Raw genomic sequence first — 55,564 nt, 5'->3', positions numbered from 1 at the left:
TCATCGCCCCGGCTCCCGCGCACGCCGCGGTCGGGCTCCGGGTCAGCGGCACCAGGATCCTTGAGGCCAACGGGAACGCGTTCGTCATGCGCGGCGTCAGTCACGCGCACACCTGGTACGCCAGCCAGACGGGCTCCTTCTCCGACATCAAGGGCCTGCGCGCCAACACCGTGCGGGTCGTGCTGAGCGGCGGCCGGTGGCCCGCCAACGGGGCCTCCGACGTGGCCAGCGTCGTCTCACTCTGCAGACAGAACCGGTTAATATGCGTGCTCGAAAACCATGACACCACCGGGTACGGGGAGCAGAGCGGCGCGTACACGCTCGACCAGGCCGTCACCTACTGGAGCGGCGTCAGGAGCGCGCTCACCGGCACCGAGGACTTCATCGTCGTCAACCTCGGCAACGAGCCGTACGGCAACAACAACGTCGCCGCCTGGACCAGCGCCACCACGAGCGCGATCACCAGGATGCGCGGCCTGGGCTTCCAGCACATGCTGATGGTGGACGCGCCCAACTGGGGCCAGGACTGGCAGTTCACGATGCGCGACAACGCCCAGGCCGTCTTCAACGCCGACGCGCAGCGCAACACGGTCTTCTCCATCCACATGTACGGGGTCTTCGACACGGCCGCCGAGATCACCGCGTACCTGAACGCCTTCCAGACCGCGGGGCTGCCGCTCGTCATCGGTGAGTTCGGGCACAACCACTCCGACGGCAACCCCGACGAGGACACGATCATGTCCCAGGCGCAGTCGCGCGGGCTCGGCTACATCGGCTGGTCGTGGAGCGGCAACGGGGGCGGCGTCGAATACCTCGACATGGTCACCAACTTCAGCGCCGCCAGCCTGACATCCTGGGGCCAGCGCATCTTCAACGGCGCGAACGGCATCGCCACGACCTCCCGCGAGGCCACCTTCTTCTCCGGCGGCGGCACCGACACCACCAACCCGACGACCCCCGGCACCCCGTCGTCCGCCGGCGTCACCTCCAGCGGCGCCACCCTGACCTGGTCTGCCTCCACCGACTCCGGCGGCTCCGGGCTGGCCGGCTACGAGATCTACCGCGAACAGGGCGCCACCGATCCCCTCCTCGGTCAGTCCGCGACCAACTCGATCACGCTGACCGGCCTGACCGCCTCCACCCAGTACCAGGTGTACGTCCGCGCCCGCGACGGCGCAGGCAACCGCTCGGCCAACTCCGCCACGACGACGTTCACCACCACCTCGGGCGGCGGGACCGGCGGTGGTTGCACGGCCGCCGGCACGGTGCAGAGCCAGTGGAGCGGCGGGTACGTGGTGCAGCCCGTCACGGTCACCAACACCGGCACCTCGGCCGTCACCGGCTGGACCGTCACCTTCACCCTGCCCGCCGGCCACACACTCACCGGCTCGTGGAACTCCGCGGCGACGGTCAGCGGGCAGACGGTCACGGTACGGAACGCGGGCTACAACGGGAACCTCGGGGCCGGAGGCTCCACCAGCTTCGGCTTCCAGGTCGCCCGGCCTGGCGGCAACACGGCCACGGTGACCTCCTACACCTGCGCCACCTCCTGACGGCTCACGCACCCGCCTTCGCCGCGCGGAGGGACGCGGCGGGGGCGGGCCGGGGTCAGGACAGCCCTGGGGGTGAGGTTGAGTCGCGGATGACGAGTTCGCACGGGAGGGTGTGCACCCCCGGCGTAGCCCGGCCGTCGATGGCCGCGAACAGGTGCTGGGCCGCCGTGCGTCCCAGCACCTCGAGGTTCATGTCCACGGTCGTCAGCGCCGGCCGCGTCTCGGTGGACAGCACCTCCCAGTTGTCGTACCCCACCACCGCGATGTCGTCGGGCACCCGCCGCCCCCGCTCCCTGACCGCCTCCACGAAGCCGGCCGCGATCTGGTCGCTGCCGCAGAACACCGCGTCGATCTCGGGCTCGGCCATCAGCAACATCTCGGCCGCGTGCCGCCCCCACCGCTGCGACCACACCCCGGACAACGTCTGCCCGGCCTGGGAGAGCCCGGCCGAGGCGAGCGCCTGACGGAAGCCCTCCTCGCGGTCGCGGGCGGCCTTGTAGTGGGCGGGGCCCGTGACGTGCGCGATGCGCCGGCGCCCGAGGGCCAGCAGATGGTTGACGGCCATCGCGGCGGCCCCGACGTCGTCGGGAACGAAGGAAACGTCGGAGGGATCCTCGGAGGGCCCGTACGCGTACACGACGGGCACGGGCAGATCCTTGCTCACCGAGGGCCGCGGGTTCGTGCTCTCCCCCACCACGATCAGCCCGTCCACCCGCCGCGACAACAGCGCCCGCAGATGGTGCTGCTCCCTGATCGCGTCCCCTCGCGCGTCGCAGAGGAGCACGGCCATCTCCCCGGCCCCGAACGCGTCCTCGGCCCCGAGCAGCACCGGGATGCCGAATCGGCCGACGCTGTCGGAGGTGAGCAGCCCCACCGTGCGCGTCTGCCCCGACAGCAGCCCTCTGGCCAGGGCGTTCGGCTGGAAGGAGAGCTCCGCCGCGGCGGCGAGCACGCGCTCGCGCGTCGCCGCCCGCACGTCCTGGCGCCCGTTGATCGCCTTGGAGGCCGTGGCGATGGATACCCCCGCCAGCGAGGCCACATCGTTGATGGTCGCCCGCTTACCCGCCATACTTCGAAACCCTTTTCGGTGAATTGTGAACTGCTTAGCACCATAGCACCCATTGACATGGGCTCATGTTTCTTCTACGTTTCCGAAAACCTTTAAGTCCAGGAGCACATCATGAGACGAAGGCTGGCCGGGATCTCCCTCCTCGGTGTGTTAGCGCTCACAGCTGCGGCCTGCGGCAATGCAGGCAACGGGGGCGGCGGCGGGCAACCGGCGGACGGTCCCGTGACGATCACCATGTGGACCCGAGCGGCCACCCAGACGCAGAGCGAGCGGCTGGTCAAGGCCTACAACAGCAGTCACAAGAACCAGGTCAAGCTCACCGTCATCCCGACCGACAACTACCAGCCCCGCATCGCCGCCGCCGCCGGAGCCAAGCAGTTGCCCGATGTCTTCGCGGCCGACGTCATCTTCGTCCCGAACTACACCTCCCAGGGCCTGTTCATGGACGTCACGGACCGGGTCGCGGCCCTGCCGTACAAGGACAAGCTCGCCCCCTCGCACATGAAGCTCGGCACGCTCGACGGCCGGCAGTACACGCTCCCGCACACGCTCGACCTGTCCGTCTGGTTCTGGAACAAGGACCTGTACGAGAAGGCCGGGCTCGACCCCGAGCAGGGCCCGAAGTCGCTGAAGGAGTTCGCCCAGCAGGCCACCACGATCCAGGAGAAGCTCGGCAAGGACGGCAAGGTGCACGGCACCTTCTTCGGCGGCAACTGCGGCGGCTGCTACGTCTTCACCTTCTGGCCGTCGGTCTGGGCGGCGGGCGCGCAGGTCATGAACCCCGACGGCACGGCCTCGCTCAACGACCAGCCGGCCATGACCGACGTGTTCAAGATCTGGCGCGAGCTGTACGAGAAGAAGGCCACCGGCCCGACCGCCAAGGAGGAGCAGGGCCCGACCTGGACCGGCTTCTTCCCCAAGGGCGAGATCGGCGTCATGCCGATGCCCTCGACGACGCTCGGCCTGATGCCCAAGGAGATGAAGATCGGCGTCACCCCGATCGCCGGTCCTGACGGCGGCGAGTCGACGTTCGTGGGCGGCGACTCGGTGGGCATCTCCGCCACCAGCAAGAACGCGGACGCGGCCTGGGAGTTCCTGTCCTGGACGGTCTCCGACGACGCCCAGGTCGAGGTCATGGCCAAGAACAAGGACGTGCTCGCGCGCACCGACCTGGCCAGCAACAAGTACTCCTCAGAGGACCCGCGCGTGGTGCTGATCAACTCGCTGGTCGCCAAGGGCCAGACCCCGTTCGCGCTGCGCTTCGGCCAGACCTACAACGACCCCCAGGGCCCGTGGCTGCGCCTGGCCCGCGAGTCCGTGTTCGGCGACGCCTCCAAGGCCACCCAGCTCAACTCCGAAATCACGAAGTCCCTCCAGCAATGATGGTGACGATCACAAGGCGGGCGGCGCACTCGGCGCCGTCCGCCCGGTGGCGGAGCAGGAAGGCTCAGGGCTGGCTGTACGCGGCCCCGACCGCCCTCATCGTGGGCGTGTTGTTCATCGCGCCCCTGGTGCTGGTCGTCTGGATGTCGCTCAACCGCTGGCCCCTGCTCGGCCAGGCCACCTTCAACGCCCCCGCCAACTACCTCAAGATCGCCGACAACCCGCTCTTCGTCGACGCGGTGTTCTTCACGCTCAAGTACACGGCCATCACGACCGTCCTGCTCTCGGGAGTGGCGCTGGGCCTGGCGCTGCTGGTGCAGGAGCGCAAACCGGGCATCGCGTTCTTCAGGACGGCGTTCTTCCTGCCGGGAGCGGTCGGGTTCGCGGCGGCGGGCCTGCTCTTCTACGGCATGCTGAACAACGACTTCGGCCCCATCGACCCCATGCTCCGGGCGCTGGGCGTCACCGGCGAGCCGGTCAAGTGGATCGGCACGCCGAACATGGCGCTGTTCTCCACGATCACGCTGGTCATCTGGCGCTTCGCCGGGTTCAACATGCTCATCCTGCTGACCGGCCTGCAGGCGATCCCGACCGAGGTGTACGAGGCCGCCAGGAGCGACGGGGCCAACCGCTGGCAGATCTTCACCAGGATCACGCTGCCGCTGCTGCGCCCGACGCTGGCGCTGATGCTGATCCTCAGCGTCACCGGCTCGCTGCTGGCCTTCGACCAGTTCTTCGTCTTCACCAACGGCGGCCCGGACAACAGCACGGTCTCCATGGTGATGGTCGTCTACCGGGACGCGTTCTTCCGCTTCGACCTCGGCGGCGCGGCGGCCCTGTCGGTCGTGCTGCTGGTGGCCCTGGTCGGGCTCAACACGCTGATGATGAGGAGGCTCCGTTGAGTCGTTACCTCACGCTGTCCGCGCTGGCGGTGCTGTTCCTGTTCCCGCTGGTGTGGAGCGGTTACGCCTCGCTGGAGGAGCCGTCCAACTACCTGGAGATGGCCGGCTTCGGCGAGGGCCTGGGCACCTACGCGACCAACAGCGTCCTGGTCTCGGTCATGACGGTGGGCGGCACGCTGGTCGTCTCGGCGCTCGGCGGCTACGGCTTCGCCCGCTTCGACTTCCCGGGCAAGAACCTGCTGTTCCTGGCCACGCTGGCGATCCTCATGGTGCCGTACGCGACGATCCTCATCCCGCTCTACGTCCTGCTGGGCTACATCGGCCTGCAGAACTCGCTGGTGGGGCTCTCTCTGGTGTTCGTGATGTTCCAGCTCCCGTTCGCGCTGTTCATGATGCGCAACGCGTTCGAGGGGCTGCCGCGCGAGCTGGAGGAGGCCGCGCTGGTGGACGGGTGCGGCACGTTCAGGGCGTTCACCAGGATCCTGCTGCACGCGGTGCGGCCCGCGCTGGTCACGGTGGGCCTGTTCGCGTTCCTGGCCTCGTGGAACGACTTCTTCGCGCCGCTCATCCTGCTCAACGACGGTTCGTCGTTCACGCTGCCGGTGGCCGTGGTCAGCATGACGCAGCACACGTTCGGCGCGATCGACTACGGCATGCTCCAGGCGGGCGTCATGGTCATGGCCATCCCCTGCCTCATCCTCTTCATCGTGTTGCAGCGCCACTACGTGCGCGGATTCATGTCAGGAGCTCTGCGTGGCTAACCCTGTCCTGCCCTCATCGGGCGTCCTGTCCCCACTCGGCCTCGATGCCGTACGCATCCTCCCCGGCTTCTGGGGAGACCGGGTGGCGCTCAACCGCGAGGTCACGATCGACCACTGTCAGGAGTGGGAGGAGCGAGAAGGCTGGATCGGCAACTTCAGGGGCGAGCGGCCCCGCAGGGGGCGGGAGTTCAGCGACTCGGAGATCTACAAGCTGCTGGAGGCCATGGCCTGGGCCGACCATCCCGGGCTGCCCGCGCTGGCCGAGATCGTGGCCCAGGCTCAGGAGGGCGACGGCTACCTCAACACCCGCTGGTCCGGCAGCCGCTACACCGACTTCGAGTGGGGCCATGAGCTCTACTGCTACGGACACCTGATCCAGGCGGGGGTGGCCCGGCTGCGCACCCACGGCGAGGACCAGCTCACGCAGGTCGTCGTCAAGGCCGCCGACCACGTGTGCCGCCGTTTCATGGAGGGCACCGAGACGTGCGGGCACCCGGTGATCGAGATGGCGCTGGTCGAGCTCTACCGGGCCACCGGGGCCGAGCGCTACCTGGAGATGGCCCGCCGCTTCGTCGAGCGGCGCGGCCTGCCCGCCCTGGCCGATATCCCGTTCGGCCGCGCCTACTACCAGGACGACATCGCGGCCAGGCAGGCGCAGGTGTTCCGCGGGCACGCCGTGCGCGCGCTCTACCTGGCCTCCGGGGTGGTGGACGTGGCGGTCGAGACCGGGGACGAGGAGTTGCTGAAGGCGGTGGAGTCCCAGTGGGAGCGTACGGTCGCCCGGCGTACCCATCTGACCGGCGGCATGGGCTCGAGGCATGCCGACGAGTCGTACGGCGAGGACTGGGAGCTGCCCCCTGACCGGGCCTACAACGAGACCTGCGCGAGCATCGCCTCCATCATGTTGTCGCACCGGCTGCTGCTGGCCACCGGCGACGCCCGCTACGCCGACCTGACCGAGCGCACGCTGTACAACATGCTCGCCACCGGCGTCGCGCTGGACGGCCGCTCGTTCTTCTACGCCAACCCGCTGCAGGTACGGGTGCCCGCCGTGCCGCTCAACGGCGTCAACCACGCCGCCGAGGGCGGGCTGCGCTCGCCGTGGTTCGACGTGTCCTGCTGCCCGAACAACATCGCCCGCACGCTGGCCTCCCTGCCCGCGTACGTGGCCGCCGCCTCCGGTGACGGGATCCTCATCCACCACCTCACCCCGTCGGAGATCCGCCACGGCGGGCTGGCGGTGCGGGTGGAGACCGGTTACCCGTGGACCGGCTCGGTGAGCGTACGGGTGCTGGAGGACGGCGCGGGCGCCATCGGCCTGCGCGTCCCCGCCTGGGCCACGGACGCCACGCTCGCGCACATCCCGGCCTCCTCGCAGGACGCGCCGCTGCCCGACGGCCCCGTCATCCGGCCGGTTGGCCCCGGCTACGCCTCGGTCGAAGGGCCGTGGCGGGCGGGCGACGAGCTGCGGCTGGAGCTGCCGATGCGGCCGCGCTGGACGTTCCCCGACCGGCGGATCGACGCGCTGCGGGGCAGCGCGGCGGTCGAGCGCGGGCCGCTGGTCTACTGCGCGGAGTCGGTGGCCGACGAGCCGCCGCTCGGCAACCTGACGGCGAGCGTCGAGCCGCCGGTGGAGCGGGCGGTGGACGGCGTGGTGGAGCTGGAGATCGACGCGTCGCTCAGCGCGGCCGGCAACGGCGGCTGGCCGTACGGGGACTCGGGCGCGCCCGGCGAAGAGGCCGATGTGCGGCTGCGCCTGGTCCCCTACCACCGGTGGGGCAACCGGGGGCCCGCGACCATGCGTGTCTGGCTACCGACGATCTAGGAGAGGTCCGTGCGTAAACCGTTGGTGTGCTTGGCCCTGTTAGCGCTCACAGCCTCGCTCGGCACGGCGCCCTCCCATGCGGCGCAGGACGAGCTGGGCATGCCGGTGTTCACCGGGGCCGACCCGGTGCCCGCCGAACCCGTGGGGTACCACCCGCGCAGGATGATGGAGGAGATCTACCAGAAGGAGAAGGGCGGCGACTCCTACTGGATCGACCGCATGCTGGCCCGGCCGGGCGACGACCCGGCGGGGACGTGGCTGATGTCGCGCGGGCGTGCGCTGTTCATGAAGGAGCACGACCCGAGCAAGCTCGGGTTCGGCGGGTACGCCGCGTACTGGGAGAGCATCGACAACCGCGACGCGTACGTGATCTCGCTCGGCACCGACCTGACCGAGGACGTCGCCGGGCGCCTGCAGATGCCCAGCCACTGGACCGGCCGGTACGCGGGTGACGGCCTCTCGGTCGGGCTCAAGAAGTTCATCACCCACGAGAACGTCGCCGTGACCACCCTGGAGATCACCAACACCGGCCCGGCGGCCCGCGCGGTGCCGATCACCGTGACCTCCCCCTACGCGAAGACCGCCGACGGCGACCGGGAGCTGACCGGCGTCGTCCCGGCCAGGAACAAGCTGACCACGATCTTCCCGAGGCTCAGCGGCGACGGGCTGAAGGTCTCCGAGGGCACGCTCAAGGGCTCGCTCACCGTCCAGCCGGGCAGGACCGTGCGGACCAAGGTGCAGATGGGCTTCGTCACCGAGGAGCTGGCGAAGTCGCGCGGCGAGTACGACGGCTACAAGGGCCGCTCGCCCGAGCAGGCCGTGCGCCGGCAGCTCCAGGACTACAACGCCTGGTGGGCGGAGAACCTGCCCTACATCGACGTGCCCGACGAGAACATCAAGAAGTTCGTCTACTACCGCTGGTGGCTGATGCGCTTCAACTTCCTCGACGCCGACATCCCCGGGAACGACTTCCAGTTCCCGACCTCGGTGGAGGGGGCGCTGGGCTACAACAACGCGATCGTGCTGACCGTGCCGATGTTCGTGCAGGACCTGAAGTACCTGCGCGACCCGATCTACTCGTACGGGCCGTGGGTGTCGGCAGGCGAGGTGTCACGTAACTCGAAATATACGGACAACCCGGGTGATCCGGAGAACTGGTCGAACAGCTACACGCAGTACATCTCGGCCTCGGCCCTGGAGAGCTACCAGCTCCACGGCGGGCAGCCGTCGATCCTGCGCAACCTCGCCCGCTACGCCGAGAAGGACGTGTACGGGCAGCTCGACGCGTACGACTCCAACGACAACGGCGTCATCGAGTACGACTGGGAGGCGATGACCGGCAACGACGCCGACGCGGTGTCGTTCCACTACTACGACCGGGCCAACGAGCGGCTCGAAGGCGCGTACGTGTACGCCAACGCGATGGCGGCGGCGCAGGCGTACGAGCTGTCCGGCGACGCGGCGAAGGCCACCGAGATGCGAGGCGTCGCCGACAAGGTCAGGAACGGCATCCTGACCCTGCTGTGGGACGAGCAGAACAAGCTGTTCAAGCACCGCGACCTGCAGACCGGCAACCTGATCCCGTGGAAGGAGTCCAACAACTACATCCCGTACGCGACGGGCCTGGTGCCGACGGACGACCCGAAATATCGGGAGGCGCTCCGCCTGTGGGCCGATCCTGCGGAATATCCGATCTTCCCGGCGTACACCGCCAACCAGAAGGACAAGGCGGAGGCCGCCGCCCAGGGCAAGCCGGGCTCCAACAACTTCTCGCAGATCAACTCCACCCGTAACTTCGCGCTGTTCTCCAAGGCGCTGCGCCAGTACGCCTCCCCCTACATCACCGCCGACCAGTACAAGCAGCTCCTGTACTGGAACGCCTGGTCCCCGTTCGTCGGCGGCGACACCCGCTACCCCGACGCCAACGAGTTCTGGTCCAACTGGAACGCCAAGACCAAGACCATCGACTACCGCTCCTGGATCCACCACACGATCCTGGGCAGCAGCAACTGGACCGTCATCGAGGACGCCATGGGCCTGCGCCCGCGCTCGGACGGCAAGGTCGAGTTGTGGCCGGTGGACATCGGCTGGGACCACTTCACCGTCAACGGGGTCGACTACCGGGGCAGTGACCTGACCATCGTCTGGGACAAGCCGGGCGACGGCAAGAAGCACTACGCCGGGGTGCCCGAGGGCTACTCGATTCTCATCGACGGCAAGCGCAAGGTCACCCTGTCCGGCCTCGCGCACGCCGTCTGGGATCCCAGGACCGGCAAGGTCGAGGGCGGTCAGGTGGTGCACGCCGAGAAGGGCGCGCTGAAGTCGCCCACCGAGGTCAAGCTGACCGGCGACCGCGTCGAGGACCTGTTCGGCAAGGCCGGGGTGGACCTGCGTGCCACCCGTCCGAACCTGGTCAGATCGGCCACCGCCTCGCACGGCGACCCGGCCGGGGCCGTGGACGGGTTCACGATCAACGAGCCGTACTGGGGCAGCAAGGGCTCCGGCGAGCCACAGGACTGGCTGGCGGTCGATCTCGGCTCGGCCCAGAAGGTCGACCAGGTCAAGCTGTACTTCTACAACGACCGCAAGACCTACGGCGAACCGGCCTTCTACTCGGTGCAGTATCTCGACGGCGAGACGTGGAAGGACGTGCCGAAGCAGGCCAGGACCCCGGTCTATCCGCGGGCCAACCTCAACGAGGTGCGCTTCCCGGCGGTCACCGCCCAGAGGTTGCGCGTGCTGGTCACGCACCGGCCGGGGTACGACACGGGGCTGAAGGAGGTCCAGGCGTACCTGGCGAAGGAGCCGGCCGGTTCGTCCGCCAACCGGGCCCCGTACGTGCTGGCCGTGCCCGACCCTGCGTTCGGCCGCCCAGGGCAGGCCAGGGTGGAGGCCGTGGTCAAGGACGACGGGCTGCCGTCGGGCAGGCTGACGACCCAGTGGTCCAAGGTGGACGGGCCCGGTGACGCGTTCTTCACCGACCCGACCGGCACGAGCACGGTGGTCTCGTTCTCGGAGGCGGGCACGTACCGGCTGAGGCTCACCGCCACCGACGGCGACAAGAGCACCTCCGCGACCGTGACCGTCACCCCGACCGCCCAGGGCGAGCAGGCGAACGTGGCCCCCTACGCCACGCCCACCGCCTCCTACACCTCGCCGTGGGAGAAGGTCGCCGCGATCAACGACGGCATCGACCCGCCGCGCTCCAACGACGGGGCCAACCCGCGCTGGGGCACCTGGCCGCAGCAGGGCACGCAGTGGGTGCAGCTCGACTGGCCCGCACCCGTGCGGGTGAACAAGGCCGAGGTGTACTTCTTCGACGACGGCGGCGGCGTGCGCGTGCCCGCCTCGTGGAAGATCCAGCAGTGGGACGGCGACTCCTTCGAGGACGTCACGGGCGCCGCCTCCTACCCGAAGGCGGCGGACGCCTACAACACCGTCTCCTTCGACACCGTCACGACCTCGAAGCTGCGCGTCCAGCTCGAGTCCGGCGGGGCTTCGGTCGGGTTGCTGGAGGTCAAGACGTTCGCGGTGCCGCCGGACTCGGTCCTGCCCGCGCACGTGCCCACGCCGGTGGACACGCTGCCCAAGCTGCCCGCCACCGTCGAGACCCTGTACGCGGACGGCACCCGAGGCCAGGCCGCCGTCACCTGGCAGCAGGTGACGGCCGACCAGGTCAGGACGGGCGGCACCAGCTTCACCGTCGCCGGGCTGGCGGAAGGCGTGCGCCGGCCCGCCCAGGCCACCGTGTACGTCCGCACCACCTCGGCGGTGACGATCACCTCGATCGCCGGCGAGGCCGTCACGACCCGGGCGGGGGCCGCCCCCGCGCTGCCCAAGACCGTCGTGGCGACGTACAACGACGGGTCGAAGGACAGCTCGGTGGCCGTCACCTGGGAGACCGTCGATCCCGGTAAATACGCCCAGCCGGGGACGTTCACCGTGAGCGGCCAGGTGACGGGCACGACCGTCGCCGCGCAGGCCACCGTCACGGTCGAGTAGCGCCTATTCTGTCCTGGCCTCGCCCGTTTCGCGGGGCCAGGACGGAGAGGTGGTCCCACGGATGACCGGCAGGACCGTTGCAGCCGCCGCCATGGCCGTGGCCTCGCCGATCCTGGGCCTGGCCGCGATCCTGGCCTGGGCGGGGCTGCCCGCCGAGTGGACGCCCGCCGAGACCGTGACCCCGCAGAGCGCGGTCGTCTTCACCTTCCCCGCCGTCGGCGCGTTCCTCATCTTCCACCGGCCGCGGCTGAACCTGGCCTGGCTGATGTGCGCCGGCGGGCTGGCGGCCGGGATCAGCGACCTGTCCGGCGCGCTGATGTTCCGGTTCGCCGCAATCGGGGAGCCGGTCGTCGCGGGCTGGTTACGGGTCCCGACGCAGCTCGGGTGGGCGGTGTGCGGGGTGACGCTGACGATGGTGCTGCCGTTGTACTCGCCTGACGGGCGTCTGCCGTCGAGACGATGGTGGCCGGCCCTGGCGCTGGGCTGCGCCGCGATCACGGCCGCGACCGTGCGATACCTGGTCAGGGTGCCGCCGCCGCCCGAGGGGTACCGCTTCCCCGAGGTCATCCCGAATCCGTTGCAGGTTCCCGCGCTGGAGCCGTACGCGGCCGTCGTGACCGTCGTGAGCTGGACGGGCATCTACACCGCGATGGCACTGGCGGCGTTGTCGATGGCGGTGCGGATTCGGCGGGCCGATCCGGTGAGGCGGCGGCAGATCGGCTGGCCGCTGCTCGCGTTCTCCGGGTACATCGTGTTCCTGGTCGCGGGGGCGATCTGGCCCGTCTTCATGTGGCCCGCGATCGTGTGGGCGGCGGCGATCCCGTTCGCGATCGCGTTCTCGGTGATGCGCTACCGGCTCTACGGGATCGACACGGTCGTCAGCCGCGCCTTCGTGGCGGCGGGCGTGGTGGCCGTGGTCAGCGCCGTCTACTTCGGCGTGGGCACGCTGTCCGGCCTGGTGCTCTCCGGCTACGACCAGGTGGCCGGGATCGCCGCCGCGCTGTTCGCGGGCGCGTTCTTCCAGCCGCTGCGGCGTGCGTTGCAGCGGGCCGTGGACCGGCTCCTGTACGGCGCGGTCGGCGACCCCGGCGTGCTGGCCGAGCGGCTGACCCAGGCCGTGCGCCGCGGCGACCCGGCCAAGGCGCTGACCTCGGTGGTGGGCGTGCTGCGCGACGGGCTGGCGGTCGAGGGCGTGGCCGTGGAGGTGGCCGACGGCGAACCCCGCTACGTCGAGAGCGGCCGGGTCGGCCCCGCGCCGCGGGAGGTGCCGCTCGTCTGGCACGGGACCCGGGTGGGGCGGCTGCTCGTCGGCGCGCCGGGGCCGCGCCGCTTCCCCGCCGCGCACAACGAGCGGGTGCTGGCCACGCTCACCCCGTACGCGGCGGACGTGGCCCACGCGGTGCGCATGGCCGCCGACCTGCAACGTTCGCGCGAGCGAATCCTCACGGCCAGGGAGGAGGAGCGCCGCCGCCTGCGCCGCGACCTGCACGACGGCCTCGGCCAGACCCTGTCGGCCATGGCGATGACCCTCAACATGGCCAGGCTCAGCCTCAGGAACTCCCCCGACGCGGCCGACGACCTGCTGCGCGACCTGCACACCGGCATGAGCGCCGTCACGAACGACATCCGCGAGCTCGTGTACGGCCTGCGCCCGCCCGCCCTCGACGACCTCGGCCTGGCCCAGGCGGTCCGCGACCTGGCCGGCCAGGCGCCCCCGGACACCGAGGTCGAGGTCGACGGGCCGGTGGAGGACCTGCCCGCGGCCGTGGAGGTGGCCGTGTACCGCATCGTCCAGGAGGCACTCACCAACATCCGCCGGCACGCCGAGGCGTCGAGCGCCACGATCGCCATCCAGCGGGAGCAGGCGGTGCTCCGGGTGCTGATCGCCGACGACGGCAAGGGCCTGCCCGAGTCGCACAGGACGGGCGTGGGCCTCGGCTCGATGCGCGAGCGGGCGGCCGAGCTGGGCGGCATCTGCGTGGTGACCGGCCGGCCGGGCGCGGGCACCCGCGTCGAGGTCATGCTCCCGCTGCTGAGCGGCCGACCCGTGGTGCATACGGGACTGGAGGGATGATTTCCTATACGCATGCCTGATCTCGTAGTGGACGGCGGCGACAAGTTGTGCGTGCAGTTGCTCATCGAGCTGCGCGCCCACGTGCGCCAGGCCGGTCCCGGCGCCGTGATCCACCTGATCGCCTCCGATCCGGCCGCGCCGGTCGACCTGCCCGCGTGGTGCCACATGACCGGGCACACCTATCTGGGGCCGGTGGCGGGCGCGGAGCGGGCCACCTACGCGCTGCGCGTGGCGGAAGCGGCCATGGAGACACAGGACGCGAAGCCCTGGCACGCGGCTTAAGCGGTTAATATCTTACCGTGAAGAGACCCACGATCGCCGACATCGCCAGCCGCGCGGGAGTGTCCAAGGTGGCCGTCTCCTACGCGCTCAACGGGCAGCCGGGAGTGTCGCAGGCGACGCGGGCCAGGATCATCGCCATCGCCGACGAGATCGGCTGGCGGCCCAACAGCGCGGCGCGGGCGCTCAACGGCGCCCGGGCCAATTGCGTCGGCCTGGCGTTGTGCCGGCCCGCGCGCATCCTGGGCGTCGAGCCGTTCTTCATGGAGCTGATCAGCGGCATCGAGGGGGTGCTCGCCGACCGCTCCTACGCGCTGCTGCTCCAGGTCGTCACCAGCCACCAGCAGGAGAGCGAGGTCTACCGGCACTGGTGGGGCGAGAGCCGCATCGACGGCGTGTTCCTGGTGGACCTGCACTACTCGGACGGCCGGGTGACGGAGCTGGAGCGGCTCGGCATGCCGGTCGTCGTCATCGGCCATCCGTCCGAGTCGGGCTCGCTGTCGGCCATCTGGTCCGACGACGGCGAGGCCGTGCGCGAGACCGTCGGCTACCTGCTGGCGCTGGGGCACCGCCGCGTCGCGCGGGTGGCCGGGCTGCCCGAGCTGGTCCACACGAGGGTGCGCGACCAGGCGTTCACCGAGGCGTGTGAAGGCGTGGCCGAGCACGTCATCGTGCACACCGACTACACCGGCGAAGAGGGGGCCAGGGCCACCAGGCGGCTGCTCAGCTCGCCCGACAGGCCCACGGCCATCGTCTACGACAACGACATCATGGCCGTGGCGGGCCTGTCGGTGGCGCAGGAGATGCGGGTGGAGGTGCCGCGTGACCTGTCCATCGTGGCCTGGGACGACTCGCCGCTGGCCCAGGTCGTGCGCCCGCCGCTGACCGCCCTGACCCGCGACATCCCGGCCTACGGGGCGCACGCCGCGCAGCGCCTGCTCGCGTTGATCGCGGGTGAGAGCGTGCCGCCCTACGAGGACCAGGCGGCCATCCTCACGCCGCGCGGCAGCACGGGGCCCACTCACTCCGGGTGACTCACGACACCTGCCGCGGGCTGGGCCATGGCTGGCAGACCATCGGCCCGGCCCGCGGCACGTGTCGTCCCCTCCTTCGCGGCACGCTCCGGGGAGCCGTCCCCGGCGTCCCCCGCGCGGAGACGACTCCAGACTGACTGAGTGACTCTGGGACGGTATAAGTACATGCATACTCAAACGAGACCGAATCTTGTCTGAGAGGTTCCTTCCGATGCGCTTCCGCACCACGATCGAGCTGGGCGGCAAGACCGCCACGGGTTTCGAGGTCCCGGCCGAGGTCGTCGAGGGTCTCGGCGCCGGCCGACGGCCCGCCGTGAACGTCACCATCAACGGCTCCTACACCTACCGCAGCACCGTGGCCACGATGGACGGCCGTTTCATGCTGCCGCTCAGCGCCGAACGCCGGCAGGGCGCGGGACTGGCCGCGGGCGACGAGGCCGAGGTGGAGCTCTCACTCGACACCGCGCCCAGGGAGGTCAAGGTGCCCGACGACCTGGCGGCGGCGCTCGACGGGGCGCCGGAGGCCGGGAAGTTCTTCGAGAGCCTCTCCTACTCCCGCAAACAGCGTTACATCCTGCAGATCGAGGGCGCCAAGAAGCCGGAGACCCGGCAGCGGCGGGTGTCCGACACGGTGGCCAAGCTCGCCGACGGCATCGGCTGACGCCGGTGCGTAACGCGAGGCCTGGCGGGTAGTCGGCCCATCATGGCTGATGGTTTCGACACCGACATGTTGTGGGACGAGTTCCACCGGAAGGTCAACATGAACTCCCAGGAACTGCGCTCCTACCTGCTCGCCGACGCCTCCGACGAGGAGGGCTTCCCGCCCGACCCGGACATGGGCATCGACACGCTGGGCCGGGCCGTGCTGCACGTCCTGAACAAGCGGAAGGGCGACCTCACCAAGGTCGACCTCGAAGTGATGCGGCAGGTCGTGGACCTCGTCGAGACCATGGGCGAGCGTACGGACGACGAGTCGCGGCGTGAGCTCATGTCCGTCGGACATGATCCACTGAAAGGATAGGCGTGATGGCCGAGCCGAAGTCGTGGATCGAGGGATACGTCCGCGCGTGGAACTCCAACGATCCCGACGACATCGCCGCCCTGTTCACTTCGGACGCGGTCTACTACACGGAGCCCTACAGCTCTCCCTGGCAGGGGCGCGAGGAGATCGTCTCGCAGTGGCTGGGGCGGCAGGACAAGCCTGGTGAGGCCACGTTCGAGTGGCATCCGGTGACCATGAGGGATGAGGTAAGCGTTATCCAGGGGGTCACCACATATCCCGACAAAACGTACAGTAACCTCTGGGTGATCCGATTCGTGCCTGACGGGCGATGCCGGGAATTCACCGAATGGTGGATGCGGCACGACCTCAAATGATGCAATGGGCCGAACCGTCTTCACCCGAGGAGATCCGTTGAGAGACAACCTCGACCTCGCCGCGAGCGCCCAGCAACTGGCCGACTCCGCCCCGACGGGATCGATCGACCGCGCCGCCGCCTCGTCCGTGGCCATCACGCTCGCCACCACCCGCGACATCGCCGACGCCAGGAACACCTTGGACGGGGTCGCACCGGAGGAGGTCAGGCAAGCCGCACTCGCCTTGTTCGACCGCCTCTCCTCGGAGTAACGCAAGTCTCCCGCCCGATCGGTCCTGGCGTACCGGCCACGCCGGACCGGCGCTTCGGCACGCCCTGTGCTCACCCGAGACGGGCCTTCATGGCCTGGCGGGCGTAGGTGGCGGCGTGCGGGTCGCGGTGGAGCTGGGTGGCGTGGTTGAGCGCCATCGCCACCCCCAGCAGCTCGAACACCAGGCGCCCAGGATCCGTGCCCGCGGGCAGGTCACCCGCGTCCACGGCGCGGCGCACCTCCTTGGCCAGCCGCTCGCGCCAGGCGTCGAAGCGGGCCTCGACCGCGTCCCGCACCGGCCCAGGGCGGCCGTCGAACTCGTGGGCGGCGGCCACGAAGAAGCACCCGCCGGGGAAGACCTGGCGCTCCAGGTAGGAGACCCACGCCTCGCAGAGCACCCGCAGCCGGGTCAGCCCCGGGGCGGCGGGCCTGGCGGGCTCCCAGACCTCGGCGCGGAAGATCTCGTCGGCCCGGCCCAGGACCGCGAGCTGAAGGGCCTGCTTGGAGCCGAAGTGCCCGAGGACGCCCGACTTGCTCATGCTCAGCTCCGTGGCGAGACGCCCGATGGTCAGCCCTTCGAGCCCTTCCATGGAGGCGATGGCGACGGAACGGTCGAGGATGGCCGCACGCGTACCGAGCGCTTCGACGGCAGACTTACGCATGCGGGTCAGATTAGCGTCCGAACGTTCGCTTGCTATAGTCCGCCGCATGAACGGATCACGACTTGTCGCCACAGGCCATTACCAACCCGCCAAGGTCCTGACTAATGATGATCTGGCGGCCATGGTGGACACCAGCGACGAGTGGATCAGCAAGCGGGTCGGCATTCGTACCAGACATGTGGCCGGGGACGGCGAGAGCGTGGCGGACATGGCGGCGCAGGCCGCCGAGAAGGCGCTGGCCGGGAGCGGGCTGAACGCCTCCGCCATCGACCTCGTGCTGATCGCCACCTGCACCCAGACCGAGCGCGCCCCCAACGTCGCCTCCCGCGTCGCGGCGCGGCTCGGCGTGCCCGGCGGCGCGCTGATGGACCTCGGGGTGTCGTGCTCGGGCTTCACCCACGCCCTGGCCCAGGCCGATCACGCCATCCGCGCGGGAGCGGCCACGAACGCCCTGGTCGTGGGGGTGGACAAGATGACGGCGGTGACCGACTGGACCGACAGGACCACGTGCGTGCTGACGGGCGACGGGGCGGGGGCGGCCGTGGTGAGCGCGGCCGAGGAGGCGGAGATCGGGCCCGTCGTGTGGGGGTCGGCGCCCGACCTGGGCAGCGCCGTACGGATCGAGGGCGCTCCCACCCGCTTCGCCCAGGACGGTCAGACCGTCTACCGCTGGGCCACCACCCAGCTCCCGGACATCGCCCGCCTGGCGTGCGAGCGCGGCGGCGTACGGCCCGAGGAACTGGCGGCGGTCGTCCTGCACCAGGCGAACCTGCGCATCATCGAACCCATCGCCAAGAAGCTCGGCGCGGTCAACGCGATCGTGGCGCGCGACGTCGTGGAGTCGGGCAACACCTCGGCCGCGAGCGTGCCGCTGGCGCTGGCGAAGCTGCTGGAGCGGGGCGAGGTGGCGAAGGGCGCGCCGATGTTGCTCTTCGGGTTCGGCGGGAACCTGTCCTACGCGGGGATGGTCGTGCGCTGCCCCTGACGGTGCACGGCCATGACGGCCCGCATGTCGCCGATGGCGCGCAACGTCCCGCGTACGGTGCCCGTCACCTTGGACCGCCCGGCTCGCGGCAGGTACCGCACGTCGATCTCGGCGACGCGCCACCCCTCGGCAGCGGCCCTCAGGACCATCTCCAGCGGATACCCGAACCGCCGGTCCACCAGCCCCAACCCTGCCAGCGCCGTCCGCCGGCAGGCCCGCATCGGCCCCAGATCCCGCACCGGCACCCCGGCGGTACGGCGCAGGCGGCGCGCGAGCACGGCGTTCCCGAGCCGCGCGTGCACCGGCCAGGCCCCGGCCTCCACGGGCACCCGCCGCCCGAGCACCAGCTCCGCCTCCCCCTGGGCGACGGGGCCGGTGACGAGGGGGAGCTGGGCGGGGTCGAGGGAGGCGTCGGCGTCCATGAAGCAGACGATCTCGCTGGAGGCGGCCAGGAGCCCGGCGTGGCAGGCGGCGCCGAAACCGCGCAGCGGCTCGCGTACGACGAGGGCTCCGAGCTCGGCGGCCAGCCTCTCCGAGCCGTCGCTGGAACCGTTGTCGACCACGATGGGGCGGTAGCCGGGCGGCATGCGGCCCAGCACCCAGGGCAGCGCTTCGGCCTCGTCAAGACAGGGCAACACGACATCGATCACGGATACGACGCTAGGGCCCCAGCGCCCGCCCAACCCTTACAGCCCGGTGACGAACTCCTTGATCCCGTCCTCGAACGCGATCTCCGCCCTGAACTCCAGCTCCCGGGCCGCGCGGTCCGGGGAGGCGACGATGTGGCGGACGTCCCCGAGCCGGTACTCGCCCGTGGTCACCGGCGCGGGCCCGCCGGTCTGTGCCGCCAGGGCCGAGGCCAGGTCGCCGACCGTGTGCGGGGTGCCGCTGGCGATGTTGTACGCCGTCAGCGCCCCAGGCGTCCCCGCCCCGAGCGCCAGGACGTTGGCGCGGGCCACGTCGCGTACGTGCACGAAGTCCCGCCGCTGACCCCCGTCCTCGAACACCCGGGGCGCCCGGCCGGCGAGGAGGGACGACAGGAACAGGGACGCCACCCCGGCATAGGGCGTGTTCCTCGGCATTCTGGGGCCGTAGACGTTGTGGTAGCGCAGGGCCACGGCGGTGCCGGAGGTTTCGCGGGCCCAGTTGGCGGCCAGGTGTTCCTGGGCCAGCTTCGTGGTGGCGTAGGCGTTGCGGGGGTCCAGGGGGGCGTCCTCCGAGATGACGGAGGGGGTCAGGACGTCGCCGCAGTGCGGGCAGCGGGGGTCGAACATGCCCTGGGCCAGGTCTGAGGGCTGTCTGGGGCCGGGGCGGACGCGGCCGTGCCGGGGGCAGTCGTAGGCGCCCTCGCCGTACACGACCATGGAGGAGGCCAGCACCAGCCGGCCGACCCCGTGGCGGGCCATGGCGGCCAGGAGGACGGCGGTGCCGTACGCGTTGACGGCGGCGTAGTCGGGCAGGTCGGCCACGTTCACGCCGAGCCCGACCTTGGCGGCCTGGTGGATCACGGCGTCGACGCCGGGCAGGAGGCGGTCCAGGGCGTCCGGGTCACGGATGTCCAGGCCGTCGCGGAGATCGAAGCCGAGGGCCTCGGAGTTGAGGATTTCCGCGATGTGGCTGCCGATGAAGCCCGCCGAGCCGGTGAGGAGTACGCGCATGCCGCCGATCCAACACCCGCCCGCGCCGTGCGGTTCTTACGGAGCGGGAACGTCGCGCAGGTGGCCCACCAGTTTGGCGACCTCCCGCGCGTAGTGCTCGGCGAACTCGGGCGAGGCCGGGTCCTGGTCGAAGACGGCCCTGATGAGCTGGGGCAGGGAGATGCCGGCCGCCGCCACCGCGAACAGCGTCACCAGGACGGCGGCGGGGTCGAGGTCGGCGGGGAACTCGCCGTCCTCCTGTCGGCGGCGCAGGTGGTCGAGCTCCCGCCGCACGTCGGCCACGAACGCCGGATCGGGCGGCCCGTCGTCGGTGAGGCTCTGCCAGAGCATCAGCCGGCCGTAGTCGCGGTGGGCGGCGTTGGCGCGCACGTAGTCGGCGGCCAGCTCACCGAGCGAGCCCGAGCGACCGGCGAACGTGCTCTCCTCGGCCTGCCAGCGGGCGGTGAGCGCCCGATGGAGGCCCTCTTTTCCACCGAAATAGTAAGAGATGAGCTGCTTGTTCACCCCGGCCCTGGCGGCGATCTCGCTGACCCGCGCCCCCGCGAACCCCTTGGCCGCGAACTCCTCCAGTGCAGCCTGCAAGATCCGCGCCTTCGTGCGCTCGGGGTCGCGCTGCTTCTCCTCGGGTGCTCGTCTCATGGTCCGGAGCTTATCATCCATCCGGATGGTTGACTCAATTAGCCGTACGGGTGATAGTCGGTGCCATGACGAAGAACATCGCGATCATCGGCGGCGGGATCGGCGGGCTCTGCCTGGCCCAGGGGCTGCGCGGGGCGGGCCTCGACGTGACCGTCTACGAACGGGACCGGACCCCCGGCCGACCGGCTGGGCCTGGTCCAGCGGGTGCCTTCGCTCAAGGTCAAGGTGTTCTCCTGACCGTGTGCCTGTTGCGCGAGACGACCTCGGCGATGACTGTGGAGTCATGCCAGGCGTCGACACGCTGGACGGCCTGCTCGAGGCCGTCGCCGAATTCCGTACGGACGACTACGAGCTCCCGATCGAGGCGGCCGCGCTCGACCGGGCCAGGCGCTCGATCGAGGAGTCGGGGCTGCTGCTGCTCGGCGAGGTGCACGGGGTCAGGGAGAACCCGCTGATCATCCTCGCGCTCATGCGGTCCCTGGAGCTGACCCACCTCGCCCTCGAATGGCCCGAGTCCCTCCAACCGCAGCTCGACGTCTACCTCGCGGACGGGACCGGGCTCGACCATCCGCTGTGGTGGCTCGGCGACGGGCGCGTCACGGCGGGACACTTCGCGGTGCTCAAGGCGATCCCGGAGGTCTCGGTCTCGTTGTTCGACGGGGGCACGTTCACCGGCGACTGGTCGCAGCGGGACGCCTCGATGGCCGAACGGGTGCTGGCCGCGCACGCCGAACCCGCGCTCGTCGTGGCCGGCAACGCCCACACGCTCACCTCGACGACAGAGCTGGGGTTGCCGATGGGCGCCTGTCTGGCCAGCGCGCGGCCGGCGGTGCGGAGCGTGCGGATCGAGTACGGCGCCGGGAGCTTCTACAACATCGAGCCGCGCCGCAGCAAGGGGTACATCGCGGCGGAAGGGCTGCGGATCGTGGAGGATGAGCTGGTCGTGGGGCTGCCGGAGTTCGGCGAGGCCACGGTGCCGCATCTGCCGGTCGAGATGTTGCGGGAGCGGCTCGGTTTCTGAGCACGGCGTCTTCCGCTGCGACGCGGGAGCGCGCAGGGTGCGTACTGTGGACTCGGCGCGCGGTCGTGGAGGGTGGATGCGGGTCGGGATTCTGGGATCGCTGCGGGTGGCGGGCAAGGAGATCGGCGGGGCCCGGGTGCGGGCGTTGCTGGTGCGGCTCGCCCTGGACCCCGGCCGGGTGGTGAGCGCCGATCGGCTGATCGACGACCTGTGGCCGGACGATCCGCCCGCGCATCCGATGGCGGCGCTGCAGTCGCTGGTGTCCAGGGCGCGCAGGGAGGCGCCCGGGCTGATCTCGTCGCATCCGGCCGGATACGCGCTGGATGTGCCGCCGGGCGAGGTGGACGCGTGGGCGTTCGAGCGCCTGGTCCGCGACGGTGACGTACGGCGGGCGCTGGAGTTGTGGCGGGGCACCTCGCTGTCGGACGCGGCCGGCCTGCCGTTCGCCTCGGGCCCCGCGGCACGGCTTGAGGAGCTGCGCCTCACCGCCCTGGCCAACAGGATCGCCGCCGACCTCGCCCGGCCCTCCGATCAGGGCGTCACCGGGCTGGTGGCGGAGCTGGAGGGGCTGGTCGCCGCTCATCCGGTGCGGGAGCCGTTCCATGCGCTGCTCATGCGGGCGCTGAGCGCCAAGGGGCGGCGGGCGGAGGCGCTCACCGTCTTCGAGCGGATCAAGACCGCCCTGGTGGAGGAGCTGGGCGTCGATCCTGGGCCGGAGTTGCGGCAGGCGCATCTGGAGGCGTTGCGGGAGGCGGAGCCGCGGAGCAACGTGCCGGCGCCGGTGACGAGCTTTGTGGGGCGATCGCAGGATATTTCCAGGCTTGGGCGGTTGCTCGGTCTGGCCAGGCTCGTCACGCTCGTCGGCCCTGGCGGGGCCGGGAAGACGCGGCTGGCCATCGAGATGGCGGCGGCGCTGGACGTACCGGATGGGGTGTGGCTGGTCGAGCTGGCGTCGGCGGCGAGCGTGCGGGCGACGGTCGAGGGGGTGCTGAAGGCGACCGACCTCGTCACCGCGTTGCGCGGCACCGAGCCGCTGATCGTGCTGGACAACTGCGAGCACGTGGTCGAGGAGGCCGCGCGGGTGGCGCGGTGGCTGTTGTCGGAGGTGGCGGGGCTGCGGATCCTGGCCACCAGCAGGGAGCCGCTGGACATTCCCGGCGAGAGCCTGCACCAGGTGCTGCCGCTGCCCGAGGGGCCGGCCACCGAGCTGCTCAGGGACCGGGCGGCCGCGGCGCGGCCGGACCTGACGATGGACGGGGAGCAGGCGGCGCGGATCTGCCGGGAGCTGGACGGCATTCCGCTGGCGATCGAGCTGGCCGCCGCCCGGCTGCGCACGATGCCGGTGTCCGTGCTGGTCGAGCAGCTCGGCGACCGGCTGGCCTTCAGGGGCGGGCGGACGTCGGAGCCGAGGCACCGCACGCTGCGGGCGGTCATCGACTGGAGCTGGAACCTGCTGTCGGAGCGCGAGCGCGAGCTGCTGCGCGGCCTGACGGTCTTCTCCGGCGGCGCCACGTACGAGGCCGTCTCCCAGGTCTGCGGCGGCGCCCCCGACCTGCTCTCCTCACTGGTGGACAAGTCGCTCATCGCCGTCTCCGGCGACCGCTACACGATGCTGGAGACCATCAGGCAGTACGCCGCCGCCGACCTGCCCGAGCTGCGCCAGGCCCACGCCCGCTACTACACCGAGCTGGCCGAGCGCGCTGACCCGCACCTGCGGACCGGCGAGCAGCTCACCTGGCTGGCCGTGCTGGACGCCGAGCAGGGCAATCTCGACGCGGCGCTGCGGCACTCCGACGACCCGCTCAGGGTCATCCTGCCGCGGCTGTGGCCGTGGATCATGCGCGGGCGCCAGCGCGAGGTGGGCGAGCAGGCCGCGGCGGTGCTGGCCAGGGTGGGTGCGGTGGCGCCGCCGGGGCGGGAGCTGGCCCACGGTCTGTGCCAGGTGGTGACAGGGGCGGGGATCAGCCGGGCGGTGTACGAGTCCGACCATCCGGCCGCGCTGAACTCCTGGGCGCTGGGCGGCGTGACCGAGCCGCCCGACGACGTGGTGGAGCTGACCGAGCGGGGCGTGGCCCGGCTGCGTACGCATCCCGACCGGTGGACCAGGTCGGCGGCGCTGCTGATCGCGGGCCTCGTGCGGTTCGAGTACGGGCCGGTGGCGGGGGCGGAGGACCTGCTGGAGCCGGCGCTGGCCGGGTTCAGGAAGACCGGCGACCGGTGGGGGCAGTGGGCGGCGCTCTACTGGTTGTCGCTGGTGGCGGAGAACCGGGGCGACTTCGCGGCGGCGGTCGCCCTCGGCGAGGAGCCGGAGCGGCTGGCGGCCGAGTTGTCCGGGCTGGAGACCCCGCTGGGGCCGATGACGTTCCTGCTGCGGCTGGGGCAGCTCAAGGCGCGGGCGGGCGATCACACGGGGGCGGCAGAGGTGCTGGAGCGGGCCTGGGCGGCGGCCGTGCGGTCGCAGGACCAGGGCATCGTGGCCAGGGTCATGCACGCCCGGGCCGAGCTGGCCCGGCGTACCGGCGATCCCGGTGCGGCGGAGCGGCTGCTGAAGGCGGCGCTGGCGCTCGACGCCGAGGTGTCCACGCAGTGCAGGGCGTTCATGCACGTCGAGCTGGCCAGGGTGAGCCCCGAGCCGGCCGGGCCGCTGCGCCGGGCCCTGGAGTTGATGATCGACTGCTCCGACAGGACGGCGCGGGCGACCGTGCTGGAGGGCGTGGCGTGGCACCTGGACCCGCTGCCGGCCGCCGAGTTACTGGGCGCCGCCCGGGCACTGCGCGGGATCGGCGAGTCCGCCGACCCCTTCGTCAAGGACCTGGGCGCGAGATGTGCGGGTACGCTGGGCACCAACGGCTATCAGGCGGCTCTGGAAACGGGCGCGTCGATGCCGAATCCCGAGAGGTACGCGCTGAGCCCGCTCTCCTCCCCGTGATACCGCTCACCCCGTCACCCTACGTTCTTTCAGTTTTACGACTAATGCGCCAAGGTTAGGGCAACTTGCACCGCGAGGTAAGGAGAGCAGTGGCCAGTCCCGGCACGATCGACACTCGAGGCAGTGACTTCGCCCGACTAGCCCATCGAATCGCGGACGCCGGTCTTCTGGACCGGCGTCCCGTGTATTACGCCGTTCGCATCAGCATCAACGCCGTCCTCTACTTCGGCGGCTGGGCCCTGTTCGCCTGGGTGGGCGACTCGTGGCTGCAACTCCTCGTCGCCGTCGCGATGGCCGTGGTCTTCGCGCAACTCGGATTCCTCGCCCACGACCTCGGGCACCGGCAGGTCTTCAGGACCCGGCCGCCGAGTGACATCGCGGGGCTGATCATCGGCAACTTCGGCGTCGGGCTCGGCTGGGGCTGGTGGACCACCAAGCACAACCGCCACCACGCCAATCCCAACCACGAGGACCACGACCCCGACGTCTCCCCCGCGGTGATCGTCTGGTCCGAGGGGCAGGCCGTCAACAGCGCCGGACTGCCACGATTCATCGCGAAGTATCAGGCCTACTGGTTCTTCCCGCTGCTCACGCTCGAAGCGTGGCACCTCCACATCGCCAGCTTCAAGGCGCTGCTCGAGCCCACGACCAAGCGCCGCGGCCTGGAGCTGACGCTGCTCGTCACGCACGTCGTCCTCTACTTCGGCCTGATCTTCACCGTGCTGCCGTTCGGCATGGCGCTGCTGTTCCTGGTCGTGCACCAGGGGTTGTTCGGGCTCTACCTGGGGTCCACGTTCGCGCCCAACCACAAGGGCATGCCCGTGCTGACCAAGGACGACAAGCTCGACTTCCTTCGCAAGCAGGTGCTGACCTCGCGCAACGTCCGAGGCGGCGTGTTCACCGACATCGCGCTCGGCCAGCTCAACTACCAGATCGAGCACCACCTGTTCCCGCACATGCCCGCCCCGAACCTGCGCCGCGCCCAGCCGATCGTGGAGCAGTACTGCGCGGAGATCGGCGTCGACTATCTCCAGACCGGGCTGGTCGAGTCGTACGGGCAGGCGTTGAGCCACCTGCACGAAGTCGGGGCCCCTCTCCGTCGCTAGAAAGGGGCTGGGCGCCCTCAGCGGGCGCCCTCCTCCTCCAGCTTCCTGATCAGGCTGTCGCGGCGGCGTTCGAGGTCGGCGATCAGCTCGACCTGCTCGTCCGCCTGGCTGATCACCGCCGAGATCTCCACCTGGTCGGTCGCGCCCATGTCCCGGATCTGGTCGCGTACTTCCTGGTTCTCGGCTCGGAGCCGGGCCAGGTCCTCTTCGACCTGCCGGAGTTCGTCCTTAGTGCTCATTCATCGGCTCTACCCAAATGCGTGCCGCCGATTACCCTGACATATGCGCAGACGTACAGAATGGGCCCCATGAGCAGGCCGTCGACCAGCACGATCGTGTCTCTCGCCTGGGTCGCCGCCACGCTGGCCGGCGTCGTCATCACCTACGCCTTCCGCGGCTCCGCCGGGGTGAACACGCTGGATGTCGTGCTGCCGCTGCTGGCCTGCGGCGCGATGCTGGTGCGGGCGCGCTACCCCGTCGCGACGCTGGTCGTCGTGGTGGTGTCGGTGGCCGTGTACTACCCCTGGGCGAAGCTGGACGCGCCGATCATCGTGCTGGTGTTCGTCGCGCTCTACACCGCCGCCGACCGGGGCCACCTCGCCGCGGCCATCGCCGCGGGAGCCGCCTCGCTGATGGGCCTGGGCGTGGGCGAGATCGGCGCGGTCAGGCACGTGGGCGACAGCGAGTTCATGATGATCACCGGGTGGGTGGTGGCCGCCATCGCGTTCGGCGGCGTCACCCGCAACCGCCGCGCCTACCTCGTGGAGGCCCGCAAGCACGCGGCCGACGCCCTGCGCAGCAAGGAGGAGGAGGCCAGGCGGCGGGCCGGCGAGGAGCGGCTGCGGATCGCCAGGGAGCTGCACGACGTGCTGGGGCACAACGTCTCCATGATCAACGTGCAGGCCGCGGCGGCGCTGCACGGGCTGAAGAAGCGGCCGGAGGACGCCGAGGCGGCGTTGCGGACGATCAAGGACACCAGTAAGGAGACGCTGCGCGAGCTGCGTACCACGCTGGGCGTGCTGCGGCAGGTGGACGAGGACGCGCCGACCGCGCCCGCCGACAGCCTGGCCCGGGTGGAGACGCTGGTGGCGGCGTCGGGGCTGGAGGTCCGTACGGAGTTGTCGGGGCCGCTCGACGCGGTGCCCACCGAGGTGGACCTGGCCGCCACCCGCATCGTCAGGGAGGCGCTGACCAACGTCTCCCGCCACTCCGGCACAGACCAAGCAACCCTCACCATCACCACCACGTCCGGAAATATCGTCATCTGCGTGGAGGATGACGGGCCGGGCGCCACCTACGACGAGGGCGCCGGCTTCGGCGTGCAGGGCATGCGCGAGCGCGCCACCGCGCTCGGCGGCACCCTGGAGGCCGGCCCGCGCCCCGAAGGCGGCTTCCGCGTCGCCGCCTCATTACCACTGACCCAGCCGACGAACGGGGCTCGATGATCCGCGTACTGCTCGCCGACGACCAGACCTTGGTACGCGCCGGGTTCCGGTCCATCCTCAGCGACGAGGACGACATCGAGGTGGTGGCCGAGGCCGCCAACGGCGCGCAGGCGGTCGCCGGGGCCCGCGAGCACCGGCCCGACGTGGTGCTCATGGACATCCGCATGCCAGAACTCGACGGCCTGGAGGCCACCCGCCGCATCGCCGGGGACTCCGCGCTCGACGGCGTCAGGGTGATCATCCTGACCACGTTCGACCTGGACGACTACGTCTACGGCGCGCTGCGGGTCGGCGCCGCCGGGTTCCTGGTCAAGGACACCGAGCCGGCCGAGCTGATCCACGCGGTCCGGGTCGTGGCCAGGGGCGACGCGCTGATCGCGCCGTCGATCACCCGGCGGCTCATCGCCGAGTTCGCCGGCCGGGTCAAGCGCCCGGAGCCGGGACCCCGGCTCAACGCGCTCACCGAGCGGGAGCGCGAGGTCATGACGCTGGTGGCCGGCGGCCTGTCGAACGACGAGATCGCGGCCCGCCTCGTGCTCAGCCCCGCCACGGCGAAGACGCACGTCAGCCGCATCATGACCAAGCTGGGCGTGCGCGACAGAGCGCAGCTCGTAGTCCTCGCGTACGAGGCCGGCATGATCACCCCGGGCTGGCTTACACCCTGAGTGGTACGCCGGGCCGCCCCATGCGACCCGGGATGTACGCCAGGTGTCGGTCCAGGCATGACGCGGCGGCCGGTGCCGTACCCCGAAGCTCGGGAACATGGACACCCTGGACCTTGCCCGCCTGCAGTTCGCGCTCACCGCGGGCGCGCACTTCCTGTTCGTGGCACTGACCCTGGGCCTGGCGACGCTGGTGGCACTCCTCCAGACCAGGGCGACGTTCTCCAACAGCGCGCTCCACCTGCGGATGACCAGGTTCTGGGGCCAGCTGTACATCATCAACTACGCGATGGGCATCGTCACCGGGCTGGTGATGGAGTTCCAGCTCGGGCTGTCGTGGAGCGGGCTCACCGATTACGCGGGCAACGTGTTCGGCTCGGCGCTGGCGATCGAGACCATGGTGGCGTTCTTCGTCGAGTCCACGTTCCTGGGCCTGTGGATCTTCGGCTGGAACAAGCTGAACCGGTGGGCGCACCTGGCGCTGATCTGGGTGGTGACGCTGACCGCGTACGCGTCGGCGTTCTGGATCATGGTGTCCAACGGCTTCCTGCAGAACCCGGTGGGTCACGTGCTCGACGGCGGCCGGATGCGGCTGACGGACCTCGGCGCGATGGTGACGAACCCGGCGGCGCAGGTGGCGTTCTGGCACATCATGGGCGGCGCGATGATCGTCGGTGGGTTCTTCATGGCCGGGGTGAGCGCGTACCACCTGCGTAAGCGCACCTCCGAGCAGGACTTCTTCCGCAAGTCGCTGCGGACGGGGATGCTCGTGGCGCTGCCGGCCACCTTCTTCACGGTCACCTTCGGCGGCTTCGGGTTCGAGACCCTGCAGCCGAACAAGATCGCGGCGTGGGCCGGCGACACCGGCCTGCTCGCCGACGTCCAGGCCGAGATGACGGCCCTGCACGGGCCGGGGGACTATCTGCCGTCGCTGGGCTGGGTGCAGACCTCCGGCATCACCATGATGACGCTGTGGGCGGTGTTGTCCTTCGTGGCGGCGCTGAGCTGGTTGCTGATGCCGTTCCGGCGGGTCGTGTACGGGTTCCGGCTGTGGCACCGGCTGCTGACGTGGATGATCCCGGTCCCGTTCACGGCCATGATCGCGGGGTGGCTCTTCCGTGAGATGGGGCGGCAGCCCTGGGCCGTGTACGGGCTGCTGACCACGGCCGAGGCCATGTCGCCGATGACCCTGAGCCAGACGATCTTCTCGCTGACGGGGTTCGTCGCGGTGTTCGCGGTGCTGATCTCGGTCAACTACTGGCTACTGGCCCGGCACGCCAGACGCGGTCCCGGCGCGGTGGCGCTGGGCGACCAGCCGATCGACCTCCCCGTTCCCGCCCCCACGTTCTGAGGAGCCGTACATGGAGATCTTGATTCTGGCCTTCTTCACCTTCGGCTACCTCGTGCTGGCCGGGGCCGACATCGGGGTGGGCATGGCGCTGCCGTACCTGGGCAGGTCGGCGGGTGAGCGGCGTGAGGTGATCGCCGCGATCGCGCCGTTCTTCCTGGGCAACGAGGTGTGGCTGGTGGCGGCGGCCGGTGTGCTGGCGGGGCTGTTCCCCGCCCTTGAGGGCGAGGTGCTGCACGGCAACCACACCATGGTGGTGACGCTGCTGCTGGCGTGGGTGGTGCGTGACATGGGGCTGTGGCTGCGCGGGCGCGTGCCCGGCGAGCGCTGGCAGGCGTGCTGGGACGGCGCGATCGTGGCCGGGAGCTGGGGGCTGGCGCTGAGCTGGGGCGCTCTGCTCGCCAACCTGGTGCTCGGCGTCGAGGGGCCGGTGGCGCTGCTGCCCGCGCTGGTCGTGGCCGCGTTGTTCGGCACGCACGGGCTGACGTTCGCGGCGCTGCGGCTGCGCGGGACGTTGCGGGAGCGGGCGGCGGTGTTGTCGGGCGGCGCCGGGGAGGCGCGCACCTATACGCTGACCTCGGCCGCGCTGGTGGCGGTGGGGGCGCTGGCCGGGCTCCGGCTGCCGCTGGAGCCCGGCACGTCGGGGCCGCTGCTGGTGCCGGTGATGCTCACGCTGATCCCGTTCCTGGTGGCCTCCCAGGCGTGGGTGTGGTGGACGTTCAGGCACCGGGTGAGCGGCCCTTCCTATCTCTAGAAGAGGGGCGCCCCGTCCCTGGTCAGCTTCCAGTTGGAGACGGCGAAGTCCGACGGGTCGATGGTGCCCTGGGCGGTGGCGTACTCGATCAGCGCCTGCCTGATCTCCACCTGCGCGTTGTAGACCACCTCGGCGGCCGTGACATGCGGGAAGCCGCCGCCGCCCGACTGGCGGTAGTTGTTGATCGCGACCAGGAACTCCTTGTCGGCGGGGATCGCCGCGCCCTCGTAGGTCAGGTTGGCGATGCGCTGGCCGGCCGGCTTGGCCACGTCGATGTCGTACGCGACCCCGGAGAGCTGGTCGTAGTTGTAGTCGGGGGTGTTGTTCGCGTTCGTCAGCTTGGTGACGTCCACGGGGTCGTTCGGGGCGAGCTGGTTGAAGTATCTGGCCGAGTACTCCAGGTACTCCTTGATCTGCGCGCCGGTCAGCTTGACGGCCATGAGCGTGTTGTCGAAGACGTACAGGCCGGCCACGTCCCTGACCCGGATGTCACCGGCGGGGAAGACGGCGCTGCGGCTGAACGGCGCGGCGATCGACAACACCGGCAGGGTGTTGTCCGGCAGCGCCTGCTTGACCGTCTCCTCCTGCACGTGCTGGATGTAGTCGAGGATCGGCGTGTCCTTGTAAGGAGACTCGGCCGCCGAGAGGTTCTGCGCCGACTGGGCCACGACCTTGTTGACGTAGCCGACCGTGGTGTCGTGCTGCGGCTTCAGCACCTCGACGATCTTCGGGTCCTCCGCGACCGTGTTCGTGTTGAGCGTGGCGGAGGACTTGCCGGTGACCACCCATTTGCCGCGCTGCCTGGCGAGCTGGAAGTCGAGCACCGACAGACGCTGGCCCCACTTGGCCGGCTCTGTCAGCAACACCTGCTTGCCGGTCGTCTTGTTCGTCACGAACTTCTGCGCGACCTCGTTGTGCGCGTGCCCGAACAACACCGCGTCGATGCCCGGCACCTGCTCGGCCACCAGCGCGGAGGCGTTCTCGATCGGCAGGTCACCACCGTAGGAGGACATGCCGTTGTCGCCCGCGTGCGCGGTCACGACGACCACGTCCGCGCCGAGGCCGCGGATGACCGGCACCCACCTCTTCGCCGAGGCGACCAGGTCGGTGAAGCGCAGCTTGCCCTCGACGTTCGCCTTGTCCCAGATGGCCACGCCGGGGTTGGTCAGACCCAGCACGCCCACCTTGATCGGCTTTTCGCCCTTGACCTTCATCGTCTTGATCACGAACGGCTTGTACGCGGGCAGCCCCGACTTGTCGTAGACCGCGTTCGCGCCCAGCACCGGGGCCTTCATCTGCTTGATCCAGGTGGCCAGCAGCGGCAGACCGTAGTTGAACTCGTGGTTGCCCAGGGTCACGGCGTCGTAGCCGATGGCGTTCATGGCCTTGGCCATCGGGTGGATCGGACCGCCCTGGGTGATCGGCTCGACCTTGGCGTAGTAGTAGGCCAGCGGGGTCCCCTGAATGGTGTCGCCCGAGTCGAACAGCAGCGTGTGGTCGGCTCCGCGCTCGGCCCTGATCTTGTTGACCAGTGAGGACACCTTCGCCAGGCCGATGTTGTTGCCCTGGCTGTCGGAGTAGCCGCTGTCCTTGAAGTAGTCCCAGTTGAGACCGTTGCCGTGGATGTCGGACGTGCCCATCACCGTCACCGTGACCGATTCGGCCGGCGGCCCGGCCTGCGCGGGGGGCGCCACCAGGGCCAGCGCGCACAGTGCGGCGGCCCCGGTGAGGGCGAGCTTCTTGGTCTGCATGAAGCTGGAGATTACCGTGCCGGATTTACCCGCCGGTTACGAACTTCCTGATCAAGGCCGTGACCTCGGCCGGGCGCTCGTGCAGGACCACGTGGCCGCTGTCCAGCTCGGCGTACTCGCTGCCGGGCAGCGCCGCGTGCAGGGCGCGGGCGTGCTCGACCGGGATCAGGTGGTCCTGGGTGTTGCCGACGACCAGGGTGGGGGCGGTGATCTTCGGCAGCAGGTCCCTGATGTCCACGCGCAGGTCCAGCTCGATCTGGCGGAGGGTGCCGTGCGGGGGCTCGCCCTCCATCAGCGTCTTGGTGCCCACCGAGCCGACGAACCCGGGGCTGAACGCGACGAGCGGCCCGTACGCGGCGAAGCTCTCGGGGTCGGTGCCGGCCAGCCGCGCCCATGTGCGCAGGCCCAGCTCCAGCCGTGAGTCCGCCAGATGGGTCCAGCCCGCGATCAGCACCAGCCGCCTGACCAGCTCGGGCCGCTCGGCCGCGACCTTGGCCGCCACGGCCGCTCCCAGCGAGAAGCCGACGAGGTCGGAGGGGCCCTCGAACGCGGCGGCGACCTGTCCGGCGAGCAGGTCGAGGGTGAGGTCTCCGCCCGGGTCGGCGGTCTGGCCGCTGCCGGCGTAGTCGGGGGTGATCACAGTGCGGACGTCGGCCAGGCCGGGGACGAGGTGGGCGTAGTTGCTGACGGCGTCACCGCCGGTGCCGTGCACCATGACCAGGCCGGGGCCGCTGCCGGCCCGGTGGTAGTGGACGGCGCCTGAGGCGTGGGTCGCGGTGGGCATGTCGTGCTCCTAGAGGTTTCCGCCGCCGGTGGCGTCGATGGTGGTGCCGGTGATGAACGAGGCGTCACGCGAGGCGGTGAACGAGACGGCCGCGGCGATCTCCTCCACGCGGCCGAGCCGGTTGAGCGCGTGCCTGCTCGCCGCGTACGCCCGCGCGGCCGGGTCACCGCGCAGCCAGGCGTTGGTGTCGGTGTCGATGATCCCGGGCGCGACGTTGTTGACCGTGATGCCGCGCGGGCCCAGCTCCTTGGCCAGGGCCAGGGTGAACACCTGCACCGCGCCCTTCGTCATGGCGTACGCGATGCCCTCGGGAAAGGCGATGCGGGCCACGCCCGAGGTGATGTTGACGATCCGCCCGCCGTCGGGAACCAGCGGCAACACCTGCTGGGTGAGGAAGAACAGCCCCTTGACGTTGACGGCGAAGATCCTTTCGTACGCCTCCTCGTCCTCCTGCGTCATGGGCTTGGACATGCCGATGCCTGCGTTGTTGACCAGCACGTCGAGCGTGTCCGTCTCGCTTGCGACCCGGTCCGCGAGGCGCCGCACGTCCTCCTGGACCCCCAGGTCGGCCTGGACGGCGAACGCGCTGCCTCCCGCCTGCTCGATCAGGCCCACGACCTCCTTGGCCGCCGCCTCATTCCTGGCGTAGTTGACGGCCACGCGCAGGCCGTCCGCGGCCAGGCGCAGCGCGATGGCGCGGCCGATCCCCCTGCTCGCTCCCGTCACGAGTGCGGTCTTCATCACCCGGTCTCCTTTCTTTAGCGATCGATAAAGCACGATAACATAGCGATCGCTATAGAATGTGCGCATGGCCAGACAACGGGCGTTCGACAGGGAAGCGGCGCTGGAGAGCGCGCTGCTCGCGTTCTGGCGGCACGGCTACGAGGCGACCTCGGTCGCGGAGCTGACCGCCGCGATGGACATCAGGCCCCCCAGCCTGTACGCCGCCTTCGGGGACAAGCGGCGGCTGTTCGAGGAGGCGGTGCGCCGCTACCAGGAGACCTACGGCGCCTTCACCACCCGCGCGCTGGCCGAGGAGCCCACAGGACGCCGGGCCGTCGAGCGGGTGTTGCGCGAGGCGGCGGCCGAGTACGCGCACACCGATCGCCCCAGAGGCTGCCTGGTGATCACGGCGGCGGTGAACTGCGGGCCTGAGTCGGCCGAGGTGGAGGAGTTGTTGCGGGGGTTCAGGGAGGAGGCCAAGGCGGCGATCAGGCGGCGGATCGACGAGGACGCGGCGGCCGGGCGGCTGCCTCCGGGGACGGACACGGCGGGGCTGGCGACGTTCTACGCCTCGGTGATCCAGGGCATGTCCACCCAGTCCCGCGACGGCGCCGCCCATGAGGACCTGCTCGCCGTCGCCACCCTCGCCATGTCCGCCTATCCGGTCACAGGGACTTGACCGAGGCGTCCTCCGGGGGGATGTCCGGGGGTGCGGCGCGCAGCCAGCGGCAGCCGTGCGGGTCCAGCGCCAGCCGGGCCACGCCCTTCCCCGACACCTCCAGCGTCCCGTCCACCAGCAGGTCGGTGAGGCGGCAGCCGTCCAGTCCGTCCAGCGGCAGCTCCACGTCGACCGCCGTGTCGCAGAGGTTGTGCGCGACCACCACCGTGGCGCCGTCGGCGTCACAGCGGTGGGCCAGGACGGCCGGGTGGCCGGTGTCCAGCACCGTGTGCTCGCCCCAGGCCAGCTCAGGGCACTCACGGTAGCGTTCGATGAGGAGCTGGAACCAGCGCAGTAACGAGTTCGTGTCCCGTTTCTGGTCGGCCACGTTCACCCGGTCGGGGGCGAAGGAGCCCTCGGGGTCCTTACGTACCGGCTCCGCCTGGCTGAACCCGCCGCTCGCCGACCACTGCATCGGGACGCGGACCGCCATCCGGCCCTCCTCCTCCAGGTTCTCCCCCATCCCGATCTCCTCGCCGTAGAAGATCACGGGTGTGCCGGGCAACGAGAACAGCAGGCTGTAGGCCATCTTCACGCGCCGCAGGTCGCCGCCGAACATGCTCGGCAGGCGGCGGCGCAGCCCGCGCCCGTAGATCTGCATGTCCGGGCTCGGCCCGAACGCCTGGAAGACCTCCCGCCGCTCGTCCTCGGTCAGCTTGTCGAGGGTGAGCTCGTCGTGGTTGCGCAGGAACATGGCCCACTGGCAGTCCTTGGGCGGCTTCGGCCGCTCGCGCAGGGCGGTGGCCAGCGCGGTCGCGTCGTTGCGGGCCATCGACAACCAGGCGCTCTGCATGCCGATGAAGTCGAAGCACATGGTGATCTGGTCGCCCAGGCCGTCGCCGAAGTAGGCGAGCAGGTCCTTGTACGGGACGTTCACCTCGCCGAGCAGGATCGATCCGCCCATGCGCCGCGACATGAACGCCCGCAGGTCGGCCAGGAACTCGTGCGGGTTCGCCAGTTTCGGGTTGACGTTCTCGATGAGGAACGGCACCGCGTCCACCCGGAACCCCGACAGCCCCAGCTCCATCCAGAAGCCGAGAATGCGCGTGATCTCGTCCCTGACCTCGGGGTTGGCCACGTTCAGGTCCGGCTGGTGGCGGTAGAAGCTGTGCAGGTAGTACTGGCCGGAGCTCTCGTCGTACTCCCAGACGCTGTTCTCCTTGTCGGGGAAGACGATCTGCTCGGGATTGTCGGGTTCCGGGGTGTCGGACCAGACGTACCAGTCGCGGCGGGGCGAGTCCTTGCCCGACCGCGCCTCCTCGAACCAGGGGTGCCGGTCGGAGGTGTGGTTGACGACGAGATCCGCGATCACCCGCAGGCCGCGGTCGTGGGCGGTGCGCATGAACTCCACGAAGTCGCCCAGCGTGCCCAGTCTCGGATCGATGCTGTAGAAGTCGGTGATGTCGTACCCGTCGTCCCGGTTGGGGGTGGGGAAGAACGGCATGAGCCAGAGGCAGGTCACGCCGAGCCCCGCGAGATAGTCGATCTGCTGCGTCAGGCCACGGAAATCGCCCACGCCATCGTCGTTGCCGTCCTTGAACGTCTCCACGTCCAAGCAGTAGATGACGGCGTTCTTGTGCCAGACGTCGGAGGTGTACGTCAGTCGCATCGCCTCCCGCTACCCCCGACGGCCGCCCTCATCCACGGCCTGTCGATCTGGGTAGATCCCGTTCGTATAGAGGTAAACGTCCCCAGGAAGGATCCGTGATGTCGTTCACCGACGAAGAGATCGCCTACCTCCGGTCGCAGCCGCTGGCCCGGGTGGCGACGCTGTCCGATGACGGGCAGCCGGACGTGGTGCCGGTGGCCTTCGAGTTCGACGGGAGCTGTTTCTGGATCGGCGGGTCCGGCGCGCAGGTGCTGCGTACCAGGAAATTTCGCAATATCGGGGCGGGGGCGAGCAAGGTGGCGCTGGTGGTGGACGACATGCCGTCCTTCGACCCGTTCGTGGCCCGTGGCGTGCGCGTCTACGGCCTGGCCGAGCCGCCGGTGGAGCGGGTCGGCATGGTCGGGCCCGGCCTGTACGCGCGCGTCACGCCGACGATCTCGTGGAGCTGGAACCTGGCCGGCGAGCCGGTCGGCGACACCTGGTACGCGTCGAGGCGCACCGTCCACGGGTAGCTCAGCGCGGCGTCCTGGCCGCCTGCCTGGCCCGTAGGGCGATCTCCAGCTCGAACCGGATGTCCGGATCGGCGAGCTGGTCGCCGTACAACTCTTCAAGCTGCCGCAGCCGGTAGCGCACGGTCTGCGGGTGCACGTGCAGCTTGGCCGCCACCTCACCGGCGCCCCTGCCGTGCCGCAACCAGGCCAGCAACGTCTCCGCCAGCCGGTCCTGCTGCGTGGGCCGCAGGTCGGCCAGGGGCGCGAGCCGCGTCTCCGCCAGCGCGCTGACCAGCTCCTCGTCCTTGAACACCACCAGCGTGGCCAGGTGGTCCTCGCACCGCAGCAGCCCACGAGGCAGCACGCCGCGCCGCGACAACTCCAGCGCCTCCCCGGCCCACCGCAGCGACGTCGCGGCCGAGACCAGGGGAACGCCGGGGCCGATGGCCGCGCGGCGACCGCGCAGGGCGTGCTGCAACGTCTGCGCCCGGCCCGGCCCCGCGGGGTCGGGCACCAGGAGGCACGGCACGGCTCGCTCATGGCCGGTGAGCACGTCGGGCGGCAGCGGGGGCACCCGGCCGTGCTGGTCGTCGAGCGCCACGCAGGCGACCGTCCTCGGCAGCCGCCAGCCGGCGGCCTTGGCCAGGTCGGCGATGGCCTCTGAACCGGCGGGCGGCCGGCTGAGCAGCAGGTCGAGCAGGCGGCCGCGGCGTCGGTCGATCTCGCCGGCGGCGTGCGCCCTGGCCTCGTCGAAGCCTTCTGCCGCGGCGTCGGCGAGCTGGTCGAGGTAGACGAAGATGGCCTCGCCCAGGTCGTACAGGGACTGGGGGCTCAGCCCGAGCGGGCCGGCGATCTCGGTCAGGCGCCGCCAGCCGACCCGGGCGCCGAGCCGCATCGCCGCCTGGAGCGGCTCCAGGTTGCGGCCCTCGGCCGCCTCCCCCTTGCCGATCATGCGGAACGGCTCGGGGTCCCAGGGGGCGTCAGGGCTCTCGACGCGGTCGAGGAAGCCCTCGATGGCCTGCTCGACCGTCATCCGCACGACCTTCATGTAGATCTCGTCCGACGGCCGGGCGTATTCGGGGATGCGGGTCTGGATCTCCTCGATCACCTCTTCTGAGACCCGGCCGATGCCCGACCTGAGCGTGCGCACGATGTCCGCGGGTGTACGGCTCTCGCTGTTGTCACTCTTGATGGCCATCGTCCCTCCTGCCGCCATTGTGACCCAGGCAACAGAAGAATGTGCAGCAAGTGCTTGTTTCTTATCACTTCTGGAGGAAAGCGCTGAACTCCTCGATGTCGATCAGGCCATCGCCGTCCTTGTCCAGCTTGAGCACTCCCTCCTGTGCGGTCTCCAGCGTCGTGGGCTGGCCGAGCACCTCCATCAGCCGGACGAGCTCGACGGCGGAGATGCGGCCGTCCTTGTCGGCGTCGATCAGGTTGAAGGTGGTCTCGTAGTCGCTCATGGATGCGCCTTCCTTTGATCCGATATCGGGTCAGACCTTAGTAGCGGCCTGCCGTAGTGCGTCGATGAATGCAGTGACTTGTGGGCTCTTATCCCCTTCGCGCCAGGCAATGGCCAGTTCCCCGGGAGGCAGCCCTGTAACAGGCCGGTACGCCATGCCGGGCCTGTTGTACAACATGGCGTTGCCCTCCGCCACCAGGACGACGCCGAGCCCGCTGGTCACGGCCTCGAACACCTCCTCGGGCGTGTTGGCGGTGACCCCGATGACCGGCTCGTCCTCCCGCGCGTCGAGCCCGAGCCAGAAGTCCCGCAGCGGCCCCGCCGCCGGGGGCAACGCGATGAACGGCTCGTCGCGCAGCGCCGAGAACGGAATCTCCGCCAGCTCGGCCAGCGGGTGATCGGCCGGCATGGCGACCCCGCGCCGCTCGGTGGCCAGCACGTACGTCCTCAGCCCCGGCGGCACCGGCAACCAGATGAACGCCACACCGGAGGACCCGTCGGCCAGCCCGCCACTGGGGTCATCCCATCCGACCAGCCGCAACGACACCTCCCACCCCGGCATCGCGGCCCTGAACCGGCGCAGCGCCTCCTGCTGCAACCCTCGCCCCACGGCCGTCTGCATCCCGATCACCAGCGTCCCCGTGGGCGCCGCCGCCCGCGCGGCCTCCGCCCCGGCGCCCCACCGTTCGAGCAGGTCACGGGCGACCGGCAGCAACACCGCGCCCTGCCTGGTGAGCACGACCCCGCCGGGCACCCGCTCGAACAGCTGGAACCCGAGCTGCCGCTCCAGCACCCTGAGCTGCTTCGACAGCGCGGGCTGGGAGACGAACAGCCGCTCGGCGGCCCTGGTCACGTTCAGGTCCTCGGCCACCGCCACGAAATACCGCAACTCACGCAAATGCACGTCCATAGCCACTGGTTATAGCAAAAGGTCTTGGACACGCGACCGCGCCCGGCGGCAGGATCGACACCATGAAGACACGCACTCTTGGCAGCTTGCAGGTTCCCGCGATCGGTTTCGGCGCGATGGTGTTGTCGCCCGGCGTGTACGGCGAGGTGGACGACACCCGGTCCGAGACCGCGATCAAGTCGGCGCTGGACGCGGGCGGCACCCACGTGGACACCAGCGACGCCTACGGCGCGAACGGCCACAACGAGCGCCTGGTCGGCCGGGCGATCAAGGGCCGCAGGGACGAGGTGGTGGTCGCGACCAAGTTCGGCCTGGCGATCCCGGAGGGCGAGGCGCGCCGGTCGTACCCGGTCGGGTACGCCTTCGGCGAGCTCCAGGTGAACGCCGCCCCCCACCTGGTGCGCCCCTACGCCGAACGCAGCCTGCGCAACCTCGGCCTCGACGCGATCGACCTCTACTACGCCCACTACCCCGACCCCGGCGTGCCGATCGAGGAGACCGTGGGGGCGATGGCGGAGCTGGTGCGCGACGGCCTGGTCAAGCACCTCGGCCTGTCCAACGTGACCGCCGCCCAGCTCAGGGCGGCGCACGCGGTGCACCCGGTGGCGGCCGTGCAGAACGAGTGGTCGATGTGGCGCCCCGTGGACGCCGACCTGCTGGCCACGGCGCGCGAGCTGGGCGTCGGGATCGTGGCCTGGAGCCCGCTGGGCAACGGCTTCCTGACCGGCACGGTGCAGGAGCTCGGCGAGGGCGACTTCCGCCACAACGCGCCCCGCTTCTCGGCCGAGAACCTGGCCGGCAACAACGACCGCTACGCCCCGATCAGGGCGCTGGCCACGCACCTGGGCATCACCCCCGCGCAGCTGGCCCTGGCCTGGCTGCTGCACCAGGACGAGCACGTGGTGGCGATCCCCGGCAGCCGCACCCCGGCCCACATCGAGGAGAACCTGGCCGCCGCCGGCCTCACCCTCCACCCCGACACCCTGGCCAGGATCGACGAGGCCCTGGGCAGGTTCCAGGTGAGCGGCGGGACACTGCTCTAGATCGCCGCCGCCGGCCTGCCCCGTACGAGGGTCGCCAGCCAGACCGTGGCCAGCGCGGCGTACATGCCGAGCAGCGCCACGGCCGGCGCGGAGACGACCACCGAGACGACGGCGGCCACGCCGAGCAGGCCCGCCCAGCCGTACAGGACGACCCGCCGCCGCGGCGAGCCGGTGTGCGCGGCCTCCTGGGCGGGCGTCACCAGGGCCATGACGGCCGGACCCGCCGTTGCGACCGCGTCCCAGCCCATCGCGAGGCCCAGCCCGAGCAGGACCGCGCCCACCCCGACCAGGCAGCAGGACACCACGGCCACCCGCGCCTCGACGCCCTCGAACAGCAGGCGGGTGGCCCTGGCCCTGGCCAGCCGCAACGTGGTCCACGACTCGGCCACCCACGCCACCCAGTGCAGGAAGGCGAGGATGATGAAGATCACGATGACCGGCGGGACCGCGGGCAACAGGAAGATCAGCCGCCAGCCGCCGGGGAAGCGGCCCCGCAGCCGCGACAACCACCGGTACAGCGGGTTGCGCTGCTTGAGCGCCGCCACGAGCAGGTCCCTGGCCTGCCCGTACCCGGGGTCGAGGCGCAACACCTCGCGGAACGCCTCCGCCGCCCGCCGGGGATCGCCGAACCTCAGCGCCGTGAGCCCGTAGACGAAGTGCGCGGTCGGGCTCTCCGGATCGAGTTGTACGGCGTGCGCGGCGGCGGCATCGGCCTGCCCCGCCTCGCCCAGGTTGACGTACGCCAGCGCCAGCAGGCTCACCAGGTCGGAGTCCTGCGGATCGATCTCCAGCCCACGCCGGGCCGCGTCGGTCATCAGCGGCCACTCGCCCTTGAGCATGTGGGTCCGCGACAGCAGCTCCCAGGTCGGGGCGTACTCGGGCTGGAGGTCCAGGGCCGCGCGGATGGCGGCCATGGCCTCCTCGGGGCGGCGGGCGCGGTAGTACACCTGGGCGGCGGCGTAGTGGGGGAACCACTGGTCGGGCGCGAGCCCCACCGCCTCGTGGGCCTCCTCGACGGCCTCGGCGACCTGGCGCTGCTCGATCAGGGCGAGCGCCAGCAGGGCGTGTCCGTTGACGTCGGACGGCTCCTGGGCGAGCAGGCCGCGCAACTCCCGCTCGGCGTCGGCCGGGCGGCGCATCTGCAGGAGCGTGCGCGCCCGCTGGATCGGATCCCCGACCTTCACCACTTGCCCTTCACCACTTGCCCTTGACCCAGGGCATCAGCTCGTCCCAGGCGCCGGAGTCGTTGGCGTGCATGACGTAGTTGCGGGCGGTGGCCATCCATTCGCGTACGGCGGTGGGCCGCAGGCTCTTGGCGGCGGCCAGCAGATCGGGCGTGGACAGCGGGATGGGACGGCCCGCGCTGATCGACTGGTGGAGCTTGGCCTCCACCGCCCGGTCCACGACGCCCTTGAGGTCGGCGCCGACGAAGTGCTCGGTCACCCTGGCCACGGCGTCGAAGTCCATCTCGGCCAGGGGCTTGTCGCGGCACAGGATGCGCAGGATGGCCGCGCGGGCGGCCTGGTCCGGCGGCGGCACGAAGACCGGCTGGTCGAGGCGGCCCGGGCGGCGGAAGGCGGCGTCCACGTACCAGGGGGCGTTCGTGGCGGCCAGCACCAGGACGCCCTCGTTGGCGCTCTGGTCCACGCCGTCGAGCTCGGCCAGGAACTGGTTGACGATCTGCCTGGTGTGCGCCTGACGCATGTCGGAGCGGCGGGCGGCCAGCGCGTCCACCTCGTCGAAGAACAGCACGCAGGGGCGGTTGCGGCGGGCCATGTCGAAGGTGGCGTGCAGGTTGCGCTCGCTGGAACCGACGTACATGTCGAGGATGTCGGCCAGGCCGACGTTCACGAACGACGCGCCGAGCTCGCCGGCCGCCGCCCTGGCCAGGTGGGTCTTGCCCGCTCCCGGAGGGCCGTACAGCAGGACGCCGCCGCCGGCGCGCTTGCCGTACGCGGCGAACAGCTCGGGTTGCTGGAGGGGGAGCAGGAGCTTGATCCGCAGCGCCTCCTTCACCGCCTCCATGCCCGCGACGTCGGCGAACGTCAGGCCGGCGTACTCCACCTCGGCGTTGCTCTCAGGCTCAGTCGCGGAGGCGGAAGCGTTGGTGAGAAGCGGCGCTCCTGAGTGCGCTCCTGGTTGCGCTCCTGGTTGCGCGTACGACGGGGCCGGTGGGGGCGTCAGGCGGGTGGCGAGGTCGGCGTCGGCCAGGGACGGGTCCCGGGAGATCGCCTCGAAGTACCGGTACGCCGCCCGCCCGGTGTCACCCTCACCCAGCAGCGCCCTGGCCGCCAGCACGCCGAACCTGGGCGGGTAGCCGGGCTCGGCCAGCAGCGGTTCGAGCGCCGCCAGCGCGGCCCCGTGCGAGCTCTGGCGGACGAAGGCCTCCGCCAGTCCTGCGGTGATGTCGAGGTCCTTGGGGGCGAGCATGAGAGCGGCGCGGAATTCGGCCTCGGCCTCTGCGAGGTAGCCCTTCGCCAGGAGTTGCCCGGCCAGGTGCCGTCGGAGGGGCAGATTGTCCGGGGATAGGCGCGCCGCATCGCGGAGCGCCTGAAGGCCGGCATCGTCGGACACGTGCCGTTCCCTTCTGTCGCGGTTCGGTCATCTCGGACTATGCAAGATACCGAATATCCCCCTACCTGGAGTTATTCCTGACGGAACAGCCGCAGACGGTCCTCCCCGACGCGCTCGCGCAACTCCCGGTCCTCGACGCCGAGCCCCTCCTCGGGCGCCAGGGCCAGCACGCCGACCTTCCCCACGTGCTGGTTGAGCTGTACGGCGCGGGCCGCCTCCGCCGTGCGCGCCAGCGGGTACACGGCCGAGAGTGTGGGGTTCTGGGTGGCGAACGACCCCCCTGGCCCTCGCCGCGAACCTGAAGGGGACGAGCCTCTACCTCTCCAGCGGCACCAACAGCCTCCCGGGCGAACTGGACCCGCCCGGCGCGCCAGCGCGGTTCGCCGCCAACACCAACCATGTCATCGCCAAGCAGATCGTGACCGAGGCAGAACGCACCGGACGTGGGATCGCCCTGGAAGACCTGCGGGGCATCCGCGAGCGGGTACGGCTTCGCAAGCCCCAGCGGGTCACGCTGCATTCCTGGAGCTTCCACCAGCTGGGCGGCTTCATCGGCTACAAGGCGGCCCGCGCCGGGGTCGCCGTCATCCACATCGATCCTGCCTTCACCTCCCAGCAATGCTCCTCGTGCGGGCATGTGGACCGCGGCAACCGGCTCGATCAAGCCTCTTTTTCGTGTACGTCGTGCGGCTTCGCTGAGCACGCCGACGTCAACGCAGCCCGCAACATCGCCGCACGCGGTGCGACGGGCTGGGCAGTGAGTCACACTGCCTGACGCGGACCAGACCGTCGACGCCATCGACGGCGAGGAGCTGCAAGCTCGGTCGTTTACGGCCGAGAAGCTGACGAGGTCGTACCCGATGATCCGCAAGGCCCTGGGGGCCTAGGGAACCTCGAAGGTCTTACGGGTGGTGGCCCCGATGACCTCGATCCCCTTGGTGCCGAGGATGCCGTCGAGCGGGATCGACACCGTGTAGGGAGCCGTGGCCGGCAGGCCGACGCCGGGCAGCGAGCCGACGACCTCGATCCCCCAGAACTCCGGCTGCCGGATGTAGACCAGCGGAGACAGCCTGACCTTCATGTTGAGGTACGGCTTGGTGCCGCTGACGACCAGGATGAACGTGTTCGGCACGATGCCGGGAACGACCCGCGCCTCGTCGAAGTCGATTAACCGGACAGAGGTCGCCGGCGGCAGCTTGGCGAAGTCTTCGGACATGATGAAGCCCCCTTGAGGAAAATGTGTTACCCCCTGCGGGCCGCGAAACGACGACCCGCCCCACGGCTCAACGTCTCACGCGGCCGTCGGACGGGTACAGGTCCACTCTGGTCAGACCTTCCTGAGCACCACCAGGTCGCTGCGATGGTCGGGCCCGATCGGCTCCCACGCGGCGGGCCGGATCCCCGAGGCCATGAGCGTGGCGCCGTACCAGCGGGAGCCGTCGCCCTCCAGCTCGTACACCGCCTCCGGGTCGAGGCCGGTCAGCCGCAACCGTCGCGGCCCGCGTCTGGCGTTGCCGAGCGGGTTGTAGACGAGCACCACGACCTGCCCGCCGCGTACGTACTGCACCGCCGAGCGTTCGGCGCCGGGCGTGCCCGCCAGCCGGTACTGCAGCCCGTGCTGCACGGTCGCCCGCACCCGCTTGTACTGGGCGATCAGCTCGGCCGCCGTCTCCAGCTCGCCCGAGGTCCACTCCGACAGGTTCCCGCCGATCCCGAGCACGCCCGCCATGGCCACGTGGAAGCGGTAACGCAGCGGCATCGCGCGGCGGGTGCTCGGGTTGGGCGAGTCGGTGACCCAGGCGGACATGGCGCCGGCCGGATAGAGCTGGGAGAACCCATGTTGTACGGTCTGCCGGTCACGGGCGTCGGTGTTGTCCGACGGCCAGACCTCGTCGGTGTACCGCATGATCCCGAAGTCGACCCGGCCCCCGCCACCGGCGCAGGACTCGATCCGCAACCCGGGGTGCCGCTCGCGCAGCGACGCCATCACCCGGTAGACGCCGCGCGTGTGCTCGATCCAGACCCGGTCCTGGCCGGCCTCCCGCTCGGGCCAGCCCGCCTGGGTGAAGGGGCGGTTCATGTCCCACTTGAGGTAGTCGAGGCCGAGGTCGGTGACCAGCCGGTCGAGCCAGCCGAGCGCCCAGTCGCGTACGTCCTCACGGGCGAAGTTGAGCACGAGCTGCCCGCGTTTCTCGTCCCGGCGCCGGTGCTCCAGGTGCAGGGCCCAGTCGGGACGCGCCCGGTACAGCTCGCTCTCCTTGCTGAGGCCCTCGGGCTCCACCCACAGCCCGCCCCGCATCCCCAGCTCGCGGATGCCGTCGAACATGCCGCGCAGCCCTTCGGGGAACCGCTCGCGGTGCGGGAACCAGTCGCCCAGCGAGGTGGTGTCGTCGTCGCGCCGGCCGAACCAGCCGTCGTCGATCACGTACAGCTCGACGCCGAGCGCGGCGGCGGTCTTGGCCAGTTCGAGCTGCTGCGCCTCGGTGACGGCGAACGTGGTGGCCTCCCACGAGTTGTACAACACCGGCCGCTCCTCGGCGGAGGTGGGCAGCACGTGCTCGCGGGCGTAGGCGTGCCAGGCGCGCGAGGCGGCGCCGTAACCGCCGCGGGAGTAGAGCCCGAGCACGGAAGGCGTGATGAGCTCCTCGCCCGGCGCGAGCGTCCAGCGCGGCCCGTCGTGGCCGAAGCCGCCCGAGACGCCGACGCCGCCCTCCGGCCGGTGGGTGGTGGTCAGGCGCCAGCTCCCGCTCCAGGCCAGGGCGACGCCCCAGACCTCGCCGTGCTCCTCGGTCGTCTCGCCCGCGTCGATCATCACCCATGGGTTCGCGACGTGGCTGGTGATGCCCTGGCGGCTGGTGAAGACCAGCTCGCCGACCGGCAGCGGACCGCGCTGGAGCTGCGACTCCTCGGCCCACGTGCCGAAGACGCCGCTGTAGCGGTAGGCCGCCGCGTCGGGGACGAACCAGTTGCCGGAGTCCAGCCGGGTGACGGCCACCTCTGTGCCGGCCCTGACGGTGGTCCAGCGTTCGATGACGTCGGTGTCTTCTCGTACGCGCAGGGACAGCACGACCTCGAACGGGTGGGAGGCGTCGGCCAACACGAGGTCCAGCCGCCCGTCCTGGAGGTCGGCGCGGACGAACCGCAGCTCCGCCGAGCGCGCGTGGCCGAAGGTGACCTGCAGGGACGGCGAGCCCCACCGCGTGCCGCCGTCCACCGGCAGCAGCTCCTCGACCTCGGCGGGCGTGGAGAAGCTGGTGACGTGCCGCTCGGGCAGGCCGGTGACCTGGCGGGCGGCCTCGGGGCTCAGCCGGGGCCCCCAGTACGTCTGGCGCGGCGCGGCTTCACCGGTGTGCGGATCGATCTCCACGCCTATGACGTACGTGGAGCCGGGCGTGGTGAGCGCCCAGTGGTGGTCGTCGAGCGGAATGACAGGCATCGGCGTCCCCCGAGCTGCTGGATCGATCAGGCGGCTGGAGACTAACCCGCTTTAGTGCACGCGGTCAATGAAAGAGGATGCCATACGGCCTCATAGCCTGATCCGTGCCGCTGATTACTTGACAACATGAAGAAACCCGACGAACCATGGCCCCGTGTTCTCAACCGCCACCGACTCCATGCGATCGGTGTTCGTCGAGCTGCTCGTGCACGGCCCCCTGTCCAGGGCGGAGGTGGCGCGGCGGCTGGCCCTGTCACCGTCCGCGCTGACCAAGCTGACCAGGCCGTTCATCGAGGCTGGCTACCTGCTGGAGGCGGCCGGCGAAGGCCCGGCGACCGTCGGGCGGCCGTCGCGCCCGTTGCAGGTGGACGCCTCGCGCATGTCGTTCGCCGGGATCAAGCTGACGGCCGACGAGTTGTTCGCCGTACGCACCGACCTGGCGGCCCAGGTGCAGCGGGAGACCTCCAGGCCGCTGGCCGGCCACGAGATCGGCCACGTGCTCGGCCAGATCGCCGAGGTGGTCGACGAGCTGACCGTGCCGGGGCGGCCCCTGTCGGCCGTGGGCATCAGCCTGGCCGGCACCGCCACGCCGGGTGACCCGGTCGTGCACACCTCGCCGTTCCTCGGCTGGAGTCAGCTGCCGCTGGCCACGCTGGTGGAGCAGGCGGTGTCCGTGCCGACCGTGCTGGACAACGACGTGCGGGCGCTGACCGCCGTACAGCAGTGGTTCGGCGAGGGCGTGGGGCACTCGTCGTTCGCGCTGGTCACGGTCGGGGCGGGCCTCGGCTGCGGGCTCGTCCTCGGCGACCGGCTGGTCACCGGGCAGTCCGGCGCCACGGGGCTGGTCGGTCACCTGCGGATAGACGACCGCGGCCCCATGTGCGAGCGGGGCCATCGCGGGTGCGCCCGCGCGTACGCCAGTTCCCCGTCCATCCGCCGCTCGATCGCCGCCACGCTCGACCGGCCCGAGCTCACCTTCGACGACTGCCTGGCGCTGGCGGCCGACGGCCACCCCGTCGCGCGCCGCGTGCTGGACGAGGCTGGGGCCGCCCTGGGCCAGGTCGTCGCCACCGTCGCGAACCTCACAGGACCCGAGCTGGTCGTCCTGTCCGGCGAGTCGGTCCACATGTACGACGTGTGCGCGCAGGCGTTCCACACCGCGCTCGCCGGGCACACCCACTGGACCTCCACCCCCGTACGGGTGGCCGTCAAGCCCTTCGCCTTCAACGAGTGGGCCAGGGGCGCGGCCGTCACCGCTCTCCAGCATCTGCTGTCGCACCGCTGACCAAAGGAGAAGGCCGGGCGCCGCCACCATGGGCGGGACCCGGCCGTAACGCGGAGAAGGTCAGGCGGCGTGCAGGTAGACCTGCCCGAACACCTCGGAAAGGTTCTTCAGGTCGGTGGCCACGTCCACCTCGGGGTTGGCCGGGTCGTAGATGGTGGCCAGACGGGCACGGACCGAGCCGAGCTTCTTGAGCTGCTCCCAGGTCGCGCTGGCCGCCCACTTCTCGCCGTACACCCGGTTGACCTGCCCCTGGTCGTTCTGCCACCGGCTCCACAACGTGACCGTCTCGGCGGCGTCGTCCTGCAGCGGGGCGGCGATGCGCTCGGTGATGGCCTTGGTGGCCTGCTCGTCGGTGAGCTGGGCGGTCCCGGTGAAGGAGGCGTCCTCGGCGGCGATCTGCGCGTAGGCGTCCCAGGCGCGGGCCCGGACCTGGATCCACTGGTTGCGCTGGGCCTCGGCGGCGTCGATCTTCCAGGTGGCGTACTCGGTGCCCAGGTTGCCGTTGTCGAGGGAGAGCTGGTCGATGTAGCCCTGGCTCAGCCAGGCGCCGACGCGGTCGGGGTCGAGCAGCGGGTACTTCTTGGTGATCTCGGTCTTGCAGGAGTCGTTGGCGCCGCAACCGAGCACCGGCACCACCGTGTGCGCGGACAACTTCTTGCCCGGCAGCAGCTTACGCAGCGCGGCCGAGGTCTCGGTGACGAACTTGTCCAGCTCCTCGGCGGTGGCGAAGGTGTCGTTGTAGCCGAGCTGTGAGGTGAACCTGACACCCACGACTCCGGGCTGCGCGACGGCCAGCGCGGCGATCTTCTTGGCGGCCTCGTCGAGCTTGCCGGCCTTGTAGTCGTCGGCCAGCTCGGTCTCGATCCAGACCCGCATGGTGGTCTGCACCCCGGCCTGGGCGGCCTTGCCGGTCGGCGTCTCCATGGCGGCGGCCTTCTCGGCCTCGGTGATCGCGTTCGGGTCGGTGTAGCACTGCTCGCCGTTCTGGCACTCCGGGGTGCCGCCGTCCTCGGCGCCCGGCACGTCGGGGTCGCCGACGTCGTGCATCTCGCCGTCGCCCTCTGAGTCGGTCGGGCACACGGTGCCCGGCTCGTCACAGTCGATGGTGATCGGGTCCATCGGCCCGGCGTCCTTCAGGTTCTGGCCGTCGTCGCTCAGCCAGAAGTTCGCGATGTCCAGGGCCTCTTCCGGGGTGGCCATCCAGGTGCAGACGACGTAGGCCGGGGTGTCGGCGGCCATGAGGTCGTTGCAGCTCCTGTCGTCGTCCTCCGACCACGCGGGAACGCCGATGCCAAGGAGCGAGAGGGTGAGTCCGATGATGAAGACCTGCCGTAGCCGCCGTCTCATGGCACCTAACTTCCAGGGGGTGATCGTGGGCATATGCACACTATCCGCACGATCTACAACGTTCAATGAGGTCTATGGCGTTCTTCACGCCGTTCTCAACGGCGAGTAGCCGCCCTAGTTGCGCAGATTTCACCCGATATTCAGGTACGGAAACCAGCCGCGCCGCCAATTCGTCCCTGGTGAGCGAGCTGATCGGCAACGGCGGCGGCCCGGCCCCGATCGCCGCCACCCTGCGCCCCCAGAAGGGCTGGTCCGAAAAGAATGGGCATACGACGTTCGGCACCCCCGCCGCCAGCGCCGTGCCCGTGGTCCCCGCACCGCCATGGTGAACGACGGCCGCCATCCCCGGGAACACCACGTCATGCGCCACCTCCCCCACCACCAGCACGTCATCGCCAGGACTCACGGGCAACCCCTGCACGATCCCGCGCATCCGCGCCCGCCGCAGCGCCGCGACCACCTCGGCGCCGACCCGCTCCGGCTCCCCCGGCACCATGCTCCCGAACCCCACGAACACGGGCGGCGCCCCGGCCGCCAGAAACTCCTCGATCCCGGAACAATCTCCGCCGGTCAAACGCGCCCTGGACGAGACGCGCGCCGGCCAGGACCTCGATGGAGCCCGCCAGCCCCGCGCCCAAGGAGGCCGCCGTGAACGTGCCCAGCCCCGCCAGCAACACCCGCCGATGCCCCCAGACGTCGGCCAGCCTTCCTCCGGCGAGCATGAGGCCGGAGAAGGTCAGGATGTAGCCGGTGGCGACCCACTCCAGGGTGGTCAGGCGGGCGCCTAGATCGTGCTGGATGCTGGGGAGCGCGACGGTGACGACCGTGTTGTCCAGCGTGGTCATGAACCCCGCCAGCCCGGTCACCAGGAACACCGGCCACACCCTGACGGACGGCCGGCTGACGACCACGCTCATTCGTCCACCTCCGCCCACGCCCACCCACCGTGGGGATCGGCCCGCACGACGCGAGTACGTCCCTGTGCCACCCGCACCCACTCCGGCCGCGCGGGCTCGACGGGCAACGGCACGGGATCGGTGTCCGCGCCGAAGACGGCGGGCCGCCCGTTGACGGTCAGCGCGGGCAGCACGGCCTCGGGCGGCGGCGCGATGGCACGCGCCGGCACGCCGGCGGGCGACGGCCCAACGGCGGGCGACGGCCCAACGGCGGGCGGCGGCGCTGAGGCGGGCGGCCGCGCTCCCGTGAGCGGTAACGCGCTCCTGAGCGGCGCGCTCACGGGTGGGGCGCTCACGGGTGGGGCGCTCCCGGGTGGGGCGCTCCCGGGCGGTGGCGCGCCTTCTTGGAGGGAGACCCGCCGATGGAGCCGGCGCCACGACGGCGGCAACCACCAGTTGGCCCCGCCCAGCAACCGCATCGACGCGGGCACCAGCAGGGCACGCACCAGCGTGGCATCCACCACGATGGCCACGAACATCCCCACCCCGAGCAGCTTTACGATCGTGATCCCCGCCGTGGAGAACGCCCCGATCACCACCAGCAGCAACAACGCCGCACTGGTGATCACCCCGCCCGTCTGCTGCAACCCGGAGGCCACCGCCGCCGCGTTGTCCCCGGTACGCACCCACTCCGCCCGCACCCGCGACAACAGGAACAACTCGTAATCCATCGAGAGCCCGAACACCACGGACAGGATGAGCACGGTCACGGTCGCCTCGATGGCCCCGGTGGAGGTGAACCCCAGAACGGAGGCGAGATGCCCGTCCTGGAAGGCCCAGACGATCACCCCGAACGAGGCCCCGATCGACAACACGTTCATCAACAGCGCCTTCACCGGCAACACCACCGACCCGAAGGCGGCGAAGAGCAGCACCCCCGTGACCGAGCACACCACCAGCGCCATCCACGGCAAGGTGGCCAGCAAGCTGTCCTGAAGGTCCAGTTGCGCGGCGGTGGATCCCCCGACCACCACCCGCCGCGCGTTCGGCTCGGGTGCCATGGCCCTGATCGACCGTACGAGCGCCCTGGCCGCGTCCGACATCGGGTCCTGGGAGTACCGAACGGCCAGGCGCACGGCCCCGTGATCCTGCGAGACCCCGGCCACCTCGACCCCCGTGACGCCGGGCAGCCGCTCCAGCCGCCGCACGAAGGGCCGTACATCGACGGGACTCACCGGCGTGACGGCGCTGATCGGCGTGTGCCCCTGCCCGAGCGGCCCCGGTAGGGCGGGCTCGCCGGTGAAGGAGCGTACGACCAGCACGTGGACGTCCACGGGCGCCATGGAGTTCCTGGCGAAGTCCCGGTCGAGCGTCTCGGCCACGCGGCGGCTCTCGGAGGCGGCGGGCAACACCCGGTGGTCCACGTTCCCGAACTTGACGTGCAGGAACGGCACCGCCAGCGCCACCAGCACGACGGTCACCGCCACCAGGTACACCACGGGCCGCCGCATCACGCTGGAGGCCACGGCGTGCCACAGCCCGCCGCCGGAGGGCCGCCGCCCGAAGTCGGGGGTGAGGCGCAGGGCGTTCACGCGCGGCCCGAGCACCCCCAGGACGGCGGGCAGCACGATCAACGCCGCCGCCACGGCGACCAGCACCACCGCCGCCGCGCCGAGCCCGATCGAGCGCAGGAACATCTGCGGGAACAGCAGCAGCCCCAGCAACGACGTGGCCACGGTCAGCCCGGAGAAGGCCACGGTGCGCCCGGCCGTGGCCATCGTCCGCACCACCGCCTGCTCGGTGGAGGCGCCGCGCCCGATCTCCTCCCTGAACGCCTTGAGCACGAACAACGAGTAGTCGATGGCCAGGCCGAGCCCCAGCATGGTGACGACGTTCAGGGAGAAGACGGAGACCTCGGTGACCTCGGTGAGCAGCCGCAGCAGGACGAGCGCGCCGAGCACCGCGAGCAGCCCCACGAGCAGCGGCAGCCCGGCCGCCACCAGGCTCCCGAACACCACCACGAGCAGCACCAGCAGCACCGGCATGGAGATGGCCTCGGCGCGGGCGAGGTCGGCGGCGGTCTGGTCGTTGAGCTCGGAGAGCAGCGGCACCGCGCCGCCGACGGAGACGTACAGGTTCTCGACGTTCCTGAGCCGGGCGGCGACGGCCGCGTAGGCCCGCCGCTCATCCCCCTTCAGCGTGACGACCGCGTACGTCGCGTGCCCGTCCTCGGACACCATCCGCTTCGCCCCGGTCGTCCAGTACGTGACCATCCCCCGCACGTACCGCCCCGGCAGCGCCCGCAACGACTCGTGCACCGCCTTCCTGTAGCGGGGATCGCGCACCTTGACCGACGGATGCCGGTAGAGGACCACGACGTCGGGCGAATGGCCGCCGTACCAGGAGTCGTTCCACTGGGCGGAGGTCGTGGAGTCGGCGCGCGGGTCCTCGAAGCCGCCGTCCGCCATCCGCCCGAACAGGTCCAGCCCCAGTGGCGCGACGAGGACGGCCCCCGCGAGGGTCAGCACCAGCAGCGTCCACCGGCCTCGGTAGACGAGCCGGCCCACCCGCTCAAACAAGGGCGCCCTCCAGGTACGCCCGCAGGCACGCCCGCCGGGCGATCTTCCCGCTCGACGTCCTCGGCACGGCCCCGGCCCTGGTCAGCACGAAGTCGTGCACCGACAGGTCGTGATATTTCATGACCGCAGCCCGTACCGCCCGGCTCACCTCACCCGCGTCCGCCTCCAGCCCGGCCCGCCACCGCTCGGCCACCACCACGAGGCGCTCCCGCGCATCGCCGGGCGCCGAGAAGGCCGCCACCCGATCCCGCCGCACCGCCGGGTGCGCCTCCTGCACGGTCACCTCGATGTCCTGCTCAGGGGGCCAGATGCGGCGGGCACCGCCCGCCCGTCGCGCAGGGCGTCGCGGGAGAACGCGGTCACGACCGGCCGCTCGTCCCGCGCCGTGGCGGCCACGAAGACGGTCGCCTCGGCCAGCCCGTCCGCGGGCGTGTGCGCCTCGGGCCGCAGCCCGCACCCGGCGAAGGCCGCGTCGAACGCCTCGATCGCGCCTGGGCGCACCGGTTCCGCGCCGTTCAGCATGACCCGCACCCCGGACAGGTCCAGCCCGACCAGCTCCGCGGGGCTGACACGGGCGGCGGTGTATTCATAAGCGAAGTTGGGCCCGCCGGTGAACACGTCGCGGAACTCCGACAACAACCGCAACCAGCGCACGGGCCGCATGACGAACGCCACCGGATCCATGAACGCCGCCAGATTCCCGCCCATCATCGGCATCGCGACGGTGGCGATCAGCCCCATGTCGTGGAAGAGCGGTAACCACAGCGCCGCGACCGAGGTCCTGGGCTCGGCCCTGAACATCTCCCAGAGCTGGGTGGCGTTGGCCGTGAGGTTCGCGTGGGTGATCTCGACCCCGGCGGGCGTGCGGGTGGAGCCTGAGGTGTACTGCAGGTAGGCCAGGTCGCCGGGGCGGGCCGGGTCGGGCTCCCACTCGTCGGCGAGCAGGTCGGAGACGGTGTCCAGGGTGAGCACGTGCTTCGGCGCCTGGACGGTGGCCAGGAACTCGGTGACGCCGGGCAGCGCGGCCGTGGTGGTGAGCACGACGAGGGGATCGGCGTCGGCGTAAGCCCCGGCCAGTCGCTCGGCGTGCCCCGGCAGCCCGGGCGCGAACAGCGGCACCGCGACGAGCCGCGCGTACATCGCCCCCAGCATCGCCACCACGTAGTCCAGCCCCTGCGGCGCCAGCACCGCGACCCGGTCCCCCGGCCCGGCCAGCTCACGCAGCCGCACGGCCGGCGCCCTGGCCTTGAGGTCCGCGCCGCTCCAGGTGAGCGTCGCACGCGAGCCGTCCCCGAGATGATCGACGAAGGTGTACGCGGGCGCCCGCGGGATCTCCCTGGCCCACCGGGCCACCTGAGCGATCAACATGCCGGTCCCCTCACCGCGAACAGGGACCTAGAAAATTACGGGAGAAACAGGCGCGATTCTTGCCAAACACCAGCACATTCCGCGTTTGGTCTTGTCACTCGCATGACAAGGAATAACCACACGACACGGGCTGTGAGTTGCGGGAGAATGGCGAAGTTTGGCACTTTTTCAGGGGGTTTGCGCCAGTGCACAGTTATCTCGGCGATCTCGGGCTGCTCCGGGACCGCCGCTTCGCTCTCCTGCTGACGGCGCGGACCATCTCCATGCTGGGCAGCTCGTTCGCCCCCGTGGCACTGGCGTTCGGCGTGCTCGGCCTGCCCGGGGCCACCGCCTCGACCCTGTCCGTGGTGCTCACCGCCGAGGCGCTGCCCATGCTCGTGTTCATGCTGGTCGGCGGCGTGATCGCGGACCGGCTGCCGCGCCAGCGGGTGATGATGGCCGGAGAGTTCCTCATGGCGGCCGGGTGGTTCGCCCTGGCGGTGATGATGCTCACCGGCTGGACCCCGCTGCCCGCGCTGAGCGCGGCGGCGGCGCTGGCCGGGATCTCCACGGCGATCACGTTCCCGGCCCTGACCGGGATCATCCCCGAGATCGTCCCCACCGACCGGCTGCAGACCGGCAACGCGCTGCTCGCCCTGGGCGCGAACGCCTCCCGAGTGCTGGGCGCGGTGCTCGGTGGCGGCACGGTCGTGTTGTTCGGCGGAGGCTGGGCGCTCATGGCGAGCGGCGCGATGTTCGCGGTGGCCGGGCTGCTGATCGCGCAGTTGCGGCTCAAGCCGGGCGAGCGGCCCCGCGGCGAGGCCCACTCGATGCTGGCCGACCTGCGTGACGGCTGGCGGGAGTTCAGGTCGCGGCAGTGGATCTGGGTGGTCGTCGCGCAGTTCTCGCTGATGGTCATGGCCATCCAGGCCGGGCACGGCGTGCTCGGCCCGCTGCTGGCCAAGGAGACACTGGGCGGGCCGCTGGCCTGGTCGGCGTTCCTGACGGGCGAGGCCGTCGGGACGATCGCCGGGGTGCTGGTGTCGCTGCGCCTGCGGCCGCGCCGCCCGGTCCTGGTGGCGGTGCTGCTCTGCTTCCCGGCCGCGCTGCCGTACGTGCTGCTCGGGTTCGACGCGCCGATCTGGGCGATCGTGGCCGGGGCCTTCGTGCTCGGGGTCTCCTTCGACGTGTTCGGCGTGCTCTGGCAGACCACGATGCAGCGCGAGATCCCGGCCGAGTCGTTGTCGCGGGTCAGCTCGTACGACGTGCTGGGGTCGATGATGTTCGGCCCGATCGGGCTGCTGCTGGCCGCGCCCGCGGCGACGTTCTTCGGCACCGAGGAGTCGCTGCTCGGCTGCGCGGTCATCGTCGTGCTGTCCACGCTGGCCGCCCTGCTGTCGCCGGGGGTGCGGAACCTGCGCGCGCCCCGGCTTCAGACCGCCGACCTGAAGTAGGCGTTGGCCCTGGGCTGGAACATCAGGGCCACCGCCCCCAGCACGGTCACGACGTGCATGATCCGGCTGGCCGCGAACGCCCAGCCCACGGCATCCGCCCCCGCCACGGCCTCGGCGATCGAGCCGCCCGCCAGCAACCACTGCGCGGGCCCGACCACGAGCGAGAGCGTGCCGAACACGCCGAGCGTCCCGGCCAGCACCCAGCGCGCCCAGTCCGCCCCACCCTTGAGCCGCAGCGCCAGGAAGACCGCCCCGGCGAACACGGCCAGCCGGAACCCGGCGCCCGGCAGCAGCCCGGCGAGCGCCTCGCCCTCGTACAGCGTGCTGGTGATCATCAGTACGGTCTCGAACGCGCCGAACGCGACCGCCGCCAACCAGAGCATGGCGGCGGTGTGCACGACGGGCGGCGGCTGTTCTGTCCGGCGGATCTCGGTGACAGTGGTCATGGCAGGACTCCTTGACGTGCGGTTCTGTCCTTGAAGTGTCCGCCGCCGACCCCGCCGGGATCATGCCCGCCGTCCCCCGAGTTCGGGTGGGGAGCGCCCTACCAGACCTCGCCGCTCGTCCTCAGCCCGCGTGAGGGGGTACGCGCGTGCAGGCCGAAGCGCGGCTCCGGCTCGTACTCGCCGTCCAGCACCCCCGCCACGTACGCGGCCAGCGCCGGGGCGTGCTTGAACCCGTGCCCGGAGTCCCCGCCCAGCAGCCACACCCCGGGCGCGGCCCGCGCCAGCAGCCACTCGGCGTCGGGGGTGAGCGCGTACTGGCAGACCTGGCTGAACAGCAGCGGCGCCCGCTCCAGCGAGGGGAACCTGCGCCGCAGATAGTGCCTGGCCCGCTCGACGCTGACCGCGTCGACCACCCGCGCGCCGTGCTCCGGCTCGTACGGCGGCCCCTCCGCGTCGGAGGTCGCCTTCATGCCCACCCCGTCCACGTCGCCGTGCCCGTAGGCCGAGGCGCCGTGGTCCACCCAGGCCGGCGTCTCGGGGAGCGACCACGCGGACGGCACCGCGAAGTGCAGCGTGTCCTGCTTGGTCACGGTGATCGGCAGCCGGTCGAACAACTCGGGCAGCCACGCGCCGCACGCCCACACCACCCGGTCGGCGTGCCGTGTCTCACCGTCGATCTCGACCGCCGCGCCCCCCGCCATGTCTCCTGCGATGCCCGCCGCCATGTCTCCTGCCGTGCCCCCCGCGGCGTCACCTGCTGGGGGCACCGCCCGCGCCCTGACCAGTCGTGCCCCGGCCGCCTGGGCCAGCCCCGCGATCACCTGGGTGGCCCGCCTGGCCCTGATCACGCCGGCGTGCGGCTCCCAGAGCAGGAAGCTGAGGTCGTCGCCGCGGAAGTCGGGGAAGAACCGGCCGCCGTCGGACGGGTCCAGCACTTCAAACTCGATGTCCAGATTTTTCAGGACTCGGGCGCTGGCGTGCTCCCAGCCGTC

52 protein-coding genes and 1 pseudogene (2 of these 53 cut by a window edge) are annotated in these 55,564 nt (G+C 70.8%); 27 read left to right on the top strand and 26 right to left on the bottom strand.

Annotation, left to right across the window (positions count from 1 at the left end):
- Window positions 1-1,553: the 3' portion of a cellulase family glycosylhydrolase gene (locus ACFPZ3_RS13940; RefSeq protein WP_379514478.1), read on the top strand. 58 nt of this gene lie to the left of the window's left edge; 1,553 of the gene's 1,611 nt are visible here — the last part of the coding sequence; the start codon falls outside the window, past its left edge; its stop codon occupies window positions 1,551-1,553.
- Window positions 1,554-1,608: 55 nt separating this feature from the next.
- On the opposite strand, the gene ACFPZ3_RS13935 is transcribed toward ACFPZ3_RS13940, so the two are convergent.
- Window positions 1,609-2,622, bottom strand: coding sequence for a LacI family DNA-binding transcriptional regulator (locus ACFPZ3_RS13935; protein ID WP_379514477.1), 1,014 nt, complete (start codon window positions 2,620-2,622; stop codon window positions 1,609-1,611).
- A 111-nt stretch (window positions 2,623-2,733) separates the two neighbouring features.
- Here ACFPZ3_RS13935 and ACFPZ3_RS13930 point away from each other — a divergent pair, with 111 nt between their 5' ends.
- From ACFPZ3_RS13930 to ACFPZ3_RS13875, 12 genes are all read left to right on the top strand, one after another.
- Window positions 2,734-4,005: an ABC transporter substrate-binding protein gene (locus ACFPZ3_RS13930; protein WP_379514476.1), complete on the top strand. Its 1,272-nt coding sequence runs from the start codon at window positions 2,734-2,736 to the stop codon at window positions 4,003-4,005.
- Window positions 4,002-4,907: a carbohydrate ABC transporter permease gene (locus ACFPZ3_RS13925; protein WP_379514475.1), complete on the top strand. Its 906-nt coding sequence runs from the start codon at window positions 4,002-4,004 to the stop codon at window positions 4,905-4,907. Before ACFPZ3_RS13930 ends, ACFPZ3_RS13925 begins: the two co-directional genes overlap by 4 nt.
- On the top strand, window positions 4,904-5,668 hold the full coding sequence (locus tag ACFPZ3_RS13920) for a carbohydrate ABC transporter permease (protein WP_379514474.1): 765 nt from the start codon (window positions 4,904-4,906) through the stop codon (window positions 5,666-5,668). Before ACFPZ3_RS13925 ends, ACFPZ3_RS13920 begins: the two co-directional genes overlap by 4 nt.
- Window positions 5,661-7,493: a glycoside hydrolase family 127 protein gene (locus tag ACFPZ3_RS13915; RefSeq protein WP_379514473.1), complete on the top strand. Its 1,833-nt coding sequence runs from the start codon at window positions 5,661-5,663 to the stop codon at window positions 7,491-7,493. The genes ACFPZ3_RS13920 and ACFPZ3_RS13915 overlap by 8 nt, the downstream gene beginning before the upstream one ends.
- A 9-nt stretch (window positions 7,494-7,502) precedes the next feature.
- A complete protein-coding gene (locus ACFPZ3_RS13910; protein ID WP_379514472.1) occupies window positions 7,503-11,495 on the top strand; it encodes an Ig-like domain-containing protein in 3,993 nt (1,330 codons plus the stop codon).
- A gap of 61 nt (window positions 11,496-11,556) precedes the next feature.
- Window positions 11,557-13,569: a sensor histidine kinase gene (locus tag ACFPZ3_RS13905; protein WP_379514471.1), complete on the top strand. Its 2,013-nt coding sequence runs from the start codon at window positions 11,557-11,559 to the stop codon at window positions 13,567-13,569.
- Window positions 13,570-13,581: 12 nt separating this feature from the next.
- Complete coding sequence (locus ACFPZ3_RS13900; RefSeq protein ID WP_379514470.1) at window positions 13,582-13,851, top strand: sulfurtransferase TusA family protein; 270 nt, start codon at window positions 13,582-13,584, stop codon at window positions 13,849-13,851.
- Window positions 13,852-13,868: 17 nt separating this feature from the next.
- Window positions 13,869-14,882, top strand: coding sequence for a LacI family DNA-binding transcriptional regulator (locus tag ACFPZ3_RS13895; RefSeq protein ID WP_379514469.1), 1,014 nt, complete (start codon window positions 13,869-13,871; stop codon window positions 14,880-14,882).
- A 211-nt stretch (window positions 14,883-15,093) separates the two neighbouring features.
- Entirely contained in the window at window positions 15,094-15,543 is a 450-nt protein-coding gene (locus ACFPZ3_RS13890; RefSeq protein WP_379514468.1) for a YdeI/OmpD-associated family protein, read from the top strand.
- 42 nt (window positions 15,544-15,585) lie between these two features.
- Window positions 15,586-15,903: a DUF3140 domain-containing protein gene (locus tag ACFPZ3_RS13885; RefSeq protein WP_379514467.1), complete on the top strand. Its 318-nt coding sequence runs from the start codon at window positions 15,586-15,588 to the stop codon at window positions 15,901-15,903.
- A gap of 5 nt (window positions 15,904-15,908) precedes the next feature.
- A complete protein-coding gene (locus ACFPZ3_RS13880; RefSeq protein ID WP_379514466.1) occupies window positions 15,909-16,259 on the top strand; it encodes a YybH family protein in 351 nt (116 codons plus the stop codon).
- 37 nt (window positions 16,260-16,296) lie between these two features.
- Window positions 16,297-16,509: a hypothetical protein gene (locus tag ACFPZ3_RS13875; protein ID WP_379514465.1), complete on the top strand. Its 213-nt coding sequence runs from the start codon at window positions 16,297-16,299 to the stop codon at window positions 16,507-16,509.
- Window positions 16,510-16,579: 70 nt separating this feature from the next.
- Here the strand turns inward: ACFPZ3_RS13875 and ACFPZ3_RS13870 are convergent, their stop codons facing one another.
- The gene (locus ACFPZ3_RS13870; RefSeq protein WP_379514464.1) at window positions 16,580-17,170 is read right to left on the bottom strand and encodes a TetR/AcrR family transcriptional regulator; all 591 of its coding nucleotides are present in this window, start codon (window positions 17,168-17,170) and stop codon (window positions 16,580-16,582) included.
- 46 nt (window positions 17,171-17,216) lie between these two features.
- Here ACFPZ3_RS13870 and ACFPZ3_RS13865 point away from each other — a divergent pair, with 46 nt between their 5' ends.
- Window positions 17,217-18,155 carry a beta-ketoacyl-ACP synthase III gene (locus ACFPZ3_RS13865; protein ID WP_379514463.1) on the top strand — a complete coding sequence of 313 codons (939 nt, stop codon included), beginning with the start codon at window positions 17,217-17,219 and terminating at the stop codon, window positions 18,153-18,155.
- Here the strand turns inward: ACFPZ3_RS13865 and ACFPZ3_RS13860 are convergent.
- Genes ACFPZ3_RS13860 through ACFPZ3_RS13850 form a run of 3 tightly spaced genes read right to left on the bottom strand, consistent with a single transcriptional unit; the run spans window position 18,125 to window position 20,452 of the window.
- Entirely contained in the window at window positions 18,125-18,805 is a 681-nt protein-coding gene (locus tag ACFPZ3_RS13860; RefSeq protein ID WP_379514462.1) for a glycosyltransferase family 2 protein, read from the bottom strand. The two genes, ACFPZ3_RS13865 and ACFPZ3_RS13860, sit on opposite strands and share 31 nt — an antisense overlap.
- 36 nt (window positions 18,806-18,841) lie before the next feature.
- The gene (locus ACFPZ3_RS13855) at window positions 18,842-19,813 is read right to left on the bottom strand and encodes an NAD-dependent epimerase/dehydratase family protein (protein ID WP_379514461.1); all 972 of its coding nucleotides are present in this window, start codon (window positions 19,811-19,813) and stop codon (window positions 18,842-18,844) included.
- A 36-nt stretch (window positions 19,814-19,849) separates the two neighbouring features.
- A complete protein-coding gene (locus ACFPZ3_RS13850; RefSeq protein ID WP_379514460.1) occupies window positions 19,850-20,452 on the bottom strand; it encodes a TetR/AcrR family transcriptional regulator in 603 nt (200 codons plus the stop codon).
- Between the two features lie 65 nt (window positions 20,453-20,517).
- On the opposite strand from ACFPZ3_RS13850, the gene ACFPZ3_RS13845 reads away from it, so the two are divergent.
- From ACFPZ3_RS13845 to ACFPZ3_RS13835, 3 genes are all read left to right on the top strand, one after another.
- Window positions 20,518-20,907, top strand: coding sequence for an FAD-dependent oxidoreductase (locus ACFPZ3_RS13845; RefSeq protein ID WP_379514459.1), 390 nt, complete (start codon window positions 20,518-20,520; stop codon window positions 20,905-20,907).
- A 642-nt stretch (window positions 20,908-21,549) separates the two neighbouring features.
- Window positions 21,550-24,402 (top strand): AfsR/SARP family transcriptional regulator, encoded by a 2,853-nt coding sequence (locus tag ACFPZ3_RS13840; RefSeq protein ID WP_379514458.1) that lies wholly within the window; start codon window positions 21,550-21,552, stop codon window positions 24,400-24,402.
- 182 nt (window positions 24,403-24,584) lie between these two features.
- Entirely contained in the window at window positions 24,585-25,508 is a 924-nt protein-coding gene (locus tag ACFPZ3_RS13835; RefSeq protein ID WP_379514457.1) for a fatty acid desaturase family protein, read from the top strand.
- 17 nt (window positions 25,509-25,525) lie between these two features.
- Here the strand turns inward: ACFPZ3_RS13835 and ACFPZ3_RS13830 are convergent, their stop codons facing one another.
- Window positions 25,526-25,747: a hypothetical protein gene (locus ACFPZ3_RS13830; protein WP_379514456.1), complete on the bottom strand. Its 222-nt coding sequence runs from the start codon at window positions 25,745-25,747 to the stop codon at window positions 25,526-25,528.
- A 69-nt stretch (window positions 25,748-25,816) separates the two neighbouring features.
- Here ACFPZ3_RS13830 and ACFPZ3_RS13825 point away from each other — a divergent pair, with 69 nt between their 5' ends.
- From ACFPZ3_RS13825 to ACFPZ3_RS13810, 4 genes are all read left to right on the top strand, one after another.
- Window positions 25,817-26,953 (top strand): sensor histidine kinase, encoded by a 1,137-nt coding sequence (locus ACFPZ3_RS13825; protein ID WP_379514455.1) that lies wholly within the window; start codon window positions 25,817-25,819, stop codon window positions 26,951-26,953.
- A complete protein-coding gene (locus ACFPZ3_RS13820; RefSeq protein WP_379514454.1) occupies window positions 26,950-27,618 on the top strand; it encodes a response regulator in 669 nt (222 codons plus the stop codon). Before ACFPZ3_RS13825 ends, ACFPZ3_RS13820 begins: the two co-directional genes overlap by 4 nt.
- A gap of 97 nt (window positions 27,619-27,715) precedes the next feature.
- Window positions 27,716-28,966 carry a cytochrome ubiquinol oxidase subunit I gene (locus ACFPZ3_RS13815; RefSeq protein WP_379514453.1) on the top strand — a complete coding sequence of 417 codons (1,251 nt, stop codon included), beginning with the start codon at window positions 27,716-27,718 and terminating at the stop codon, window positions 28,964-28,966.
- Window positions 28,967-28,976: 10 nt separating this feature from the next.
- Window positions 28,977-29,717, top strand: a complete 741-nt coding sequence (locus ACFPZ3_RS13810; protein ID WP_379514452.1) for a cytochrome d ubiquinol oxidase subunit II — start codon at window positions 28,977-28,979, stop codon at window positions 29,715-29,717.
- Here the strand turns inward: ACFPZ3_RS13810 and ACFPZ3_RS13805 are convergent.
- Genes ACFPZ3_RS13805 through ACFPZ3_RS13795 form a run of 3 tightly spaced genes read right to left on the bottom strand, consistent with a single transcriptional unit; the run spans window position 29,714 to window position 32,993 of the window.
- Window positions 29,714-31,468 (bottom strand): bifunctional metallophosphatase/5'-nucleotidase, encoded by a 1,755-nt coding sequence (locus ACFPZ3_RS13805; RefSeq protein WP_379514451.1) that lies wholly within the window; start codon window positions 31,466-31,468, stop codon window positions 29,714-29,716. The genes ACFPZ3_RS13810 and ACFPZ3_RS13805 overlap by 4 nt on opposite strands.
- Window positions 31,469-31,493: 25 nt before the next feature.
- Window positions 31,494-32,252: an alpha/beta fold hydrolase gene (locus ACFPZ3_RS13800; protein ID WP_379514450.1), complete on the bottom strand. Its 759-nt coding sequence runs from the start codon at window positions 32,250-32,252 to the stop codon at window positions 31,494-31,496.
- Window positions 32,253-32,261: 9 nt separating this feature from the next.
- Window positions 32,262-32,993 (bottom strand): SDR family NAD(P)-dependent oxidoreductase, encoded by a 732-nt coding sequence (locus ACFPZ3_RS13795; protein ID WP_379514449.1) that lies wholly within the window; start codon window positions 32,991-32,993, stop codon window positions 32,262-32,264.
- 67 nt (window positions 32,994-33,060) lie between these two features.
- On the opposite strand from ACFPZ3_RS13795, the gene ACFPZ3_RS13790 reads away from it, so the two are divergent.
- Window positions 33,061-33,654 (top strand): TetR/AcrR family transcriptional regulator, encoded by a 594-nt coding sequence (locus ACFPZ3_RS13790; protein ID WP_379514448.1) that lies wholly within the window; start codon window positions 33,061-33,063, stop codon window positions 33,652-33,654.
- Here the strand turns inward: ACFPZ3_RS13790 and ACFPZ3_RS13785 are convergent.
- Window positions 33,641-35,302 carry an alpha-amylase family protein gene (locus ACFPZ3_RS13785; protein WP_379514447.1) on the bottom strand — a complete coding sequence of 554 codons (1,662 nt, stop codon included), beginning with the start codon at window positions 35,300-35,302 and terminating at the stop codon, window positions 33,641-33,643. The genes ACFPZ3_RS13790 and ACFPZ3_RS13785 overlap by 14 nt on opposite strands.
- 98 nt (window positions 35,303-35,400) lie before the next feature.
- On the opposite strand from ACFPZ3_RS13785, the gene ACFPZ3_RS13780 reads away from it, so the two are divergent.
- Window positions 35,401-35,814: a PPOX class F420-dependent oxidoreductase gene (locus ACFPZ3_RS13780; protein WP_379514446.1), complete on the top strand. Its 414-nt coding sequence runs from the start codon at window positions 35,401-35,403 to the stop codon at window positions 35,812-35,814.
- Between the two features lies 1 nt (window position 35,815).
- Here ACFPZ3_RS13780 and ACFPZ3_RS13775 read toward each other — a convergent pair whose 3' ends face one another.
- The 3 genes from ACFPZ3_RS13775 to ACFPZ3_RS13765 all read right to left on the bottom strand — a co-directional run bounded on the left by ACFPZ3_RS13775 (window position 35,816) and on the right by ACFPZ3_RS13765 (window position 38,165).
- Window positions 35,816-36,991, bottom strand: coding sequence for an RsbRD N-terminal domain-containing protein (locus ACFPZ3_RS13775; protein WP_379514445.1), 1,176 nt, complete (start codon window positions 36,989-36,991; stop codon window positions 35,816-35,818).
- Between the two features lie 64 nt (window positions 36,992-37,055).
- Entirely contained in the window at window positions 37,056-37,256 is a 201-nt protein-coding gene (locus tag ACFPZ3_RS13770; RefSeq protein ID WP_379514444.1) for an EF-hand domain-containing protein, read from the bottom strand.
- A 30-nt stretch (window positions 37,257-37,286) separates the two neighbouring features.
- The gene (locus ACFPZ3_RS13765) at window positions 37,287-38,165 is read right to left on the bottom strand and encodes a LysR family transcriptional regulator (RefSeq protein WP_379514443.1); all 879 of its coding nucleotides are present in this window, start codon (window positions 38,163-38,165) and stop codon (window positions 37,287-37,289) included.
- 62 nt (window positions 38,166-38,227) lie between these two features.
- On the opposite strand from ACFPZ3_RS13765, the gene ACFPZ3_RS13760 reads away from it, so the two are divergent.
- Window positions 38,228-39,208 (top strand): aldo/keto reductase, encoded by a 981-nt coding sequence (locus tag ACFPZ3_RS13760; protein WP_379514442.1) that lies wholly within the window; start codon window positions 38,228-38,230, stop codon window positions 39,206-39,208.
- Here ACFPZ3_RS13760 and ACFPZ3_RS13755 read toward each other — a convergent pair.
- The 3 genes from ACFPZ3_RS13755 to ACFPZ3_RS13745 all read right to left on the bottom strand — a co-directional run bounded on the left by ACFPZ3_RS13755 (window position 39,205) and on the right by ACFPZ3_RS13745 (window position 42,024).
- Window positions 39,205-40,392, bottom strand: a complete 1,188-nt coding sequence (locus ACFPZ3_RS13755; protein WP_379514441.1) for a tetratricopeptide repeat protein — start codon at window positions 40,390-40,392, stop codon at window positions 39,205-39,207. The genes ACFPZ3_RS13760 and ACFPZ3_RS13755 overlap by 4 nt on opposite strands.
- A 10-nt stretch (window positions 40,393-40,402) precedes the next feature.
- Complete coding sequence (locus tag ACFPZ3_RS13750) at window positions 40,403-41,782, bottom strand: ATP-binding protein (RefSeq protein ID WP_379514440.1); 1,380 nt, start codon at window positions 41,780-41,782, stop codon at window positions 40,403-40,405.
- A 71-nt stretch (window positions 41,783-41,853) separates the two neighbouring features.
- A complete protein-coding gene (locus ACFPZ3_RS13745) occupies window positions 41,854-42,024 on the bottom strand; it encodes a hypothetical protein (protein ID WP_379514439.1) in 171 nt (56 codons plus the stop codon).
- A gap of 131 nt (window positions 42,025-42,155) precedes the next feature.
- On the opposite strand from ACFPZ3_RS13745, the pseudogene ACFPZ3_RS13740 reads away from it, so the two are divergent.
- Window positions 42,156-42,557: pseudogene (locus ACFPZ3_RS13740) on the top strand (RNA-guided endonuclease InsQ/TnpB family protein); the annotation flags it as partial.
- A 108-nt stretch (window positions 42,558-42,665) separates the two neighbouring features.
- On the opposite strand, the gene ACFPZ3_RS13735 reads toward ACFPZ3_RS13740, so the two are convergent.
- Together ACFPZ3_RS13735 and ACFPZ3_RS13730 are read right to left on the bottom strand one after the other, a co-directional pair.
- Window positions 42,666-42,998, bottom strand: coding sequence for a hypothetical protein (locus tag ACFPZ3_RS13735; protein ID WP_379514438.1), 333 nt, complete (start codon window positions 42,996-42,998; stop codon window positions 42,666-42,668).
- Window positions 42,999-43,109: 111 nt separating this feature from the next.
- The gene (locus tag ACFPZ3_RS13730; protein ID WP_379514437.1) at window positions 43,110-45,218 is read right to left on the bottom strand and encodes an alpha-galactosidase; all 2,109 of its coding nucleotides are present in this window, start codon (window positions 45,216-45,218) and stop codon (window positions 43,110-43,112) included.
- Window positions 45,219-45,372: 154 nt separating this feature from the next.
- Between ACFPZ3_RS13730 and ACFPZ3_RS13725 the strand changes: the two genes are divergently transcribed.
- Window positions 45,373-46,503 (top strand): ROK family protein, encoded by a 1,131-nt coding sequence (locus ACFPZ3_RS13725; protein ID WP_379514436.1) that lies wholly within the window; start codon window positions 45,373-45,375, stop codon window positions 46,501-46,503.
- A gap of 60 nt (window positions 46,504-46,563) precedes the next feature.
- Here the strand turns inward: ACFPZ3_RS13725 and ACFPZ3_RS13720 are convergent, their stop codons facing one another.
- Genes ACFPZ3_RS13720 through ACFPZ3_RS13695 form a run of 6 tightly spaced genes read right to left on the bottom strand, consistent with a single transcriptional unit; the run spans window position 46,564 to window position 52,693 of the window.
- Window positions 46,564-47,850 (bottom strand): hypothetical protein, encoded by a 1,287-nt coding sequence (locus tag ACFPZ3_RS13720; RefSeq protein ID WP_379514435.1) that lies wholly within the window; start codon window positions 47,848-47,850, stop codon window positions 46,564-46,566.
- 40 nt (window positions 47,851-47,890) lie between these two features.
- Window positions 47,891-48,346 (bottom strand): glycosyltransferase, encoded by a 456-nt coding sequence (locus ACFPZ3_RS13715; protein ID WP_379514434.1) that lies wholly within the window; start codon window positions 48,344-48,346, stop codon window positions 47,891-47,893.
- Window positions 48,240-48,767 carry an MFS transporter gene (locus ACFPZ3_RS13710; protein ID WP_379514433.1) on the bottom strand — a complete coding sequence of 176 codons (528 nt, stop codon included), beginning with the start codon at window positions 48,765-48,767 and terminating at the stop codon, window positions 48,240-48,242. The genes ACFPZ3_RS13715 and ACFPZ3_RS13710 overlap by 107 nt, the downstream gene beginning before the upstream one ends.
- A complete protein-coding gene (locus ACFPZ3_RS13705) occupies window positions 48,764-51,325 on the bottom strand; it encodes an MMPL family transporter (protein WP_379514432.1) in 2,562 nt (853 codons plus the stop codon). The genes ACFPZ3_RS13710 and ACFPZ3_RS13705 overlap by 4 nt, the downstream gene beginning before the upstream one ends.
- Window positions 51,318-51,608: a hypothetical protein gene (locus tag ACFPZ3_RS13700; protein WP_379514431.1), complete on the bottom strand. Its 291-nt coding sequence runs from the start codon at window positions 51,606-51,608 to the stop codon at window positions 51,318-51,320. Before ACFPZ3_RS13700 ends, ACFPZ3_RS13705 begins: the two co-directional genes overlap by 8 nt.
- Complete coding sequence (locus tag ACFPZ3_RS13695) at window positions 51,605-52,693, bottom strand: AMP-binding protein (protein ID WP_379514430.1); 1,089 nt, start codon at window positions 52,691-52,693, stop codon at window positions 51,605-51,607. The genes ACFPZ3_RS13700 and ACFPZ3_RS13695 overlap by 4 nt, the downstream gene beginning before the upstream one ends.
- 185 nt (window positions 52,694-52,878) lie before the next feature.
- Here ACFPZ3_RS13695 and ACFPZ3_RS13690 point away from each other — a divergent pair, with 185 nt between their 5' ends.
- Window positions 52,879-54,126 carry an MFS transporter gene (locus ACFPZ3_RS13690; protein ID WP_379514429.1) on the top strand — a complete coding sequence of 416 codons (1,248 nt, stop codon included), beginning with the start codon at window positions 52,879-52,881 and terminating at the stop codon, window positions 54,124-54,126.
- Here the strand turns inward: ACFPZ3_RS13690 and ACFPZ3_RS13685 are convergent.
- Entirely contained in the window at window positions 54,105-54,572 is a 468-nt protein-coding gene (locus ACFPZ3_RS13685) for a hypothetical protein (RefSeq protein ID WP_379514428.1), read from the bottom strand. The genes ACFPZ3_RS13690 and ACFPZ3_RS13685 overlap by 22 nt on opposite strands.
- A gap of 98 nt (window positions 54,573-54,670) precedes the next feature.
- Window positions 54,671-55,564, bottom strand: partial view of an NAD(P)/FAD-dependent oxidoreductase gene (locus tag ACFPZ3_RS13680; protein ID WP_379514427.1) — the 3' portion only. 282 nt of this gene lie beyond the right edge of the window; the window shows 894 of its 1,176 coding nt (coding positions 283-1,176); its start codon lies off the right edge, out of view — the gene reads right to left on this strand; it ends in the stop codon at window positions 54,671-54,673.

The organism is Nonomuraea insulae (assembly GCF_042656245.1).
Note: the sequence above shows the minus strand (reverse complement) of the source record. Positions and strands in the feature narration are given on the sequence as shown.

What these genes read in the sequence shown, in the direction of transcription:
- ACFPZ3_RS13935 (WP_379514477.1), bottom strand. Translation starts at nt 2,622, where the DNA reads ATGGCGGGTAAGCGGGCGACCATCAACGATGTGGCCTCGCTGGCGGGG.
- ACFPZ3_RS13930 (WP_379514476.1), top strand. Translation starts at nt 2,734, where the DNA reads ATGAGACGAAGGCTGGCCGGGATCTCCCTCCTCGGTGTGTTAGCGCTC.
- ACFPZ3_RS13925 (WP_379514475.1), top strand. Translation starts at nt 4,002, where the DNA reads ATGATGGTGACGATCACAAGGCGGGCGGCGCACTCGGCGCCGTCCGCC.
- ACFPZ3_RS13905 (WP_379514471.1), top strand. Translation starts at nt 11,557, where the DNA reads ATGACCGGCAGGACCGTTGCAGCCGCCGCCATGGCCGTGGCCTCGCCG.
- ACFPZ3_RS13900 (WP_379514470.1), top strand. Translation starts at nt 13,582, where the DNA reads ATGCCTGATCTCGTAGTGGACGGCGGCGACAAGTTGTGCGTGCAGTTG.
- ACFPZ3_RS13890 (WP_379514468.1), top strand. Translation starts at nt 15,094, where the DNA reads ATGCGCTTCCGCACCACGATCGAGCTGGGCGGCAAGACCGCCACGGGT.
- ACFPZ3_RS13885 (WP_379514467.1), top strand. Translation starts at nt 15,586, where the DNA reads ATGGCTGATGGTTTCGACACCGACATGTTGTGGGACGAGTTCCACCGG.
- ACFPZ3_RS13880 (WP_379514466.1), top strand. Translation starts at nt 15,909, where the DNA reads ATGGCCGAGCCGAAGTCGTGGATCGAGGGATACGTCCGCGCGTGGAAC.
- ACFPZ3_RS13870 (WP_379514464.1), bottom strand. Translation starts at nt 17,170, where the DNA reads ATGCGTAAGTCTGCCGTCGAAGCGCTCGGTACGCGTGCGGCCATCCTC.
- ACFPZ3_RS13865 (WP_379514463.1), top strand. Translation starts at nt 17,217, where the DNA reads ATGAACGGATCACGACTTGTCGCCACAGGCCATTACCAACCCGCCAAG.
- ACFPZ3_RS13855 (WP_379514461.1), bottom strand. Translation starts at nt 19,813, where the DNA reads ATGCGCGTACTCCTCACCGGCTCGGCGGGCTTCATCGGCAGCCACATC.
- ACFPZ3_RS13850 (WP_379514460.1), bottom strand. Translation starts at nt 20,452, where the DNA reads ATGAGACGAGCACCCGAGGAGAAGCAGCGCGACCCCGAGCGCACGAAG.
- ACFPZ3_RS13845 (WP_379514459.1), top strand. Translation starts at nt 20,518, where the DNA reads ATGACGAAGAACATCGCGATCATCGGCGGCGGGATCGGCGGGCTCTGC.
- ACFPZ3_RS13840 (WP_379514458.1), top strand. Translation starts at nt 21,550, where the DNA reads ATGCGGGTCGGGATTCTGGGATCGCTGCGGGTGGCGGGCAAGGAGATC.
- ACFPZ3_RS13830 (WP_379514456.1), bottom strand. Translation starts at nt 25,747, where the DNA reads ATGAGCACTAAGGACGAACTCCGGCAGGTCGAAGAGGACCTGGCCCGG.
- ACFPZ3_RS13825 (WP_379514455.1), top strand. Translation starts at nt 25,817, where the DNA reads ATGAGCAGGCCGTCGACCAGCACGATCGTGTCTCTCGCCTGGGTCGCC.
- ACFPZ3_RS13820 (WP_379514454.1), top strand. Translation starts at nt 26,950, where the DNA reads ATGATCCGCGTACTGCTCGCCGACGACCAGACCTTGGTACGCGCCGGG.
- ACFPZ3_RS13815 (WP_379514453.1), top strand. Translation starts at nt 27,716, where the DNA reads ATGGACACCCTGGACCTTGCCCGCCTGCAGTTCGCGCTCACCGCGGGC.
- ACFPZ3_RS13810 (WP_379514452.1), top strand. Translation starts at nt 28,977, where the DNA reads ATGGAGATCTTGATTCTGGCCTTCTTCACCTTCGGCTACCTCGTGCTG.
- ACFPZ3_RS13805 (WP_379514451.1), bottom strand. Translation starts at nt 31,468, where the DNA reads ATGCAGACCAAGAAGCTCGCCCTCACCGGGGCCGCCGCACTGTGCGCG.
- ACFPZ3_RS13800 (WP_379514450.1), bottom strand. Translation starts at nt 32,252, where the DNA reads ATGCCCACCGCGACCCACGCCTCAGGCGCCGTCCACTACCACCGGGCC.
- ACFPZ3_RS13795 (WP_379514449.1), bottom strand. Translation starts at nt 32,993, where the DNA reads ATGAAGACCGCACTCGTGACGGGAGCGAGCAGGGGGATCGGCCGCGCC.
- ACFPZ3_RS13790 (WP_379514448.1), top strand. Translation starts at nt 33,061, where the DNA reads ATGGCCAGACAACGGGCGTTCGACAGGGAAGCGGCGCTGGAGAGCGCG.
- ACFPZ3_RS13785 (WP_379514447.1), bottom strand. Translation starts at nt 35,302, where the DNA reads ATGCGACTGACGTACACCTCCGACGTCTGGCACAAGAACGCCGTCATC.
- ACFPZ3_RS13780 (WP_379514446.1), top strand. Translation starts at nt 35,401, where the DNA reads ATGTCGTTCACCGACGAAGAGATCGCCTACCTCCGGTCGCAGCCGCTG.
- ACFPZ3_RS13775 (WP_379514445.1), bottom strand. Translation starts at nt 36,991, where the DNA reads ATGGCCATCAAGAGTGACAACAGCGAGAGCCGTACACCCGCGGACATC.
- ACFPZ3_RS13770 (WP_379514444.1), bottom strand. Translation starts at nt 37,256, where the DNA reads ATGAGCGACTACGAGACCACCTTCAACCTGATCGACGCCGACAAGGAC.
- ACFPZ3_RS13765 (WP_379514443.1), bottom strand. Translation starts at nt 38,165, where the DNA reads ATGGACGTGCATTTGCGTGAGTTGCGGTATTTCGTGGCGGTGGCCGAG.
- ACFPZ3_RS13760 (WP_379514442.1), top strand. Translation starts at nt 38,228, where the DNA reads ATGAAGACACGCACTCTTGGCAGCTTGCAGGTTCCCGCGATCGGTTTC.
- ACFPZ3_RS13735 (WP_379514438.1), bottom strand. Translation starts at nt 42,998, where the DNA reads ATGTCCGAAGACTTCGCCAAGCTGCCGCCGGCGACCTCTGTCCGGTTA.
- ACFPZ3_RS13730 (WP_379514437.1), bottom strand. Translation starts at nt 45,218, where the DNA reads ATGCCTGTCATTCCGCTCGACGACCACCACTGGGCGCTCACCACGCCC.
- ACFPZ3_RS13720 (WP_379514435.1), bottom strand. Translation starts at nt 47,850, where the DNA reads ATGAGACGGCGGCTACGGCAGGTCTTCATCATCGGACTCACCCTCTCG.
- ACFPZ3_RS13715 (WP_379514434.1), bottom strand. Translation starts at nt 48,346, where the DNA reads ATGGTGCCGGGGGAGCCGGAGCGGGTCGGCGCCGAGGTGGTCGCGGCG.
- ACFPZ3_RS13710 (WP_379514433.1), bottom strand. Translation starts at nt 48,767, where the DNA reads ATGAGCGTGGTCGTCAGCCGGCCGTCCGTCAGGGTGTGGCCGGTGTTC.
- ACFPZ3_RS13695 (WP_379514430.1), bottom strand. Translation starts at nt 52,693, where the DNA reads ATGTTGATCGCTCAGGTGGCCCGGTGGGCCAGGGAGATCCCGCGGGCG.
- ACFPZ3_RS13685 (WP_379514428.1), bottom strand. Translation starts at nt 54,572, where the DNA reads ATGACCACTGTCACCGAGATCCGCCGGACAGAACAGCCGCCGCCCGTC.